38 protein-coding genes (1 of these 38 cut by a window edge) are annotated in these 45,093 nt (G+C 62.6%); 19 read left to right on the top strand and 19 right to left on the bottom strand.

All coding sequences use genetic code 11. The features are described 5' to 3' along the window. Positions 1 to 50: 50 nt before the first annotated feature. Positions 51 to 1,856, bottom strand: a complete 1,806-nt coding sequence (oadA, locus tag H7995_RS19510) for a sodium-extruding oxaloacetate decarboxylase subunit alpha (RefSeq protein ID WP_166588802.1) — start codon at positions 1,854 to 1,856, stop codon at positions 51 to 53. Positions 1,857 to 1,867: 11 nt separating this feature from the next. Then, positions 1,868 to 3,283, bottom strand: coding sequence for an acetyl-CoA carboxylase biotin carboxylase subunit (locus H7995_RS19505; RefSeq protein WP_166588803.1), 1,416 nt, complete (start codon positions 3,281 to 3,283; stop codon positions 1,868 to 1,870). A 191-nt stretch (positions 3,284 to 3,474) separates the two neighbouring features. Between H7995_RS19505 and H7995_RS19500 the strand changes: the two genes are divergently transcribed. Continuing rightward, entirely contained in the window at positions 3,475 to 4,437 is a 963-nt protein-coding gene (locus tag H7995_RS19500) for a LysR family transcriptional regulator (RefSeq protein ID WP_166588804.1), read from the top strand. Here the strand turns inward: H7995_RS19500 and H7995_RS19495 are convergent. From H7995_RS19495 to H7995_RS19485, 3 genes are all read right to left on the bottom strand, one after another. Then, the gene (locus H7995_RS19495; RefSeq protein WP_166588805.1) at positions 4,379 to 4,591 is read right to left on the bottom strand and encodes a PA3496 family putative envelope integrity protein; all 213 of its coding nucleotides are present in this window, start codon (positions 4,589 to 4,591) and stop codon (positions 4,379 to 4,381) included. The two genes, H7995_RS19500 and H7995_RS19495, sit on opposite strands and share 59 nt — an antisense overlap. A gap of 124 nt (positions 4,592 to 4,715) precedes the next feature. Beyond that, positions 4,716 to 5,582 (bottom strand): transcriptional regulator HexR, encoded by an 867-nt coding sequence (gene hexR / locus H7995_RS19490; RefSeq protein ID WP_095164987.1) that lies wholly within the window; start codon positions 5,580 to 5,582, stop codon positions 4,716 to 4,718. 165 nt (positions 5,583 to 5,747) lie between these two features. Continuing rightward, on the bottom strand, positions 5,748 to 8,609 hold the full coding sequence (locus H7995_RS19485) for a GGDEF domain-containing phosphodiesterase (protein ID WP_185818748.1): 2,862 nt from the start codon (positions 8,607 to 8,609) through the stop codon (positions 5,748 to 5,750). A 259-nt stretch (positions 8,610 to 8,868) separates the two neighbouring features. Between H7995_RS19485 and uvrD the strand changes: the two genes are divergently transcribed. The 3 genes from uvrD to H7995_RS19470 all read left to right on the top strand — a co-directional run bounded on the left by uvrD (position 8,869) and on the right by H7995_RS19470 (position 12,747). After that, positions 8,869 to 11,052 (top strand): DNA helicase II, encoded by a 2,184-nt coding sequence (uvrD, locus tag H7995_RS19480; protein ID WP_182342893.1) that lies wholly within the window; start codon positions 8,869 to 8,871, stop codon positions 11,050 to 11,052. A gap of 275 nt (positions 11,053 to 11,327) precedes the next feature. After that, positions 11,328 to 12,203: a Tim44 domain-containing protein gene (locus H7995_RS19475; RefSeq protein ID WP_166588808.1), complete on the top strand. Its 876-nt coding sequence runs from the start codon at positions 11,328 to 11,330 to the stop codon at positions 12,201 to 12,203. Positions 12,204 to 12,339: 136 nt separating this feature from the next. Next, positions 12,340 to 12,747: an SMI1/KNR4 family protein gene (locus tag H7995_RS19470; RefSeq protein ID WP_166588809.1), complete on the top strand. Its 408-nt coding sequence runs from the start codon at positions 12,340 to 12,342 to the stop codon at positions 12,745 to 12,747. Positions 12,748 to 12,907: 160 nt separating this feature from the next. Here the strand turns inward: H7995_RS19470 and H7995_RS19465 are convergent, their stop codons facing one another. Continuing rightward, positions 12,908 to 14,671 carry a cation:proton antiporter gene (locus H7995_RS19465; protein ID WP_166588810.1) on the bottom strand — a complete coding sequence of 588 codons (1,764 nt, stop codon included), beginning with the start codon at positions 14,669 to 14,671 and terminating at the stop codon, positions 12,908 to 12,910. Positions 14,672 to 14,909: 238 nt separating this feature from the next. Between H7995_RS19465 and H7995_RS19460 the strand changes: the two genes are divergently transcribed. Further along, positions 14,910 to 15,392: an acyl-CoA thioesterase gene (locus H7995_RS19460; RefSeq protein WP_166588811.1), complete on the top strand. Its 483-nt coding sequence runs from the start codon at positions 14,910 to 14,912 to the stop codon at positions 15,390 to 15,392. Positions 15,393 to 15,396: 4 nt separating this feature from the next. Here the strand turns inward: H7995_RS19460 and pdxY are convergent, their stop codons facing one another. Beyond that, positions 15,397 to 16,269: a pyridoxal kinase PdxY gene (pdxY, locus tag H7995_RS19455; RefSeq protein ID WP_166588812.1), complete on the bottom strand. Its 873-nt coding sequence runs from the start codon at positions 16,267 to 16,269 to the stop codon at positions 15,397 to 15,399. Positions 16,270 to 16,384: 115 nt separating this feature from the next. Between pdxY and H7995_RS19450 the strand changes: the two genes are divergently transcribed. Continuing rightward, a complete protein-coding gene (locus H7995_RS19450; protein WP_166588813.1) occupies positions 16,385 to 16,783 on the top strand; it encodes a DUF3301 domain-containing protein in 399 nt (132 codons plus the stop codon). A gap of 7 nt (positions 16,784 to 16,790) precedes the next feature. On the opposite strand, the gene H7995_RS19445 is transcribed toward H7995_RS19450, so the two are convergent. From H7995_RS19445 to zigA, 3 genes are all read right to left on the bottom strand, one after another. Then, complete coding sequence (locus H7995_RS19445) at positions 16,791 to 17,762, bottom strand: CobW family GTP-binding protein (protein ID WP_185818750.1); 972 nt, start codon at positions 17,760 to 17,762, stop codon at positions 16,791 to 16,793. Between the two features lie 88 nt (positions 17,763 to 17,850). Continuing rightward, positions 17,851 to 18,495 (bottom strand): DUF1826 domain-containing protein, encoded by a 645-nt coding sequence (locus tag H7995_RS19440; protein ID WP_166588814.1) that lies wholly within the window; start codon positions 18,493 to 18,495, stop codon positions 17,851 to 17,853. Then, positions 18,492 to 19,700, bottom strand: a complete 1,209-nt coding sequence (gene zigA / locus H7995_RS19435) for a zinc metallochaperone GTPase ZigA (RefSeq protein ID WP_185818747.1) — start codon at positions 19,698 to 19,700, stop codon at positions 18,492 to 18,494. Before zigA ends, H7995_RS19440 begins: the two co-directional genes overlap by 4 nt. Positions 19,701 to 19,852: 152 nt before the next feature. On the opposite strand from zigA, the gene H7995_RS19430 reads away from it, so the two are divergent. The 5 genes from H7995_RS19430 (at position 19,853) to H7995_RS19410 (ending at position 24,064) form a co-directional block, all read left to right on the top strand. After that, positions 19,853 to 20,230 (top strand): glutamine synthetase, encoded by a 378-nt coding sequence (locus H7995_RS19430; RefSeq protein ID WP_166588816.1) that lies wholly within the window; start codon positions 19,853 to 19,855, stop codon positions 20,228 to 20,230. A gap of 88 nt (positions 20,231 to 20,318) precedes the next feature. Then, complete coding sequence (folE2, locus tag H7995_RS19425; protein ID WP_166588817.1) at positions 20,319 to 21,215, top strand: GTP cyclohydrolase FolE2; 897 nt, start codon at positions 20,319 to 20,321, stop codon at positions 21,213 to 21,215. After that, entirely contained in the window at positions 21,212 to 21,772 is a 561-nt protein-coding gene (locus H7995_RS19420) for a gamma carbonic anhydrase family protein (protein WP_185818746.1), read from the top strand. The genes folE2 and H7995_RS19420 overlap by 4 nt, the downstream gene beginning before the upstream one ends. A 2-nt stretch (positions 21,773 to 21,774) precedes the next feature. Then, positions 21,775 to 23,112, top strand: coding sequence for a dihydroorotase (locus H7995_RS19415; protein WP_185818745.1), 1,338 nt, complete (start codon positions 21,775 to 21,777; stop codon positions 23,110 to 23,112). 37 nt (positions 23,113 to 23,149) lie between these two features. Continuing rightward, positions 23,150 to 24,064, top strand: coding sequence for a His/Gly/Thr/Pro-type tRNA ligase C-terminal domain-containing protein (locus H7995_RS19410; RefSeq protein ID WP_166588820.1), 915 nt, complete (start codon positions 23,150 to 23,152; stop codon positions 24,062 to 24,064). Here H7995_RS19410 and H7995_RS19405 read toward each other — a convergent pair. Beyond that, the gene (locus H7995_RS19405) at positions 24,048 to 24,569 is read right to left on the bottom strand and encodes a DUF3617 domain-containing protein (RefSeq protein WP_166588821.1); all 522 of its coding nucleotides are present in this window, start codon (positions 24,567 to 24,569) and stop codon (positions 24,048 to 24,050) included. The genes H7995_RS19410 and H7995_RS19405 overlap by 17 nt on opposite strands. 131 nt (positions 24,570 to 24,700) lie before the next feature. On the opposite strand from H7995_RS19405, the gene cls reads away from it, so the two are divergent. Next, positions 24,701 to 26,140, top strand: a complete 1,440-nt coding sequence (cls, locus tag H7995_RS19400) for a cardiolipin synthase (protein WP_166588822.1) — start codon at positions 24,701 to 24,703, stop codon at positions 26,138 to 26,140. Here the strand turns inward: cls and cfaB are convergent. Beyond that, the gene (gene cfaB / locus H7995_RS19395; protein WP_166588823.1) at positions 26,137 to 27,324 is read right to left on the bottom strand and encodes a C17 cyclopropane fatty acid synthase CfaB; all 1,188 of its coding nucleotides are present in this window, start codon (positions 27,322 to 27,324) and stop codon (positions 26,137 to 26,139) included. The genes cls and cfaB overlap by 4 nt on opposite strands. Before the next feature lie 476 nt (positions 27,325 to 27,800). Between cfaB and lpdA the strand changes: the two genes are divergently transcribed. After that, positions 27,801 to 29,201 (top strand): dihydrolipoyl dehydrogenase, encoded by a 1,401-nt coding sequence (gene lpdA / locus H7995_RS19390; protein WP_185818744.1) that lies wholly within the window; start codon positions 27,801 to 27,803, stop codon positions 29,199 to 29,201. A gap of 25 nt (positions 29,202 to 29,226) precedes the next feature. Here the strand turns inward: lpdA and H7995_RS19385 are convergent, their stop codons facing one another. The 7 genes from H7995_RS19385 to H7995_RS19355 form a co-directional block, all read right to left on the bottom strand. After that, positions 29,227 to 31,368, bottom strand: coding sequence for a hypothetical protein (locus H7995_RS19385; protein WP_185818743.1), 2,142 nt, complete (start codon positions 31,366 to 31,368; stop codon positions 29,227 to 29,229). Further along, positions 31,355 to 32,554 (bottom strand): DUF3142 domain-containing protein, encoded by a 1,200-nt coding sequence (locus H7995_RS19380; RefSeq protein ID WP_182342904.1) that lies wholly within the window; start codon positions 32,552 to 32,554, stop codon positions 31,355 to 31,357. Before H7995_RS19380 ends, H7995_RS19385 begins: the two co-directional genes overlap by 14 nt. A 109-nt stretch (positions 32,555 to 32,663) precedes the next feature. Then, on the bottom strand, positions 32,664 to 33,518 hold the full coding sequence (locus tag H7995_RS19375) for a class I SAM-dependent methyltransferase (protein WP_185818742.1): 855 nt from the start codon (positions 33,516 to 33,518) through the stop codon (positions 32,664 to 32,666). Further along, positions 33,512 to 34,666: an acyltransferase family protein gene (locus H7995_RS19370; protein ID WP_166588828.1), complete on the bottom strand. Its 1,155-nt coding sequence runs from the start codon at positions 34,664 to 34,666 to the stop codon at positions 33,512 to 33,514. Before H7995_RS19370 ends, H7995_RS19375 begins: the two co-directional genes overlap by 7 nt. Next, on the bottom strand, positions 34,663 to 35,568 hold the full coding sequence (locus H7995_RS19365; RefSeq protein ID WP_185818741.1) for a class I SAM-dependent methyltransferase: 906 nt from the start codon (positions 35,566 to 35,568) through the stop codon (positions 34,663 to 34,665). The genes H7995_RS19370 and H7995_RS19365 overlap by 4 nt, the downstream gene beginning before the upstream one ends. Next, a complete protein-coding gene (locus H7995_RS19360; RefSeq protein WP_166588830.1) occupies positions 35,565 to 36,848 on the bottom strand; it encodes a glycosyltransferase in 1,284 nt (427 codons plus the stop codon). Before H7995_RS19360 ends, H7995_RS19365 begins: the two co-directional genes overlap by 4 nt. After that, positions 36,842 to 38,482 carry a glycosyltransferase gene (locus tag H7995_RS19355; protein WP_185818740.1) on the bottom strand — a complete coding sequence of 547 codons (1,641 nt, stop codon included), beginning with the start codon at positions 38,480 to 38,482 and terminating at the stop codon, positions 36,842 to 36,844. The genes H7995_RS19360 and H7995_RS19355 overlap by 7 nt, the downstream gene beginning before the upstream one ends. A gap of 428 nt (positions 38,483 to 38,910) precedes the next feature. Here H7995_RS19355 and H7995_RS19350 point away from each other — a divergent pair, with 428 nt between their 5' ends. The 6 genes in view from H7995_RS19350 to H7995_RS19325 are tightly spaced (at most 36 nt apart) and all read left to right on the top strand, a layout consistent with a single transcriptional unit that may run on beyond the window. After that, positions 38,911 to 39,825, top strand: coding sequence for a GDP-mannose 4,6-dehydratase (locus H7995_RS19350; protein ID WP_166588832.1), 915 nt, complete (start codon positions 38,911 to 38,913; stop codon positions 39,823 to 39,825). After that, positions 39,822 to 40,793: a GDP-mannose 4,6-dehydratase gene (gene gmd, locus H7995_RS19345; protein WP_166588833.1), complete on the top strand. Its 972-nt coding sequence runs from the start codon at positions 39,822 to 39,824 to the stop codon at positions 40,791 to 40,793. The genes H7995_RS19350 and gmd overlap by 4 nt, the downstream gene beginning before the upstream one ends. Before the next feature lie 36 nt (positions 40,794 to 40,829). Next, the gene (locus H7995_RS19340; RefSeq protein ID WP_166588835.1) at positions 40,830 to 41,627 is read left to right on the top strand and encodes an ABC transporter permease; all 798 of its coding nucleotides are present in this window, start codon (positions 40,830 to 40,832) and stop codon (positions 41,625 to 41,627) included. Then, the gene (locus H7995_RS19335) at positions 41,627 to 42,892 is read left to right on the top strand and encodes an ABC transporter ATP-binding protein (RefSeq protein ID WP_166588836.1); all 1,266 of its coding nucleotides are present in this window, start codon (positions 41,627 to 41,629) and stop codon (positions 42,890 to 42,892) included. Before H7995_RS19340 ends, H7995_RS19335 begins: the two co-directional genes overlap by 1 nt. After that, positions 42,889 to 44,265, top strand: coding sequence for a glycosyltransferase family 4 protein (locus H7995_RS19330; RefSeq protein WP_166588837.1), 1,377 nt, complete (start codon positions 42,889 to 42,891; stop codon positions 44,263 to 44,265). Before H7995_RS19335 ends, H7995_RS19330 begins: the two co-directional genes overlap by 4 nt. Then, positions 44,249 to 45,093: the 5' portion of a glycosyltransferase family 4 protein gene (locus tag H7995_RS19325; protein ID WP_182342911.1), read on the top strand. Its footprint extends 286 nt past the window's final position; 845 of the gene's 1,131 nt are visible here — the first part of the coding sequence; the start codon lies at positions 44,249 to 44,251; its stop codon lies off the right edge, out of view. The genes H7995_RS19330 and H7995_RS19325 overlap by 17 nt, the downstream gene beginning before the upstream one ends.

Raw genomic sequence — 45,093 nt, 5'->3', positions numbered from 1 at the left:
GGGGAGCATGTGCTCCCCCGAGGTAAAACGTTGCAGATGAAGGCGTGAAATCAGCCTTCGATCTCGATCAGGATTTCGCCCGGGTTGACCCGGTCGCCCTTGGCCACGTGAATGGCGGTGACCTTGCCGGCGATAGCCGATTGCACTTCGGTTTCCATCTTCATCGCTTCGGTGATCAATACGGCCTGGCCGGCTTTCACGGTGTCGCCTTCCTTGACCAGCACATCGACGATGTTGCCCGGCATGGTGGTGCTGACGTGGCCTGGGGCCGTGGCTTGCTTGCGCTTGCTGCTGCCACCGCCGACAAATTCGTTGAGCGGTTCGAACACCACTTCTTCCGGCATGCCGTCGATGGACAGGTAGAAGTGACGCTTGCCTTCGGCCTTGACGCCCACCCCGGTGATGTCGACGCGGTAGGTTTCGCCGTGCACGTCGATGACGAACTCGGTCGGCACGCCTTCGCCGCCCGCCGAGGTCACGCCGCCCGCTTCAGGAATCGGCAGCAGCACTTCCGGTGCCAGGGTGCCGGCTTCACGCTCTTCGAGGAACTTGCGCCCGATGTCCGGGAACATGGCGTAGGTCAGCACGTCTTCTTCGGACTTGGCCAGTGCGCCGATTTCGCCGCGCAGCTTGGTCATTTCCGGCTTCAGCAGGTCGGCCGGACGAACGTCGATCACGTCCTCGCTGCCGATTGCCTGGCGACGCAGCTGCTCGTCAACGGCACCCGGCGCCTTGCCGTAACCGCCTTGCAGGTACAGTTTCACCTCGTTGGTGATGGTCTTGTAGCGCTCGCCGGCCAGCACGTTGAAGAACGCCTGGGTGCCAACGATCTGCGAAGTCGGGGTCACCAGCGGTGGGTAGCCGAGGTCATGGCGCACCCGCGGGATTTCCGCCAGCACTTCGCTCATGCGGTTCAGGGCGCCCTGCTCTTTCAACTGGTTGGCCAGGTTGGAAATCATCCCGCCCGGTACCTGGTTGACTTGCACGCGGGTATCGACCGCGGTGAACTCGCTTTCGAACTGGTGGTATTTCTTGCGCACGGCGTAGAAGTACAGGCCGATCTCTTGCAGCAGCTCCAGGTTCAGGCCGGTGTCGAACTCGCTGCCTTTAAGGGCGGCAACCATCGACTCGGTACCTGGGTGGCTGGTGCCCCAGGCGAAGCTGGAGATGGCGGTATCAATGTGCTCGGCACCGTTTTCAATGGCCTTGAGTTGGCACATCGCGGCCAGGCCAGCGGTGTCGTGGCTGTGGATGAACACAGGCAGCGACTGTTCGGCCTTGAGTGCCTTGACCAGTTCGCCCGTGGCGTACGGGGTCAGCAGGCCGGCCATGTCCTTGATTGCCACCGAGTCGCAACCCATGGCTTCCATCTGTTTGGCCTGGGCCACGAACGCTTCGATGGTGTGCACCGGGCTGGTGGTGTAGGCGATGGTGCCCTGGGCGTGCTTGCCGGCGGCTTTCACCGCTTCGATGGCCACGCGCAGGTTACGCACGTCGTTCATTGCATCGAAGATGCGGAACACGTCGATGCCGTTGACGGCGGCCTTGGCGACGAAGGCTTTGACCACGTCGTCGCTGTAATGGCGGTAGCCCAGCAGGTTCTGGCCGCGCAGGAGCATCTGCAGGCGGGTGTTGGGCAAGGCGGCGCGCAGTTTACGCAGGCGCTCCCACGGGTCTTCCTTGAGGAAGCGTACGCAGGCGTCGAATGTCGCGCCGCCCCAGCATTCCAGCGACCAGTAGCCGACTTTGTCGAGCTTGTCGCAGATCGGCAGCATGTCTTCGGTGCGCATGCGGGTAGCAAGCAGCGACTGGTGGGCGTCGCGCAGGATGGTGTCGGTAACGTGGATCTTGGACATTGTTGTATTCCTCACAGGCCTGCGTGGGCGGCGATGGCGGCGGCGATGGCCAGGGCCAGCTCTTCGGGTTTGCGCTTGATCGAGTAGTTGGTCAGTTCCGGGTGGCTTTCAACGAAGCTGGTATTGAACTGGCCGCTACGGAATTCCGGGTTGCGCAGGATTTCCTGATAGTACGCGGCAGTGGTCTTGACCCCCTGCAGGCGCATGTCGTCGAGGGCGCGCAAGCCACGGTCCATGGCCTCTTCCCAGGTCAATGCCCAGACCACCAGTTTCAGGCACATCGAATCGTAGAACGGTGGAATGGTGTAGCCGGTATAGATCGCCGTGTCGGTACGCACGCCGGGACCGCCGGGGGCGTAGTAGCGGGTGATCTTGCCGAAGCTGGGCAGGAAGTTGTTCTTCGGGTCTTCGGCGTTGATACGGAACTGCAACGCGAAACCACGGTGATGAATGTCTTCCTGCTTCACCGACAATGGCAGGCCGGAGGCAATGCGGATCTGCTCACGGACAATGTCGATGCCGGTGATTTCCTCGGTGATGGTGTGTTCCACCTGCACCCGGGTGTTCATCTCCATGAAGTACACCTCGCCCTCGGCGAGCAGGAACTCCACGGTGCCGGCGTTTTCGTAGCCCACGGCCTTGGCTGCGCGCACCGACAGGTCGCCGATGTAGGCGCGCTGTTCCGGGGTCAGTTGTGGGCTGGGGGCGATTTCGATCAGCTTCTGGTTACGGCGCTGGATCGAGCAGTCGCGCTCGAACAGGTGCACCACGTTGCCAAAGCTGTCGCCGAGGATCTGCGCTTCGATGTGCTTGGGATTGACGATGCATTTTTCCAGGAACACTTCCGCCGAACCGAAGGCCTTGGTGGCCTCGGAAATGACGCGCGGGAAGTTCTGTTCCAGTTCTTCACGGCTGTTGCAGCGACGAATACCACGGCCGCCACCACCGGAAGTGGCCTTGAGCATCACCGGGTAGCCGATGCGATCGCCTTCGGTGAGCGCTTCTTCGATACCTGAGACGTTGCCTTCGGTGCCCGGGGTTACGGGCACACCGGCCTTGATCATGCTGCGGCGCGCTTCAGTCTTGTCGCCCATGCGGCGAATGACTTCTGCCGACGGGCCGATGAACTTGATCCCGCGCTCGGCGCAGATATCCGCCAGTTCAGCGTTTTCCGAGAGGAAGCCGTAGCCTGGGTGCAACGCGTCGCAACCGGTTTCCACGGCCAGGTTCACCAGCTTGCGCGGGTTCAGGTAACCGGCCAATGGCTCGGCACCGATGCTGTGGGCCTCATCGGCGCGCTTCACATGCAAGGCATGACGGTCGGCGTCGGAATAAATGGCAACCGAGCGAATGCCCATCTCGGCGCAGGCACGTACGATTCGTACGGCAATTTCACCACGGTTGGCGATCAGGATCTTTGTTATCACTTGGAGTTTCCCTTGAGCCGGTTGCTACCCACGACCCGCTAGACCGGGTCGGCGAGTGACTAAATGTTTCAAGCCAGTCGCAGAGCCACACTATCCCGCGCAAGGGATTAACAAAAATCAATAATTATTGGGCTAGCCATAAGCAAAGACTTATAGTTTAGCGACAGGCCCGCCACAAGAGCACCTACATAATGCGTAAGTCATTGATGCGTATGACATTACGTCAATTGCAGATCTTCAACGAAGTCTGCGATTTACGCTCCTACAGCCGCGCAGCTGAGGAAATGTCACTCACGCAACCGGCAGTTAGCCTACAAATTCGTCAGCTTGAAGAGCTGGTTGGGCAGCCTTTGTTCGATTATGTCGGCAAAAAGCTCTACATGACCGAAGCAGCTGAAGCGTTACAGCGCGCCAGTCGGGATATTTTTGGCCGCCTGGAAAACCTCGATATGCAGCTGTCCGACATGCAGGGCTCGCTGCAAGGACAGCTGAAACTGGCGGTGGAATCCAGCGCCAAATACTTCGTCCCTCACCTGTTCGCTGCCTTCAAGCGCCAGCACCCTGAGGTCAACCTGCAACTGACGGTCGTCAACCGCGGGCAAGTGATCCGACGCCTGTCGGATAACCGCGACGACCTGGTGATCATGTCCATGGTGCCGCAGGACATGGGCCTGGAGTTCCTGCCCTTTCTCAACAACCCGATCGTCGCCGTGGCCCCGCCCGACCACCCGCTGTGCCACATGGGCCCCCTGCGCTTGCAGGACCTTGAACCTTACACCTTGTTGTTGCGCGAGCCTGGCTCCGGGACACGCCTGGCCTGTGAAGAGTATTTCAAGGAGAAGCGCGTGCACTTCAACCAGACCCAGGAGGTCTCGTCGGCCGAGGCCCAGCGCGAATGTGTGGTGGCGGGTCTGGGCGTGGCGCTGTTGACGCGCCACGCCCTGAACCTGGAGTTGGCGACCGGCGGACTCAAGGAGCTGCCGGTCGAAGAGCTGCCGTTGTATCGCAGCTGGTGCCTGGTGCAGGCCAAAGCCAAGCGCCTGTCACCGGTCGCGCATGCGTTCCTGGGTTTTATCCGCAGTGAACGGGTGCAGATCAGCGCGCTGGTTGAGCGCTTCGACGCGAAACTGCCGGGGTCGCTTGCCAGTAATTGAGTTCAAGGCTGTCGGAAAAATCGCCAATCTCGGCGAGAAGCTGCCGGCGCTCACAGCGATCTTCAATTGCGCGGCGGAATGCCATACGGCGTTGATCTTCCTGCTGACGACGGGTTTTGACAGCGCTGTTGCGTTCTTCGTAGGGCTGGGCCATTTCGAGTCTCCCAAGGCGAGTACGGGAGTTTCACGATAGGCCGCGGGGATGACGGTTTGGCGGCGCGCGGGTTACAAAGCGATGAACCTTGCCGAAGGCTGCGATCTTTTGCCCTTGCGGGACCTCAATCGTCCAGCGCTTTCACCGACTTGGGCGACAAGCGCAAGCTGCGCAGGCTGCGCTTGACGCTCTTGAGGTGATTGACCAGGCTCGGGCCACGCGCCATGGCCACGCCCATGGCCAGCACGTCGATCACCACCAGGTGGGCGATACGCGAGGTCAGTGGGGTGTAGATTTCGGTGTCCTCGTGCACATCGATGGCCAGGTTGACCGTCGACAGCTCCGCCAGCGGCGTCTGGCTCGGGCAGAGGGTGATCAGCGAAGCGCCGCTTTCACGCACCAGGTTGGCGGTGATCAGCAGGTCCTTGGAACGCCCCGACTGGGAAATACAGATCGCCACATCGCTGGGCTTGAGCGTCACCGCCGACATCGCCTGCATGTGCGGGTCGGAATAGGCTGCAGCCGTCAGCAGCAAGCGGAAGAATTTATGCTGGGCATCCGCCGCCACCGCGCCAGACGCACCAAAACCGTAGAACTCGACACGCTGGGCCTGGGACATGAGCGTCACAGCCCGCTGCAGTTCGATCGGATCGAGCTTCTCGCGAACTTCCATCAGGGTGTGCAGGGTGGTGTCGAAAATTTTCAGGCTGTAGTCGGCAACCGAATCGTCTTCGTGGATTGCGAACTGGCCGAAGCTTGCACCGGCAGCCAGGCTTTGCGCCAGCTTCAACTTCAGGTCCTGGAAACCGGAGCAACCGATAGCGCGACAGAAGCGCACGATGGTCGGCTCGCTGATGCCCACGCTGTGGGCAAGATCGGCCATGGAACTGTGCATCACTGCCGCGGGGTCAAGCAGCACGTGGTCGGCAACCTTGAGTTCCGATTTGCGTAACAGGTGACGAGACTGGGCGATATGTTGCAACAGGTTCAAAGGGCAGGACTCATTGTTATGGGCGGGCGCCGGGGATGTAGCAAGCTTGTAGTTATACTACAAGAATCCGTTTTTTGCCTGCTCAATCCGTAACTCGATCTCCCTGTTTTGGCTGGGCAGACCTCATGTAGCAGCTTGGGGCGGTTCCGGCAGCGGATCCAGAATTCATTGGCCAGCTCGCAACAAGTCAGCTAAATCCTGCGCCTCCACCGGCCGACTGATCAGATACCCCTGCACCTCATCGCAGTGCTCAGCCTTGAGAAACGCCAGTTGCTCCGGCCGCTCCACCCCTTCGGCCACCACCTTGAGCGACAGGCCATGGGCCATGGCGATGATTGCCCGGGTGATTGCCGCATCGGCACCGCCCTCGCCCAGGCCGCGGATAAACGCCTGGTCGATCTTCACGTAGTCCACCGGAATGCGCTTGAGGTAGCTCAACGAAGAATAGCCGGTGCCAAAGTCGTCGATGGCCAGCTTTACCCCCAGGCCACGCAGCTGCTCGAAGGTGGCGATGATGTGCTCGACGCTATCGAGCAACTGGCTTTCGGTCAGCTCCAGTTCCAGGTAGTGCGGCGCCAGGCCGGTTTCCTCGAGGACCTGGCGCACCAGGCTGACCAGCTTGCCCTGGCGCAGTTGATGCACCGACAAATTCACCGAAACCCGGATCGGCTCGAGCCCCTGCCGCTGCCACTCGCACGCCTGCCAGCAGGCCTGGCGCAGCACGAACTCACCAATCGGGCCGATCAGCCCGGTTTCCTCAGCCAGGCCGATGAACTCAGCCGGCGGCACCCGCCCCATGGTTGGATGGTCCCAGCGCACCAGCGCTTCGGCCGCGTTCAGGCGACCGCTGGCCAGGCACTGCTTGGGCTGGTAATAGACTTTCAGCTGTCGCTCTTCGATGGCCTTGCGCAGCTGGTTTTCCAGGTGCAGGCGCTCAAGGGTGCTGGCCTGCAGGCTATCGGTGTAGAACTGGAAATTATTGCCGCCCAGGTGTTTGGCGTGCTGCATGGCCATGTTCGATTGACTGACCAGCGCGGAAATTTCCCGCGCGTTGTCCGGCAACATGCTGATGCCCATCGAGGCACTGACCACCAGCTCATGCCCATCGATGCTCAGCGGCACCCGCAGTTTGGCCGCCAACCGGGTGGCGACCCGCGCCAGGCTCGACAGGCTGCCATAGGCATCGAACAGCACGGCGAATTCATCACCGGACAAACGGGCGATGGTGTCCGCTTCCGGCAGCGCATTGACCAGGCGCCGGGCCATTTTCTGCAACAACTGGTCGGCCACATCATGGCCCAGGCTGTCGTTCAACAGTTTGAAGCGATCCAGGTTGATGTGCAGCAGCGCCAGGCTGCGACCGCCCTGGCGCACCCGTTGATGGGCGTCCTGCAGACGCTCACGGAACAGCGCACGATTGGCCAGGCCGGTGAGTTCGTCGTAGTGGGTCAGGTAGCGCATGCGCTCTTCGGATTCACGTCGAGCGGAGAGATCGGCGAAGAAGCCCACTATATGGCTCACGATTCCCCGAGAATCGCGCACCACGTTCAGTTGCAGCCATTGCGGGTAGAGCTCGCCGTTCTTGCGCGCCTCCACCAGTTCGCCCTGCCAACTGCCGTTTTGCTCCAGCGCCTGATGAATCGCTGGGTAGTGGCGGCGGGCGTCACGGCTGCAAGGTAGCTCGATCACATTGCGCCCCAGCAGATCCTCGATCTGATAGCCCGTTACCCGGCTAAAAGCCTGATTGACCGCGATCAACGCGTAATTGGGGTCGAAAATCACGATGCCTTCGCTGGCGGCCTCAAACACCGTGGCCGCCAACTGACGCTGCTCCTCCAGACCTTTGCTGGCGCTGATATCGCGCCGCGTGCCCACCATGCGCAGCACCCGACCGTCAGGGCCACGCTCCACCGCCCGGCCGCGGTCTTCGATCCACACCCAGTGCCCGTCACCGTGACGCACGCGGTACTCGATCTGGTAATCCTCGCTGCGCCCCTTCAAATGCGCCACCAGCGCCCGCCGCAGTGGCGGCAAGTCCTTGGGGTGCAGGCGCGGCTTGAGGTGGCTGAGCATCTCGGTGATGAACTCGGGCTCGATGCCGAACAATTCCTTGAGCCGGGTGTGGTGCACTTCGTCGGTTTGCAGATTCCAGTCCCACAAGCCCAGTTCGCTGGCTTTCAACGCCAGCGCCAGGCGCGCTTCGCTTTTGCTCAGGGCCTGGTTGGCGGCGTCCAGTTCGAGGCTGCGTTGCGCCACCCGGCTCTGCAGGCCGACTTGCGCGGCACGCAACTCGGCTTCGGCCTGGCGGCGCTGGTCGATTTCCCGCGCCAGTTCCTGGTTGAGCTGGTCACTCCCGCTTTGCGCCTGCCGCAAATGCTCGATCAGGGCCTGATTCTGGAAGCGGCGCAGCATGCCTCGCCCGATCAGCCGGTTGACCTGCCATGCCACCACACTCAAGGAACCCAGCAAAATCAGGCCGAGCCAGCCCCAGCCTTGCTGCTGTTGATCGCCGTCCCAGAACAGATAGCCGATGGCCGGCAGCAGGCACGGCAACGTAAAGGACAGGAAGGCCGGCAGGCTGACGGCGTAGGCGACACTGGCACTCAGGGTGGCGGCCCCGATCAGGCCAAACACCCAGGCTTGCTGCAGAAAACTGTCGGTGGGTACCAGGGCGATACCGGCTGCGGCCAGGGTCAGGCCACTGAGGGCCGAGCCCAGCAGGAACCTGCGGCGCCAGATCGGCTGCGCCTGGCGACTGGGCATGGCCGAATCGAAGGCCGCCACCTGGATCACCCGCAATGCCACCAGCAACAGCAACCAGACCAGCCAGGCACTGACCTGCACATAACGCTGCGGGTTCCAGAGCAGGCCGGCGCAGACCAGGCCATTGAGCAACATCAGCAAGGTGGGCAGCAGTGAACCCTGGTAGAGCAGGCGCGTGCGCTCGACCGCCATCTCCATGGCGTATTGCTTGCGGATAACCTGGGGCTCCGCGAGGGAGCCTGCCAGGCTGGAGCTGAAGGTCATAGGCGATATTCTTGTTCTTATAGAAGGGGCATACGTGCCCAAAACGTCGACGGAGCATACACAAGCAATCACCCCGACCAAACTGGCGAAAGGGATAAAGCCGACGAAAGCGACTCACTGGCAAAACCGCGCAAAACCGCAGAGCCACGGCCTGTAAGGGCTGCTGCTGCGTGACTGGGCGGTCGCCCGGGGCAACGCTTTCATCGATTAATGCAAAGCTCGGTTTGCCCGGTTTGACGCGGCACCCTAGAATGCCCCGATGCGCGATGACCTCTCCCTTTTGCTGAACTCACTCAACGATGCCCAACGCCAGGCCGTAGCCGCCTCCGTGGGTCGTCAGTTGGTCCTGGCCGGTGCTGGCTCCGGTAAAACCCGTGTGCTGGTGCACCGTATCGCCTGGTTGATCCAGGTCGAAAACGCCTCGCCTCACTCAATCCTGTCGGTGACCTTCACCAACAAGGCTGCTGCCGAGATGCGCCATCGCATCGAGCAGTTGATGGGTATCAACCCGGCCGGCATGTGGGTCGGCACCTTCCACGGCCTGGCACACCGCCTGTTGCGGGCGCACTGGCAGGAAGCCGGCCTGAGCCAGACGTTCCAGATCCTCGACAGCGACGACCAGCAGCGGCTGGTCAAGCGGGTGATCCGTGAACTGGGCCTCGACGAACAACGCTGGCCGGCCCGCCAGGCCCAGTGGTTCATCAATGGCCAGAAAGACGAAGGCCTGCGTCCACAACACATTCAAGCCAGCGGCGACCTGTTCCTGGGCACCATGCGCAGCATCTATGAGGCCTACGAGGCCGCGTGCCTGCGCGCCGGTGTCATCGACTTCTCCGAGTTGCTGCTGCGCGCCCTCGATCTGTGGCGCGACCACCCGGGGTTGCTGGCGCACTACCAAAAACGCTTCCGCCATATCCTGGTGGACGAGTTCCAGGACACCAACGCCGTGCAGTACGCCTGGTTGCGCCTGCTGGCCAAGGGCGGCGACAGCCTGATGGTGGTGGGTGACGACGACCAGTCGATCTACGGCTGGCGTGGGGCGAAAATCGAGAACATCTATCAGTACTCCGACGATTTCCCGGATGCCGAGACCATTCGCCTGGAACAGAACTATCGCTCCACCGCCGGTATCCTCAAGGCGGCGAACGCCCTGATCGCCAACAATACCGGGCGCATGGGCAAAGAGCTGTGGACCGATGGCGGCGAAGGCGAAGCGATCAATCTCTACGCCGCGTTCAATGAACACGATGAAGCCCGCTACGTGGTCGAAACCATCGAAAGCGCGCTGAAAACCGGCTTGGCGCGCAGCGATATCGCGATTTTGTACCGCTCCAACGCCCAATCGCGGGTTCTGGAAGAAGCCCTGCTGCGCGAACGCATCCCGTACCGCATCTATGGCGGCCAGCGCTTCTTCGAACGTGCAGAAATCAAGAACGCCATGGCTTACCTGCGTTTGCTTGAAGGGCGCGGCAACGACGCGGCCCTGGAGCGGGTGATCAACGTTCCTGCCCGTGGCATTGGCGAGAAAACCGTCGAAGCGATCCGCGACCACGCCCGCCACAGCGACGTGTCGATGTGGGAAGCGATGCGCCTGCTGATCGCCAATAAAGGCCTGACCGGTCGCGCTGCCGGCGCCCTCGGCGCGTTCATCGAACTGATCGAGAACCTGGCGGCGAAAACCACCGAAATGCCGCTGCACCTGATGACCCAGACAGTCATCGAGCAGTCGGGGCTGATTGCCTACCACGAAGCGGAAAAAGGCGAGAAAGGCCAGGCCCGGGTCGAAAACCTTGAGGAACTGGTCAGCGCCGCGCGCAACTTCGAAAACAGTGAAGAAGACGAAGAGCTGACACCACTGGCTGCTTTCCTCGGCCATGCCTCCCTGGAGGCTGGCGATACCCAGGCCGACGAGCACGAAGACAGCATTCAGTTGATGACCCTGCACAGCGCCAAGGGCCTGGAGTTCCCCTACGTGTTCCTGGTGGGCATGGAAGAGGGTCTGTTCCCGCACAAGATGAGCCTGGAAGAGCCCGGCCGCCTTGAAGAGGAGCGGCGCCTGGCGTACGTCGGCATTACCCGCGCCATGCAGAACCTGGTGATGACTTATGCTGAAACCCGACGCCTGTATGGCAGCGAGACTTACAACAAGGTCTCGCGTTTCGTACGCGAAGTGCCTAAGGGCCTGATCCAGGAAGTGCGGCTGTCCAATAGCGTCAGCCGGCCGTTCGGCGGTGGCCAGAAGCAGAGTTCGAGCAGCATGTTCGCCGGCACGGAAATTCCGGAAACTGCGTTCAGCCTGGGCCAGCAAGTGCAGCACGCGGTATTCGGCGAAGGGGTGATCCTCAACTTCGAAGGCGCCGGGGCCCAGGCCCGAGTGCAGGTGAACTTCAGCGAAGGCAGCAAGTGGCTGATGCTCGGCTACGCCAAGCTGGAAGCGATCTGACAAGCCCTCCCTGATGGGCAGCCACCCGGCTGTCTATCAGGGAGGTAGACGGGTCGCTCACGGGCAAATTCCATCGGTTATGGCGTTGCGAGATTCAGCAACGCTCCTTCTGAACTTGTCGGCCCATCCCACAGACAAAAGTACATAGGCCTACACAGGCCGGCTGAGCTGAACCCAGCCTGTCAGGCAAAAGCCCGAAACACTCTGCCGCTAGCCAGCAACACTTCACCTGTGCAACATGGCGCGCGTGCCATCCACAAATGGGAATTCCCTTTATGAAACGTTTTCTTAGCATCGCCATGGCGTTGTGCATCGGCCTGACGATGAGCCTGGACGCCAACGCCAAGCGCTTTGGTGGCGGCAAGAGCTCCGGCGCTGCGCCGACTCACCAGACCAGCCAAATGGCTCCTTCTTCTCCTGGCATGGGCGGCGCTGCGGCGACCGCTGGTGCTGCCGGTGCCGCTGGCGCTGCGGCCAAGGCCGGCGGTGCTTCGCGCTGGCTCGGCCCGCTGGCCGGTATCGCCGCTGGCGGCCTGCTGGCCTCCATGTTCATGGGCGACGGCTTCCAGGGCATGCAGATCTTCGACATGCTGATCATGGCGGTCATCGCTTTCGTGATCTTCCGCTTCATCGCCGCTCGTCGCCGCAAGCAGCAGGAGCAACTGGCCCCGGCCGGTCACGCGCCAATGCAGCGTGAAGTGTTCGAGAACAAACCTGCCATGGGTTCGATCTTCGGTGGTTCGGCCGCTCCGGCTGCCGCTCGTCCGGTGATCAACGCTCCGGCCTGGTTCAACGAAGAGCGCTTCATTGAAGCGGCGCGCAACCACTTCCAGTCCCTGCAGCAGCACTGGGACGCCAACGAAATGGACAAGATCGCCGAGTTCGTGACCCCGCAACTGCTGGAGTTCCTCAAGCGCGAACGTGCTGAGCTGGGCGAAGGCTTCCAGTCGACCTACATCGACAACCTCACCGTGCAACTGGACGGCGTGGATGATCGTGCAGACAAGACTATCGCCACCCTGACCTTCAGCGGCGTGTCGAAAACCTCGCGTTTCGACCAGGGCGAAGTGTTCAGCGAAAGCTGGAACATGGAACGTCCGCAAGGCGACAACCAGCCTTGGCTGGTCGCCGGTATCCGCCAGAACGGCTAATACCTCGCGCGGTTCGCATGCAGTAATAAAAACCCCAGCCTCGGCTGGGGTTTTCTATTTCGCGGTTGCATCTATAGCAAGCTACTGTATAAACCGCCCCAACCAAACCGCGCCATTGAGCAAGAGGATCCCGGACGTGGAAGAAATCATCGAACAACTGCGAGAAGCCAACGAACCGGTACCGGTGCCCTTGGAGCTGCCTGACGAAGACCAGCTGGTGGAAATCGAAGAACAACTGTTCATCGACATCCCGTTTGTCTTCAGGGAGTTCCTGCTGAACGTCAGCGACGTGGTCTACGGCAGCCTGGAACCTGTGACTGTCACGGACCCACAATCCCACACCTACCTGCCGGACGTTGCCGCCAACGCCTGGGACGCAGGTGTGGACCGTAGCCTGATCCCTATCTGCCAGGATGGTGACGACTACTACTGCGTCGAAGAGGACGGCACCGTGGTGCTGTGGCAAGCCGAAGACGAGCTGATTGCCGAAGAAACCTGGGAATCGGTATGGCACTGGGCGCGGGACGTCTGGCTGGAAAGCTAAGGCTGCCCCTGACTGCGGTTTTTTAGCCGCTGACGAGGCCCATGACCGGTTCTGTAGCGGCTGGCGAAGCCTGCGGCGGTGCACCAGGGCTTTCGAACAGGCGACGGCTACGCCGCCGAACGCAGGCTCGGCAGCTGCTACGGGGCCAAGGATCTACGCTTCAATGGCCGGACGATTCCTTGTGGTTGTCCAGGGTTTCCAGCAGGGCCACCTGCATCCGCGTATGCACACGGATGAACCAGCGCCAGAGGAGCGCCGCCACCGCGGCGGTGACCACGGCAATCAACGCCAGCAACTTGTTGGTCGGTAAAATACTGGCCGACAAGGCTGCCAGCAGCAGGAAAATCACCAGCAGCGCGAGAACCGGAATCACCTCGGCGATCACTCGGCGCACCCGTTGTGTGTGGCGGCCAGCCATCTCCGGCTTCACCCCCATTTCCGCCAGCAGCATCGAGAGCGCCTTGATCTTGCGATAGGCGGCAATCAGGAAAGGCAGCGATACCAGCAGCGCCCCACCCCAGATCAGGGCTTTCTGCCAGCTCGGATCACTGATCCAGTCCTGCAGATAAGCCGACATGCGCTCGGCGAAAAAACCGCCCGACAGGAAGATCGCCACCACCAGCGCCAGGTTCACCCCCACCTGCATCAGAATCCGCCGGATCATCGAAGCCAGCAGCGCGCCCTCACCCTGCGGCTGGATACTGCGCAACCATTCGCCATACATGCCCAGCACCCGGCCCAGGCGCGTCGGTATGACCGCGGCGAGCTTGATCGACAGTGGGTCAGCCGCGCGGATCAGGTACGGCGTCAGCAGCGTGGTGATCACCGAGACGGCCACTGCCACCGGGTAGAGGAAATTGCTGGTGACCTGCAAGGTCATGCCCAGCGCCGCGATGATGAAAGAGAACTCGCCAATCTGTGACAGGCCCATGCCGACCCGCAGCGAAGTGCGTCCGTCGTTGCCGGCGATAAAGGCCCCAAGGCCGCAAGACAGCATCTTGCCCAGCACCACGGCGACGGTGATTACCGCAATCGGCCAGGCGTACTGCAACAGGATCATCGGATCGAGCATCAGGCCAATGGCGACAAAAAAGATCGCGCTGAACAGGTCGCGAACGGGTTCGATCAGGCGCTCGATTTTCAGCAGTTGCCGGGACTCAGCCATGATCGCGCCAATCAGGAACGCCCCCAGCACCATGCTGTACTCCAGCTTGACCACCAGCAGGCAAAAGCCGAAACACAGGCCCAGCACGGTGATCAGCAGCATTTCATTGCTTTCGAACTTCGCCACATAGGCCAGCAGCCGCGGCACCAGCAGAATACCGATGACCAGCGCGACGATCATGAACAGCGAGAGTTTGCCGACGGTGGAAAACACCTCGCCCGAACTCACGGTACCGCTCACCGCGATGCTCGACAGCAAGGCAATGATGCCGATCCCGAGGATGTCCTCGACGATCAGCACGCCAAAAATCAGTTGGGCAAAACGCTCGTTTTTCATCTTCAGGTCGTTGAGCGCCTTGACGATGATGGTGGTCGAGGAGATCGCCAGGATCGCCCCGAGAAACAGCGAATCCATGGTGTTCCAGTCGAACCAGCGGCCGATTTCGTAGCCGATCCAGATCATCAGCACGATTTCCAGGAACGCCGCGATAAACGCCGTCGCGCCGACCTTGAACAGCTTGCGCAGGCTGAACTCGAGGCCGAGGCAGAACATCAGGAAAATCACCCCCAGCTCGGCCAGGGTCTTGATGGTCTGTTCGTCATGGATCAGGCCGAACGGCGGGGTGTGCGGGCCAATGATGAAGCCGGCAACGATGTACCCCAGGACCACGGGCTGCTTGAAGCGATGGAACAGCACGGTCACCACCCCCGCCACCAGCATGATCACTGCCAAATCCTGAATGAAACTGATGGCATGCATGGCGAAGGCTCCTTGATGGGGGTGCAGTAGGCGTGACGCGAGAAAAAGCCCGTCGAACGGGCTTTTGAAGGGTAACACCGCGACTTCCGGCAGAAACGCGGTGCAATATATGGAAACAGATGGATACAAGCGTGACGACCGCGAGCGGCGCGGCGTCCCGTTAAGGATGCTTTGAAAAACCGTTCAAGTGCCCGCAGAGGTACGTCCCTGAATCCCTGCCTAGAACCGTGAGTGTGCTATGGAACCCGGAAATGCCCAGCTGTCGATGACAGTCCTGATGACCCCCGACATGGCCAACTTCTCTGGCAATGTCCACGGCGGTACCCTGCTCAAGTACCTCGACGAAGTGGCCTACGCGTGCGCCAGCCGTTATGCCGGTCGCTACGTGGTGACCCTGTCGGTGGACCAGGTGATTTTCCGCGAGCCGATTCACGTCGGTGAGCTGGTGACGTTCCTGGCGTCGGTCAACTACACCGGCAATACCTCGATGGAGGTGGGCATCAAGGTGGTGACCGAAAACATCCGCGAGCGCTCGGTGCGCCACACCAACAGCTGCTTCTTCACCATGGTGGCGGTCGACGACCAGCGCAAGCCCGCGGCCGTGCCCCCGTTGCAACCGCAGAACAGCGAAGACCGCCGCCGCTACATCCAGGGCAAACAGCGTCGCCAGATCCGCCAGGAACTGGAAAAGCGCTACCAGGAAATCAAGGCCGACGTCTGAGCAATCAGAGGCTGATCGCAGTGGCTTCGAACTTCACCCGCGGATGGGCGATGCGGTCCTGGGCCCGGACCAGCTCCAGCTCGTAGCTGGCGCAGGCCTGGGTTTCCAGCAGCACTTCATGCACCGCCGCTGCGGCAAACTCGAACGCTGCCACCAGGCTGTCGCCCAGTAGCACCCGCGCCAGGAACAGCCCCGACGTCAGGTCGCCCACGCCCACCGGCTGGCGCGGGAACGCCAACAGCGGACGACGCAGGTGCCAGCTGCCTTCGGCGGTCACCAGCAGCATCTCGAAGCCGTCCGCCAGTTTGCCGGGATAGTCCAGGTGCTTGACCAATACCGCCTTCGGGCCACGCGCCAGCAGGGCGCGGGCCATGCCCAGGCAATCGAACAGCGACTGCGGCTTGCGCCCGCAGAAGCTGTCCAGTTCCAGTTGGTTCGGGCACATGAAGTCAGCCACGGCCGCCGCTTCATTGAGCAGGAAGTCGCTGACTTCGGCAGGCACGATGCACCCCTTCTCGGCATGGCCCATGACCGGATCGCAGAGGTACAGCGCCTGCGGGTTGATCGCCTTGATCCGCGCTACGCCACTGAGGATCGCCCGCCCCTGTGCCGCGCTGCCCAGGTAACCCGACAGCACCGCGTCGCAGTTGCCCAGCTCGCCGATGGCGGCAATCCCTTCCACCAGCGCTGGAATCTGCTGGGGCGCCAGCACTTCGCCGGCCCACTGGCCGTACTGCGTGTGGTTGGAGAACTGCACCGTGTTCAGCGGCCAGACGTTCACCCCGACCCGCTGCATCGGGAAAACCGCGGCGCTGTTGCCAGCATGACCGAAAACCACGTGGGACTGGATGGCGAGCAGATGAGGTGTACGTTTCATGCGGGATTTCCGTAAAACGATTGAAATTCGAGCCGCGCAGTATGCGACTAAACGCAGCCTGTACGACAGGCCAATGTCGCAGTTAAGCTGGAGCCAATTAGTTGGAGTGCGTTTGATGCTGACCCTGGGAAATATCTTCGTGCTGATGCTGCTGGCGACCGGCGCAGCATGGCTGTGGCACAACCACGGCTTGCGCGAGCGAGCGCTGGAACGGGTCAAGCGCCATTGCGCCAAACTCGACATCGAATTGCTCGACGGCAACGTGGCGCTGAAGAAAATCGCGTTCGTCAAAGATGCCAACGGCCGACGCCGTCTGGCCCGGATCTATAATTTTGAGTTCACCGTCACCGGCGAGACCCGGCATGCCGGCACCATCACGCAGTTCGGCCCGCACAGCGCGCAAATCGAACTGGCGCCCTACCCGATGCCCTACGAAGAAAAACCGGCGATGCCGAGCGCCGAAGTGATCGAGCTGAGCCAGTGGCGCCAGGATCACAGCAAGCAGCGGCCTTAAGAAGGCTTCAAGCCCGCGTCACCCGGCAAGCGGCCAGGGCCTGTTGCAGTTCATCCACCGCTTGCGGCGCCTCGAAGATCAATTCCAGGCGTGAATCCTGGCGCCATTCACTGGCCCGCCAATCCAGCGTCGCGTTGTCCAGGGCATTGGCGGATATCCAGCCTTCGGCGCTGTGGATAACCAGCTTGGCCCGACGCCACGTCAAGCCCTGCAACCAAGCGGCAAGGCGCTGGCGATCGAATACCTGGCTCGCGTGCCAGCGCCAGCCGATGCTCCACCCCCCTTCCTGCTGCTGACTCAAACAGATCGGCAAGGCCGGGTCCGTCCAGATCAATGGCGCGGGCGCCACGCCCTTGGCTGCGGTGAAGTTATCCACAAGCGCTTGGGCCTGGCTTTGCACGCCTGGCAGCTCACTCAATGACAACCGCCCTTGCTCGGTCCAGATCAGTGGGCACTGGGGCAACAACCCGCGAATCCGTTGCCGCTGGTCCTCGCCCAGGTGCTCGGCCTTGTTCAGCAGCAACAGCCCGGCGCTGGGCAGTGCTTGTTGTTGCGCGGCGGGCAGGGGCTTGCCGGCGGCCAGCGCCTGGGCGTCGAGCACCATCACGCTCGGCTGGACCGCCAGCACCCCTTGCCAGGGAGCCTCGCTCAATTGCCGGAGCAACTGTGCCGGGTGGCCGAGACCCGAAGGTTCGATAAACAGGCGATCGGGACGTGAGCGCCGCAGCAACCGACCCAGGCCGATCTGGAAGGGCGCGCCATTCACGCAGCACAGGCAGCCACCGGCCACCTCCCCCAGCGAAATACCATCAGCGCCGGTGGTCAACAGTGCGGCGTCGAGGCCGATCTGCCCGAACTCGTTGATCAGCACCGCCCAACGCTCGTGCGCCGGCCGCTGCGCCAGCAGGTGACGGATCAGGCTGGTCTTGCCGGCGCCCAGGGGGCCGGCAATCACATGGGTAGGGATGTTCTGTAACAGGTTTGGCGATTTCACGGCACAGAGCGGCATCACAGGAAGATCAACGCAATATGCCTGAGGGCCGGTCGATTCACTATCACCACCTGACTCACGCCAGCCAGTCCAGTGTCAGGATCAGACGGCGCTCTCCCGCCGCCAGGGCCGGAGAACGGTGGATCAGCCCGGCGCCTTCGTTGCCCTGCCACTTCTCCCCCTTGAGCAACGCCACTTCACCACCGAGCATCTGTTGGTACTGCCCGGGCTCGGCTTGCGGATTGCCCAGGAGCTGGCGATCGATCATGCCCTCCTCCAGCCACTGGCTGCCGACCCCAGCGTAGGTGGTGATCAGCCGCACCGGCACATGGTCGACGTGAAAACGCGGACACATGGCTTTATCCAGGGTGCGCACCCGCACCCCGATCCGCCGCGCCCCGAGCAGGCAGGCAAAGGCACTGATCAGCCACGCCACATCGGCGATGAACCCCTCATAGCCCTCTAGATCACTGCAACAAGCCGCCAGGCTGCGCAGGTCGGGTTGCGCCTCGTCATTGGCCAACTCGACCACCAGCGATTCGGCCAGCGGCTGGTTCAGCGACAACAACAGCGTGGCGAAATCCACGATATGCAACGGTAGCCGACGCTGCCACAGCGCCAGGTTGGTGCCGTCCTCGAGAATCCGGGTGAACACTTCGGGAGTTTGACCAATGGCCTGGCGGACCAACGGCCGAGTCTGGAGCGCGGGCGCCAGGCTCATGCCGCCTCCTCGTCGAACCAGGACCCAAACGGATCCTCCAGCGAGCGCCATCCCTCGACACCCATGGCCATTTCGTCAGCGCTGAGCAGGCAGTCATCCAGTTCGGCGGTGAGCTGGGCAAAGTCGATGTTCTGGCCGATGAACACCAGCTCCTGGCGACAATCGCCGGTGCCAGGCAGCCAGTTTTGCATGATCGCCGCGGTGCTTTCCTGATCGTCCGGCCATTGCTCTTTCGGTACAAAACGCCACCAACGTCCGGCAAACCCGTGGCGCATCAAGCCACCGGCCTGGGACCAACTGCCGGCATCCTGGTGCTTGCTGGCCAGCCAGAAAAAACCCTTGGAGCGCAGCAGTCTGCCGTTCACCCAGGGCCGGTCGATAAAGCTGAAAAAACGCTGGGGATGAAATGGCCGGCGGGCCCGGTAAGCCATTGAGGCGATGCCGTACTCGGTGGTTTCCGGCACGTGCTCGCCGCGCAACTCCTGGAGCCAGCCCGGCGCCTGGGCTGCCTTGGCGAAATCGAAACGCCCGGTATTGAGGATCTGCCGCAACGGCACCTCGCCCATGACCATGGGGATGATCTGCGCCTGGGCATTCAGGCGCTTGAGGATGGCGATCAACTCCTCGCGTTCGGCACTGCTGATCAGATCGATCTTGCTGATCAGCAGCACGTCGGCGAACTCGATCTGCTCGATCAGCAGATCGGTGATCGAGCGCTCATCGTCCTCACCCAGGGTCTGCCCGCGGGAGGCGAGGCTTTCAGCGGCCTGGTAATCGAGCAGGAAGTTCATCCCGTCGACCACCGTGACCATGGTGTCGAGCCGCGCGATGTCGGCCAGGCTTTGCCCCTGCTCATCACGAAAGGTGAACGTCTCCGCCACCGGCAACGGTTCGGAGATCCCGGTGGACTCGATCAGCAGGTAATCGAAACGACCGTCCCGGGCCAGCTTGCTGACCTCCTCCAGCAAGTCCTCACGCAGGGTGCAGCAAATGCAGCCGTTACTCATTTCCACCAGTTTTTCTTCGGCGCGGTTCAGGCTGACATCGCGCTGCACCTCGCTGCCGTCGATGTTGATTTCGCTCATATCGTTGACGATCACCGCCACCCGCAGATGCTCGCGGTTGCGCAGGACATAATTGAGCAGGGTGCTTTTACCGGCACCGAGAAAGCCGGAGAGCACGGTAACGGGAAGGCGATTGGGCATCAGGTATTCCTCTGGGCAGCAGGCATCACGGGAGATCACAGATCAGGCAAGGCGCAAATGTTATAGTATAACAATGCAAACAAGCCAATCAGTGCTTGTCGCCCGCGACGAAGGGCGCAATCCTTGGCCCTGCCACCTGCACGAGAAACCCCATGCCCTACGCCCTGAAATGCACCTTGTCCGGCCTTTTGCTGCTGTTCGCGGCCGACGCCTGTGCGCAACTACCGGGGCTGGCCACCTGCACCCGCAGCGCCACCCTGCTGGCCTGTGTCGACCCCGAAGGCAATGCCTACAGCGTCGCCACGGCGGGCAACACCACCTACATGCGTGGCTTTGAACAACGCGGCAAACGTTACTGGGCGCAAACCACCAGTCGTTACGGCCAGCTCACGTTCTTCACGGGCCTGGCCTCTGATGGCGAGGCCTGGGTCGGCTATAGCCGGCGTGTCGGCTGGACCACCCTCAACCGGTTTTCCAGTTCAGGCGGTGCCAGCGCCCGTTTCACCTGCAGCCGCCTGACGGGCTGTTGAGTGCGATAGGGGCAACCTTGAAAAAGCTGTCGTCGATTTGATTGTTATAATATAACATTCGCAATCATCTCCTACGACGGACCTGCTCATGAATGCGCTGACTCTGCCGGATATCGCCGCGCAGGCCGCACGCCAATCCTTGCCTCTGGACTGGGTGGGTATGTGCGGCATTGCCCTTCCTGTTCTACTCGCCGACCAACGCCTGAATGCCAAAGCCGATGCCGGCGTCAGCCTGGATGACGCCCAAGCCCGTGGCATTCATATGTCGCGCCTGTACCTGGCACTGGCCATGCTGGAGCAGGAGAACCTGACACCCGCGCTCCTGCGCCGCGTGCTACAGGATTTTCTGGACAGCCATGAAGGCCTGGCGACCTCAGCCTACCTGCGCATTCACAGCGATGTCCTGCTCAAGCGCCCCGCCTTGGTCAGCCCGTTGGCTGGCTGGAAAAGCTACCCCATCAGCCTCGATGCGCGCCTGCAGGGAACGGTGTTCCACGTGGAACTGCGGGTCGATGTCAGTTACTCCTCGACCTGCCCCTGCTCTGCGGCGCTGTCCAGGCAATTGATTCAGCAGCAGTTCGTCGATGACTTTGCCAACACACCCTTGCAGCACGCCGACGTGCTGGCTTGGCTCGGTTCCACCCGTGGCATAGTCGCCACCCCCCACAGTCAGCGCAGCACGGCCCAGTTGTGCCTGCACCTGGATGGAGTGCTCGACGATCTGCCGCTGATCGCCGCCATCAACCACGCCGAAGCCGCCCTGGGCACCGCCGTACAAACCGCAGTCAAGCGCGCGGACGAACAGGCCTTCGCCCTGGCCAACGGGCAAAACCTGATGTTCTGCGAGGACGCCGCGCGCCGCCTGCACCTGGCACTGCAACGCTTCCCGGGCCTGCTGGCATTCGATGTGCGTGTGGTCCACAGCGAAAGCCTGCATGCCCACGACGCGGTCGCCGAAAGTCACTGGCACCAGGAGCAACCATGATCCGCAAAAACCCTTCCGGCGACTTGCCGCATATTGCCGAGTCCGCCTACGTCGATAAAACCGCGATCATCTGCGGCAAGGTGGTGATCGGCGAGAACGTGTTCGTCGGCCCCTATGCGGTAATTCGGGCCGACGAAGTCGATGAATCGGGCCAGATGCAACCGATCACCATCGGCGCCAATTCGAACATCCAGGACGGCGTGGTCATCCACTCCAAATCCGGAGCGGCGGTGACCATCGGCGAGTACAGCTCCATCGCTCACCGCTCCATCGTCCACGGCCCCTGCACCGTCGGCAATCGGGTGTTCATCGGTTTCAACAGCGTGCTGTTCAACTGCGCGGTCGCCGATGGTTGTGTGGTGCGGCACAACTCGGTGGTCGATGGGCGCGACTTGCCCAGGGATTTCTACGTGCCCTCCACCACCCGCATCGGCCCCCACACCGACCTGTCCCAGTTCCCGCCGGTCAGCATCAGCGCCTCGGAGTTTTCCGAAGATGTGGCGCGCACCAATGTCGATCTGGTGCGCGGCTACAAAGCCTTGCAGAACGAGTTTTGAACATGGCCAGTGTGCTGATTCGCAACGCGCGGCTGGTCAACGAAGGACGAGTATTCGACGCCGATCTGCTGGTGGATCATGGGCGCATCGTGAAAATTGCCGGCAGCATCGACGGCGAAAACGCTACGGTGGAAATAGACGCCAGCGGCCAATGGCTGCTGCCGGGGATGATCGACGACCAGGTGCATTTCCGGGATCCTGGCGCGCCGGAAAAAGGCAGCATCTACAGCGAGTCGCGGGCAGCCGTGGCCGGTGGCATCACCAGTTTCATGGACATGCCCAACACCCACCCCGCGACCCTGACCCTGGCCGCGCTGGCCGATAAAAAACGTCGGGCGGCGATGCATTCGGTGGCCAACTACGGCTTTCACTTCGGCGTCAGCAACGACAACCTGGACACCGTCGCGGCGCTCAATCCCAGTGACGTGGCGGGAGTCAAAGTGTTCATGGGCGCGTCCACCGGCAACATGCTGGTGGATGATCCGCGCGTTCTGGAACGGCTGTTTGCCGAGGTGCCGACCCTGCTCCTGGCCCATTGCGAACACAGCCCCAGCATCCGCCTCAACGAGAGTACATTCGCCGAACGTTATGGCGACAATGTGCCCGCCAGCGCTCATCCGCTGATTCGTGATGCCCAGGCGTGCTTTCGCTCCTCCTCCCTGGCCATCGACCTGGCCAAGCGTTTTGGCACCCGCCTGCACGTCCTGCACCTGACCACCGCCCGTGAACTGGCGCTGTTCGATGACCGGCCCCTGGCGCACAAACACATCAGCGCCGAGGTCTGCCTGCATCACTTGTTGTTCGATGATCGTGATTACCCACGCCTGGGCAACCTGATCAAATGCAACCCGGCCATCAAGACCCAGGCTGACCGCGATGCGTTGCGCCTGGCCTTGCTGAGCGACCGGCTGGACGTCATCGGCAGCGACCATGCCCCGCATACCTGGGCGCAGAAACAGCAGCCTTACCCACAGGCCCCCGCCGGCTTGCCACTGGTGCAACACGCCCTCCCCGCGCTGCTGGAGCTGGTGGCCGAGGGTCTGATTCCCCTGCCGACGCTGGTGGCGAAAACCAGTCACCGGGTGGCGGATCTGTTTGCCATTCCTGACCGTGGATACCTGCGTGAAGGCTATTGGGCCGACCTGGTGCTGATCCGTCCCGAGCCTGCTGGCAAAGCGGTCGACACGCAGCCAGTTCTCGCGCAATGCGGCTGGACGCCGTTTGCCGGACGGCAGTTTCGACACAGCGTCAGTACCACCCTGGTCTCGGGGCAAATCGCCTGGCATGCCGAAAGTATTAATGACGACTGCCAGGGTTTACCTTTACGTTTCATGCGTTGAATCCGGTCTGGCGTAAAACTGCCGGGGGTCACTGAGCATGCCTAACATCACATTGCCCGACGGTACCGTGCGCGAGTACGACCAGGCACTTTCGGTATCGGAGCTGGCCTCGAGCATTGGCCCGGGGCTGGTCAAGGCAGCGGTCGCCGGGCGGGTGAACGGCCTGCTGGTGGACTGCGCGTTCGTGATCCGCCAGGACGCCCGCGTCAGCCTCATTACCGCCCGCGAACCGCAAGGCCTGGAGATTCTGCGGCGCTCCTGCGCGCTGCTGCTGGGCATGGCGCTCAAGCAACTGCATGCCAAGGTCGAGTTGGTGGCCGCCGCTGCCGTCGGCGATGGTTTCTTCTGTGATTTCACCCTGGCGCGCGTCTTGGGCCCTGAAGATCTGCAACGGCTCGAGACGCGGATGATCGCGCTGGCCGCCGCCAACCATTCACTGCATTACGTGCTGTCGTCCTGCTGGTCGATGGACGGTGCAGCACTGAGCGAAGGCCCCTATGTACCCAGCACCGGGGCGATGAGCGCATTCGCCCTGACCGACGTGAGTGGCAAAGGAGCGCAACGCATCTATGGCGTGTGCTGGACCGACCAGCAGGAACTGCAGGCGTGGCAAGCCACCCCGCAAGTGGTCGTCATCAACATTGATGAACGCCAGATCGACTACAGCCAGGCGCTGACCGACACCCTGCGCCGCGCCGGGGTGCACGCTCACTCGGACCTGCGCAACGAGCACATAGTCAGCAAGATCCGCCAGCATCGATTACGGGGGGTCGAGTATGTGTTGGTGATTGGGCAGCGGGAGATGGAGGGCGGCTTTGTCAGCCTGCGCGCCAACGCTGGAGACGACCTGGGCAGGATGAGTGTGCAGGCGGTGTGTGACTACTTGCTCAAGGCGCCAGTGACGGGCGGCATTGCGCCGCCCCACAGTAAAGCGTTCAAGCCCTTGGCTTGACGGTGCCGCAATCCTGCCCCAACCACACGGCACGGGTGTCCATGCTGCCCTGTTGCGGGATGCCGGTGGCATTGAAGGTGCCATTGACCTTGGTATTGAACTCGCGATCGCTGAGGAACGTGGCCACTCCGGAACCCTGGGCTTTCGGGCAACTGAAGCGGAATTTCCACTGGTTAGCGCTGCGGTCGGTGATCTCTTGCCTGCAGCCCGACTGCGCGTCCTGCAGGGGAATCTCGTCGGTTTTCACTTGCTCGGGCGTCAGGCAGACGCGAATGCCCTTGCCGCCCATGTTGATCCCCTGTTTCTCCAGGGCGGCCTTTTGTGCCGGAGTCATCTGACTGCCCAACTGCCCGAGGATCAATTGCAGGTCCGGTAGATTCTGGTTGTCGACCTTCATGTTGCTGGAGGTCAATTCCCACAAACCCGGTTGCAGCATCTGCGCCTGAGCGGCCACAGGAAGTGACAAGCCAACAGCCATAGCCAAACCCAGCAGACGTACGTTCATCAAGTAACTCCTAGTCAGTAATGGCCGTTAGACGTCGCCAATCTACTTCGGTTGCATAGCGAATTAAATAGCGACATTCATCGCAGAACATGGTCTGTTACGCATTGAATTCTCCGGAGCAAGGTTGCCCCATGGATTTTTTTGGCCCCCATCTTTTTGCCTACCTGATCACGCTCATTCACTCCCTGGGCACAATGGCCGCAGTCCACGCCGTGCTGACCGTCAGGACCGCCCAAGGCTCGATTGCCTGGGCCCTGTCGCTGATCTTCATTCCCTACCTGACCCTCATTCCCTACCTGGTATTCGGACGCAGCACCTTCGATGCCTACATCAAGGCTCGGCGCCAGGCCAACGAAGAAATGCGCAAGGCCATCGCCGACCTGAACTGGCGACCCTGGGTCGAGGAAGCGCTGACCGCCCGCGCCTCCAATGCCTACGACTCGCTGCGCGCCATGCCGAAGTTGGGGCGCATGCCGTGCCTGGCGAACAACCAACTGCGCCTGCTGATCAATGGCCAGGCCACCTTCGATGCCATCTTCGAGGCCGTCGAGCAGGCCCGGGAAGCAGTGCTGATCCAGTTCTTCATTGTTCATGACGACCAGCTCGGACGGCGCCTGCAGCACCTGCTGATCAAAAAAGCTGCGCAAGGGGTCCCGGTCTACCTGCTCTATGACCGCATCGGCAGCCACTCCCTGCCCCACCACTATGTCCAGGCCCTGCGCGACGCCGGCGTCCAGGTCAAAGCGTTTGCCACCCGCAGCGGCTGGCTCAATCGGTTCCAGGTCAACTTTCGCAACCATCGCAAGATCGTGGTGGTCGACGGCAGGCAAGGCTTCGTCGGCGGACACAACGTCGGCGACGAATACCTGGGGGCCAAGGCCCCGCTATCGCCGTGGCGCGACACCCACGTGGCGGTCAGCGGCCCGGTGGTGGCCTGCATGCAGGAGTCGTTCGCCGAAGACTGGTTCTGGGCGGCCCGCGAACTGCCGCCCTTGATCCTGCCACAGAGCTATCCCGACGACGGCGTGCTGTGCCAGTTGCTGGCCAGCGGCCCGGCAGACCCCTATGAGACCTGCTCGTTGTTTTTCGTCGAGGCGATTCATGCCGCCACGCAGCGCGTGTGGATCACCAGCCCCTACTTCATCCCCGATGAAGCGGTGTTTGCCGCGCTGCGCCTGGCGGTCCTGCGTGGCGTCGATGTGCGGCTGCTGCTGCCCTCCCGGCCGGATCACCGCATCGTCTATGCCGCCTCCAGCCTGTACGCCTTCGAAGCGGTCCGCGCCGGCGTCCGGGTGTTCCGCTATCAACCGGGTTTCCTGCACCAGAAGGTGGTGCTGGTCGACAGCGAAATCAGCGCCATCGGCAGTGCCAATCTGGACAACCGCTCGTTCCGGCTAAATTTCGAAGTGATGTTGTTGACCGTCGACAAGACCTTTGCCGGCGAAGTGGAACAGATGCTCAACGCCGACTTCGCCCTGTCCCATGAGATCAACGAGGACGAAGGCCGGGAGACCCACCGCCTCAGACAGCTCGGCATGCGGGTCGCCCGCCTGATTTCGCCGATTCTCTAGGGCGTGTAGATATCGTCCCGGGTCCAGGGCAGCTCGTGGCTGCCATCGGCATGGGCCTTGACCGCCAGAATCTGGTGCAGGTTGATCCAGCCCCGCGCGAACGCGTAGGCGCAACCTGCCAGGTATAACCGCCAGATCCGCAACGCTTGCTCCGGCACCTCTTTGGCCGCGGCTTCAAGGTTGTCTTCCAGGCGCTCGCTCCAGTGATCCAGGGTGCGCGCGTAGTGCAGACGCAGGCTTTCGACATCAACGATTTCCAGGCCCACCTCGCTGATCTCGGCCGAGATCATCGACAGATGGGGCAGCTCGCCGTTGGGGAATACATAGCGCTCGATGAACTCACCAGCGCCCCGCCCCACGGGCCGACCATCGATGTGCTTGGCGGTAATCCCGTGGTTCATCACCAGGCCGCCTTCGCGGACCGCACCGAACAAGGTCTGGCAGTACTGCGCCAGGTTGGCGTGGCCAACGTGTTCGAACATGCCGACGCTCACCACCTTGTCGAATCGGCCATCCTGCGGCAGGTCGCGATAGTCGAGCAGTTGCAGCTCCACCAGGTCCTCCAGCCCTTCGTCGATGACCCGCTGCCGGGCCAGCGCCAGTTGTTCTTTGCTCAGGGTGATGCCGAACACCCTGACCCCGAACTCCCGCGCCGCATAACGCGCCAGCCCGCCCCAGCCGCAGCCGACATCCAGCAGGTATTCACCCGGTTGCAGCCGCAGCTTGCGGCACAGGTGGCGGAATTTGGCTTGCTGGGCCTGTTCCAGGGACTCGCTGCCGGTTTCGAAATAGGCACAGGAGTAGGCCATGTCGCTGTCCAGCCACAGCTGGTAAAAGGCATTCGACAGGTCGTAGTGGTAGGAAATCGCCGCCGCGTCAGTGGCTTTGTCATGCACGCTGCGTACCGGCTGGTCGTCATCGTCTTCGTTGAGCAGGGCCTGGCTCCACGCATCACAGACGCGGATCACATCGCTGATCGACCCTTCCAGCTCCAGCTTGCCCTCGACGAAGGCCGCGCCCAGCAGGTCCAGGCTGGGGTGGGTGAATTGCGAGACCATTCGCGGGTCCTTGACCACAATGGTGACACTGGGCTCAGGGCCCAGGTTAAATTCGTGGCCGTCCCAGAGTCGCAAGCGAAGCGGCAGTTGCAGATTCTGTAAGGCCGGTGGAAGTTGCGCGAGCATGAAAATCCCCCCCTTGTTTCAGACGTCTGAAATGAGGGTAGACCATCGTAGAAAATTAGCTGGCTATCGACTTAAACAGCTGCTCAGGCACGCCCTCATTGCAGTTGACTGTCATTTCTGTTTTGAGTTCGATAAAGCCGATTGCTCACATTTTGTTCAAAAGATCCAGGCCAATCCCGCCAGCACCGTCACCCCATACAGCGCCATAACGGTTAGACACCCGGTGCGAATCCAAGGGTTGCCCCACGCACTTGTTCCACGTGGAACTCCACTCATGTGTGCGCTTGGACTGCGCCCACCCACCATCGCGCGCCGTTATTATCGTTACGACATAACAACGCTCGATCATTTTTTGTCATGGCGTTTTCCTCCCTCTGGCTGAGGCCTTGACGGATAAATATTACGGTCATAATATTGGCTGCCCGCCGGGTTAACCCCCCGCCTCTGCCATCGAATGCCTATGCAGGAGTACTGCCATGAGTACCTACGACGTCGTGATTCTCGGGGGAGGCCCTGGTGGCTATAACGCAGCGATCCGCGCCGGACAACTGGGCCTCAAGGCGGCCTGCGTCGAGGGTCGCGCGACGCTGGGCGGGACCTGCCTGAACGTCGGCTGCATGCCGTCCAAGGCCCTGCTGCACGCCTCGCAGCTTTACGAAGCGGCAAGCGGGTCAGCGTTCGCCAACCTCGGCATCGAGGTCAAGCCGACCCTCAATCTCGCGCAAATGATGCAGCACAAAGATCAAAGCGTGGCGGCACTGACCAAAGGCATCGAGTTCCTGTTTCGCAAGCACAAGGTCGACTGGATCAAGGGCTGGGGCCATATCGCCGGGCCCGGCCAGGTCCGCGTGACCGACAGCCAAGGCAACCAGCGCGACCTGCAAGCCAAGGACATCATCATCGCCACCGGCTCGGAACCCACCCCGCTGCCCGGGGTGACTATCGATAACCAGCGCATCCTCGACTCCACGGGAGCCCTGTCGCTTGCCGAAGTGCCCAGGCAACTGGTGGTGATCGGCGCCGGGGTGATCGGCCTGGAACTGGGCTCGGTCTGGCGGCGACTGGGGGCGCAGGTCACCGTGATCGAATACCTGGACCGCATTTGCCCGGGGGTCGATGCCGAAGCAGGCAAGACCCTGCAACGCGCCCTCGGCAAACAGGGCATTGAGTTCAAGCTCGGTTGCAAAGTGACGGCCGCCACCCCTTCCGCCACCGGAGTGCAGGTGCACGTGGAAGCTGCGGCCGGTGGCAGCGCCGAGGTGATCGAAGCCGATTATGTGCTGGTGGCCATCGGGCGCCGGCCGTTTACCCAGGGCCTGGGCCTGGAGAACGTCGGCCTCGCCACGGACGCTCGCGGGATGCTGGCCAACCGCGGCCATCGCACCGAAGCCGCCGGGGTCTGGGTGATTGGTGATGTCACGTCCGGGCCGATGCTCGCCCACAAGGCCGAAGACGAGGCCATGGCGTGTGTCGAGCAGATTGTCGGCAAGGCCGGCGAAGTGAATTACGCGCTGATCCCCAATGTCATCTACACCCGGCCGGAGCTGGCCAGCGTCGGCATGACCGAAGAGCAGCTCAAGGCGCAAGGCCGCGTCTATAAGGTCGGCAAATTCCCCTTTACCGCCAACAGTCGCGCCAAGATCAACCACGAGACCGAGGGGTTCGCCAAGGTCCTGGCCGACGAGCACACCGACGAAGTCCTGGGGGTGCATCTGGTGGGTCCCAGTGTCAGCGAGATCATTGGCGAATGCTGCGTGGCCATGGAGTTCAGCGCCAGCGCCGAAGACATTGCCCTGACCTGCCACCCGCACCCGACACGTTCCGAGGCCTTGCGGCAGGCGGCAATGGATGTCGCGGGGCTGGCGACGCAGATGTAAGCACACCCGCGGCGCCGCCCCGGGCTCAGGAAGCCTGGCGCCGGCGCCGCAGCAACAACAGGCCCACCGCCCCCACCAGGAGCAGCCCGCCGACCTGCAGCACGCGCTTGTACGGCCGCAGGTCCGAACGCACGTTGTCCAGTGCCTGGGTCACGTAGCGCTGGTTGGCGGCGGCGAAATCCGGCTCCTCGCACTGCTGGCCAAAGTTCTCTGCCCACGGCACATAAGGCCCCTGCTCGACGTAGCGCCGGTACAACGCACGCTGGTCTTCAAGGCCGGTGCCCCAGCCCGAAGCCTTGCACAACACGGCGGCAAACGCCTGGCTGGTATGGGGCAGCAGGTCGGCCGCCTGGCTCGCCAGCCCGGTGGCGACATAACGATAGTGGAAGCGCTCGTTCGGCTGGGCGACGCTGGCTTGCTGACGCTGGACCTCGCCGGCGGCGATCAGGGGAGCGGCCTTGATCTCGGGGATGTCGAGGCTGAAGTTACCCTCGAAGGTAGCGAAATCAGGGGCCATCTCATAGCCGAGCAGCTCCATGCCGTGTTCCCGGGCCAGCCGGCCCGCGTCATAGAGGGCGGCGGCGCGCTTGGTCGGCCACCAGCTCGACTGCGCGGTTTCGCGCAAGCCCGCGTACTCTTTGGCGAGCGCCTTCAGCCCGGGGTTGTCGAAGTACGCTGCGGCCTCGGCATAGCGCTCTTCACGCAGCAAGCGCCGGCCGAGCAGGTCGCGCAAGCGCGCGGCCACCGACAAGGGCTCGTAGTTGTCGCGCTGCTCCTGGGTCAATGGCGCGGGGGCCGGCACCTGCTGATCCACGAACTGCTTGAGTTCGTCCACCGTCAGCACCCGCTCCGCGACAAGCGCGGCATCCTGCCAATACAGGTCCTGGCTGCGATACAGCTGCTCGAATGCCTGCAGGTAGTCGCCGCGCTCCAATGCCAGCAAGGCACTTTCACCCTCGACCCGGCAGCCGGGCTTGAGCGCCTCGTAGTCACCACTGGCGGTGGTGCGCAAGCCCCAGTCTTCATCCTGTGGAAAGGCTTTGGCCGCCTTGGCATAGGCACTGGCAGCCAAGGCCTTGTCGCCGTCGCGCAGCGCCATTTTCGCCCGCAGCCACCAGGCCAGGCCCCCATCGCCGGCGTGCTCGAGCAGGGTTTTGCTGGTGGCGTAGTCACCGATCTGGTAATTCAGCGCCGCCAGGCGGTCTGCATTGTCCAGGCTGCCGGTGGTGCTCTGCACCAGGGCCTTGATGATTTTCTGTTCGGCCGGCGGTTGCTCACCGAAGGACCAGCCCACATGGCTGATCAGCGCCGCCGTGACCAATTGCTGGACCGCCTTGCCTTCGAGCAAGGGGATGAGCTGCGCCTCAGGCATGGCATTGAGCTCATCGATCAATTGCTTGAGGGAGCTGTAGCCGACGGGCGAACCTTGCCGGCTCTGGGTCGCGTACAACTCGACGGCGCTGTTCCAGTCACCCGCCTGGCGCACCACCCGCGCTTCTTCGCCGAGGCTGGCGATGCCCAGCTCGAGTGGGTCGCTGAAGCCGTCGACACTCAGTTGGCGGGCCTGGATAAAGGCCTGCCGAGCCTGCTGCAGGAGGTCCTGGCTGGCGTCTTGATTCTGCTCGATGGCCTGCTGATTGATAGCCATCAATGCCCGGCCGAGCGAGTACGCGGCCCAGGTGCTGCGCAGGGCGCGCTGGTCGGCCGGGAGCGCCAGCACCTGGCGGAAGTAGTCGGCCGCCGTGGCCGTATCACCCGCGTTGAACGCCACCGCACCGGCGGTATAGAGGCTGAGCTCCGGCGCCAGACCGGCACTTTCGGCCAACACCTGGTGGGCGTCCTGCAGGGTGCGCAGCCGGGTGACTTGCGCGCGCTGCGCGTCAGTCAGACCCAGCTGTTCAGCGTTGATCCGGGCTTGTACGTAAGGGTCCAGGTCACTCTCGTAATCGCGGCTCATGGCAGTGGCCGCCGCCGGTTTCAGGCCGGTGATGACCTTGCCCAGGCGATTGACCTCGAACTGGAAGCTGCCTTCGGGCAACTCACCCAGGGTCATCGCCCGGTCGCCCAGCAGGCGCAGTGGAAAGTCCGGCCCGCAGGCGGTGGCGGTGCCCAACGGCAGGAACAGACTCAACGCGAGCAAATGCCGCGGCCAGTTACGGGAATACATGTGAACCTCCTTGATCAATGTGTGTGCAGCGTGCCCAACCCAGGGTGCGCTCGGCACCGGCGGGCAAACGGCCGTCCCTGAGGCGGCTGAAGCTCAGTTGTCCAGGCGTCTGTTGTACGGCATAGCCGTTGAGCCCATCCGCGGCGACGCATTGGCTGACGGCCAGTGTCACCCGTTGCGGCAACGTGCCGTCGAGATTGCCGTCATTGCTGACCACGATGTCGTACAGACCTTGCTGGTTGGAAAGGTTCAACGCCAAGCGGCTGTGCAGTTGCTCACCGCGCGCCACGGCACCCAGGGTGGTCAGGCTCCAGGCACGACGGTCGCCCTTGAGCGGCAGGCGAAACCAGATCAATCCGGCCAAATGTGGCGGTGGCTCGGCACGCAACTGGCTGGCCAGCGTCGCCAGTTGTTGCGGGTCGGCCATCAGTTCGCGGCGCTGGCCCACCCGTTCGATCGGCACTTCGCTCTCCACCAGGGGCGCCCCGCCCTCTCCCGGCAGCAGGGCAATGCCATAGGCCGGCAATGCCAGGTAAAACGGTTGCCGGGTGATCCGGCTCCAGCGCTCGGCCCAGTGTCTGGCTTGCACCGGGTCGAACAGGCCAAGCTCGGGACGACTGACCGCATGCACCTGCAGGACACTGCTGTCGACCGCCGCCAGCAAGGCCGCCAGCTCAGGACTGTCGAGCCAGGCGGGCAAGGCGGTGATGCTCAGCTTCAAGGAGGCGGGCAAGGCCTGGCGCACACCCAGCAGGAACTCGCGATAGGCCGGCAACCGCGCGGTCCCGGCATCGTGATCGATTTCCACACCCGCCAGCGTCAGGCCCAGGGCCTGCCAATCGGCGATCATCTGCAGGATGCGCGCCGTGGTATCGACCGGGTCCAGGTGCTTGAGCTGGCCATCCAGGCGGACCACCGCAATCAGCGGCCGGCCGTCGCGCTGCAACAGCGCCCCATCGATCTGCGCTCGGCGCCAGCCGCCTTGTGGATAAGTCTGCAGGGCCAGGACCCGCAAGGTGGAAAAATCGGCACGTGATTGCGCCAGCGCCTCGGCATGGGCGGTGGTCCATTGGCGCTGCCAGATGTAGAGCTGTTGATCGAGAGGGGGTGCGGTCGACTGCTGGCAACCGCAAAGGAGCGCGAGGCTGAACAACAGCGCACGACGCAGAAGATAAATCGCTGACATTAAGGGCCTGTGGCTGAAAGACTGACCTGGCCGGCTGGGGTTGATGGATTTGTCGTGGGTGTTCGCTCCCACATCCCGCATCCACACACAGCCGGGCCGGTGCGTCAGCCTACGCAGCCAATGGCTTGCGGGCAATGATCACCTGACTTTTCGCGACCACGCCATCCAGCGCCTGCTTGATCTGTTCGCCGCGTGGCGACTCCAGAACCGCCTGCCAGGTCTCGGCCCAGTGGTTGAGCAGCGGATGGTCGGGACTGCCCAGGTCGACCTGGGCCTCCCAGAACAGCATCATCCACAGCGACCAGTAGAAGCCGTACTGGCTGTGACTGAGCACTTCCAGCCCGGCGTCGCCGACCATCTGCTTGAACTGGTCCTCGCTGATGATGCGGACGTGATTGGGCTTCTGGAAATACTCGGGGGCGGCGATGTCTTTCTGCAGATTTTCCGAGCTGGGGTGCGGGACACTCAGCAGGTAGAGCGCGCCCGGCTTGCCCACGCGCACCAGTTCGGCAAGAAACTGCGCCGGGTCGTCGACGTGTTCGATGACCTCGGTGGACACCACCCGGGTCGCCGTCTGATCGGCAATCGGCAGCGGTGCGCAGTCGGTGACGTGGCACTCGACGCTGGCCGCGATGGTATCGCCCAGGCGCAGGCGAGTGGCTTCGACCTTGGCCGCGTCGATGTCGGCAATGATGATGTGCGCCCCCCGGGTGGCACAGAAATGCACGTTGCCACCGTCACCACACCCCACGTCCAGCAACGTGTCGGCGGCCGTCACCGGGAAGCCGGTGAACAGTTCGCCGGTCTGCTGGTTGAACCAGCCACTGAGCACCGCATCGCGCAGGCCCAGCATGTAGGGATCGACCTTGGGTGCCGGCGCAGGCGCTGGCGCGGGTGGCGCGGGTGGACAGGCCGCAGCGGGGGCAGCAGCGCCCCCCGCCAGCTTCTTCAACAGGCTCAGCATGAGGTGACTCCTGGGGATGGGGTGGCCGCTCGGGACGCACTCAAGCGTTTGACCAACGCCGCGCCGCGATTACGCATGGGCATTTCGATGAAGCGATAGTTGAGCTCGCTCAACAGCACGATCAGGCCGAACGCCAGCAACAGCGTGATGATCGGGTGGCCGGCCGGGCTTGGCAGAGATGCCGCCTGCAAGCGAAAGATCAATTCGCGCACCAGGCAATAAGCCGGGATATGAATCAGGTAAATGCCATAGGAGCGACTGCCGATCCAGGTCATCACCCGCTTGAACAGCCCCGGCGGCATCAGGTAGTCACCGTTGTAGGACGCCAGCCAGACCAGCACCGCACTGAGCACCGCGATGGCGCCGATGCGGTAGGAGGTGAAGGTAAAACGGTCGGTCGCCAGAAAGCTCATCAGCAAGGCAATCGCCACCAGCACCGCAATACCGGCCCACGGCCGGCGCAGGAAGGTCGGCTGCCAACGGCGGTAGGACGGTTGTGCACTCCACATGGCCAGCAACACCCCCAGCGCCAGCGCGTCGGTGCGGATCACCATCAGGATTGGCGTGCGCAACGTCAGCAGTTGCACCGCCACCAGGGCCAGCAAAGCCCACACCAGGTGTTTGCGGCAGACCATGATCAACAGCGGAAACAACAGGTAGAACTGCTCCTCCAGCGACAGGCTCCAGTACACGAAGCTGGTGCCGTACTCATAGTGGAAGAAGCTGTCAGCGAAGCGGAAGTTGGCGTATTGCAGCACCCCGGCCAGCGTCGCCTGCAGGTTGGCGGCCAGGGTGCCGAAGGCGCCTGAGCGGTTGATGAACAGGCAGGCCAGGAGCATCAGCGCCAGCCATAACCAGGCCGACGGCAAGAGTCGAAAGGCGCGCCGCAACCAGAAGTTGCGGGTCTGCTCCCAGTACTCCTGGCGCGTGCTGCAGCCTTGCAGCGCGGGGATCAGGCTACGCGCGATGACAAAACCGGAAATCGCGAAAAACAGATCGACGCCCCACCAGGGCTGGCCCAGGGCATGGATCGCCTGCAGCAGTGGGACCTGCCCGGTGAACAGGCTGTCTTGCAGGTGATGAAACAACACCCCGAGCACGGCGATGCCGCGCAGCAGTTCGATGTCCATGATCCGCTTGTCACTCATCCCGCGCTCCCAGGCGTTACGTCGCCGGCCATGGGCTTGCGCGCGATGATCACCTGGCTCTTGGGCATGAACTGGTCCAGCACCTGCTTGATGGCCAACCCGTCGGGCTGCATCAGCAAGTCATGCCAGGTGCGGGCCCAGCCTTCCATCAGGGGCGGGTAAGGCGCCTGGATCCGGTCGCGCACCGCGCCCGCCATATCCCGCCCGGCTGCACGCTCGCTGGCCCAGAAGAAAATCATGCCCATCACCCAGAAGAAGCCGGTGGCCTGGCGGTGTTCAATGATCAGCCCGGCGTCTTCGACCAAGGCGGCAAAGCGCTCATGGGAAAAGATCTGCACATGGTTTGGCGCCTGGAAATAGGCGGCGGGCGCGATGCCCTGTTGCAGGTGTTCACCCACCGGGGCGGGCACGCTGAGCAAGTACTGCGCACCGGGACGGCCCATGCGCACCAGCTCGGCCATGAATTGCTCGGGGGTATCGACATGCTCCAGCACTTCCATGCACACCACTTTGCTCGCACAGCCGTCCGCCAGCGGCAGCGGCAGGCTGTTGCTGACCAGGCCAAGGGCTGGGGACTGGGTCATGGCATCGACCTGGCGCGCCAGTTCGCGGACCTTGTCCTGTTCGCTGTCGGTAAAAATCACCGCAGCGCCCTGGCGCACCGCAAACAGGGTCGCCGCGCCCTCACCACAACCGACGTCGAGCAGGGTGTCGTCGGCGCCAATGGCAAAGCCCTTGAGCAATTCCCCAGTAGCGCCGAGAAACCAGCCGTCGAGTACCGCATCGGTGAAACCACAGTCACGCGGCGATACCGCCGGGACCGGGACCTGGACCGGTACTGGTTCCGGCTCCGCTACCGGGGCGGGCGCAGGGCGCAGCCAGTCGAGCAAGCGGCCCATCATGCTGGTTTCGCCTGGGCGATCACGCTTGCCAGAAACGCCTGCAAGCGCTGCTCGGTAGCCGCCTGGCTGCAGAACGCCTGCAGACGACTGACGGCGTGGGCCGACATGCGCGCATAGCGTGGCGCATCGTGGCGCGCCACTTGATAGCTGGCCTGGTAGGCCGAACACAGCGAATCCCAATTGGTGACGTACCGCAGGGTGCGGTAGGCGGCGCGCGGGTCATGGGGCCAGGCGGTGAGTTCGTCGGTCGAGTCGACGATGAAGGTGTTTTGCCCATCGATGTAATCGGCCATTGCCGTGTTGCACGGGGCAACCGCCGGTTTGCCGCAGGACATGAACTCCATCAGCGGCAGGCACTGGCCTTCACCGAATGAACTGTTGACCACAAAGCTGGTGGCCTGCACCAGGCGCTCATAGTCCGCATCGGCGAGAAAACCGTGGATCAACACGATGCGGCAACGGTAGTCCTGGTTCTTGTACAAGTGGTGCAGCATGTCATTCAAGGCGTCGGCGATGTCGTGGTGCGTGAGCTTGAGCACCAGGGTGGCATCGGCACACTCGCGGAACGTGGTGCAGAACGCGCTGAGCATGTCCTGCCAGTTCTTGCGCCCATCGTAGGGGTTGAACACCGAGGTGTAGATCACCCCGTCGAGCACCAGTTCGTGCTCGCCGACAGGCGCGTCGAAATCCACCGGCTCGCCTTCACGCAGCGCCGCCGGGCCATAGGGCCGCAGGTCGAGGTTGCGACTGTCGATCAGCAAGCCACGCAGGCTGAGCCTGACCTGTTCGGCCAGTGGCTGCTGGCCGAGGTTGCGCCCGCGCCCGGCAAAACGGTCCCAGACCGGCGCCGGAATCGCGCTGATCGGATAGTCGGGGCCCATGGCATCACGTACCGCGGTCACGGTAAAACTGGAATGGGTAATCGCAGCGCCGACCTTGTCCAGCACCAGGCGCCAGTCGTGCCGGGGTTCACCGTGCCAGGTGTCGGTGGGAATGGTGCTGAACTCCCAGGCAAACACCGGGATGGTCGGACAGGCGTAGTGGATCGGGGTGCGATGGGGCGGCGAGAACGACAGGAACACGCAGTCTTCGCCGCGGCTCTGGCAGTCGAAATACAGGCGGTCGACCAGTTCGTCGGGGTTGCTGACTTCGATCACCTGCCCCAGCCGTTCCAGTACCGGGCGGAATTCCTTGAGCACAAAGTAGTAGCTGTACTCGGGACGGCCAAGGTTCTGCTCGATGTTACTTTTGTTGGTTTCCGAATGAATGATGATCAGCATGGGGCCGCCCCTGCGGTCGCGACCGGCGACTCAGGCACCGGGCTGGTTGGCTGTTGCAGTTGCAGGAAGTCCGCCAGGCGTTGCTGCACCCCTGCGAAATTGCAGTAGTCGCGCATCCGCTCGCTGGCCGCAACGGCCATCGCCTGGTAACGCTCGGGCTGCTCCTTGGCCATGTGATAACTGGCCAGGTAGGCATTTTTCAGCGATCCCCAATCGGGGCGCTGGTAGACGGTGCGAAACAGGATCCGGCGGTCCTGCGGCCACACGGTCGGCTCCTGGCTGGAGTCGACGATGAAGGCCACGCGGTCGTCGATGTAGTCGGTCATCGCCGTGTGCCGAGGGGCGATCACCGGCTTGCCACAGGCCATGAACTCCATCAGGGGCAGGCACAGCCCTTCACAGCGCGAGGCGTTGACATAAAAACTGGCGGCGCCGTAGAGCCGGGCAAACTGCTGGTCGTCCAGGTAGCCGTGCATGACCACCACCCGGCAACTGAAGGGCGACAACTGCGACAGCAGGGTCAGCATGTGCACGTAGTAGGTGGACAGGTCGTTCTGGGTCATCTTCAACACCAGGGTGGCGTCTTCGACATCGCGCATGGCCCAGCAGAATGCAGTGATCAAGTGGTGCCAGTTCTTGCGCCCGTCATCGGGGTTGAACACGCTGACGTACACCACCCCCTCGACCTGGGTTTCGACCACTTGATCGGTGTCGGGGAACACCGCTTGCGGGTGTGAATCCTCAATGGGCGCCTGTACCACTTCCACCACCGGGGCAGGCGGCGGTACTTCGGCGGCCGGTCGCTCGCCGCGCAGGCGTGCCCGCAGGCTTTGCGGCAACAGATCACGGAAACCTTCGCCGTAGGTCTGGTGCAGGTAATGGCGAAAGATCAACAACTGCCGGCGCACGGGCTGGCCGGCAGCCTCGCGCAGGCTCTGGCGCAGATAATGTTTGGCGATGAACAGGCGGCGACGCCAGGTCAGCGGTGGCGCCGGGACCACGACTTCGGGCTCAGGCTCGGGCTCGGGCTCGGGCGTCGGTGGCGATTCCGTTTCTGCAACGATCGGCGCGATCAGGCCGTCCGCCGACAGCCCCAGTGTGCGGCTGTCGATAATGCAGCCTAGGGTCTGCAAGGTGGTGCCCGGGTTGACCGGCTGGCTGGCAAACCGCTGGCGAATATCGGCAAACCGTTCCCAGAGCGGGGTCGGCAGCACCAGCACCGGGAAGTCTTCGCCCAAGGCCCGGCGTACCGCCTGCGCCGTATGGCTGGACAGGGTGATGACCCGGCCATGTCGCGCCAGGGTGCGGCTCCAGTCCTGCCGGGGGTCGTTGTCCCAGTGCTCGGTGGGAATGGTGTCGAACTCCCAGGCAACCACGCAGATCGTCGGGCAGCTCAGGTCGGTGGGGGTCTTGTGTGGCGGTGCGAACGAAAGGAACAGGCTTTCTTCACCCTCGGCGGCGAGGCGTCGAAAAAGTGGATCGACCTCGCTGACCGCTTCCACCACGTGGACCCGGCCCAGGCTCTCAAGGACCGGACGATAGGTCTTGAGGACGAAGTAGTAGCTGTATTCAGGACGGCCGAGGCTCTGGCTGATCGAGCGGTCGTTCACATCCGAGTAAAGAATGAAATTCATGGCATCCCACGCTGAAACCGCCCTTTCGGCAGCCTCATTCTTATGACGGCACAGCCCCGGATCGACCCGCCATAGCGCAGTTCGTCCAGCGCCTGCATGCCCGTCTACGTTCTTGTTTTTGTGGTCAGCTTTGTGTGGTTGAAAGTCCACTTTGCTGATCGCTGGGCAATCGTGCTGAGGGGCATTCTAAACACATCCGTTGGGGATTCGTGAACACCGGCGATGAATAAATCCGACGGTCCTGACGAGAACTGCACGGTCACGTTAAGACCTGTTGAAATTGCCGCGTAATTGGCACAGATTGACGCAAACAACTACAACAACGACTTCGCATATTCAGAACCTTGCGAAAAAAGCGCACAGCTTTTCGGGTTCGCCCAACAAAATGGGTGGGGTATGGCAAAGTTTACCGATTGAGGGGCTGTTGCTTGAAAAAGCGTCTGTTCGTTACAGGCCTGAATGGTTTCGTCGGCCGTCATATCCAATCACGCCTGAACGCTGTCGACTCGCAGTGGCAATTGCTGCCTGTTGCCCCGGGCTACGACCTGCGCGAGCCAAAAAGCCTCGAAGGCCTATGGCCGGAACTGCCCGATGCGGTGATCCACCTGGCGGGGCAAACCTTCGTTCCCGAAGCCTTCCGTGACCCGGCCAATACCTTTCAGGTCAACCTGCTGGGCACTCTCCACCTGTTGCAAGCACTCAAGGCCCGCGGCTTCAGCGGCACCTTCCTGTATGTCAGTTCGGGCGATGTGTACGGCCAGGTCAGCGAAAGCGCCTTGCCCATCGACGAACACCAGCCACCCTGCCCGCGCAACCCCTATGCCGTGAGCAAGCTCTCGGCGGAATTGTTGTGCCTGCAATGGGGCATGACCGAGGGCTGGCCGGTGCTGGTCGCGCGCCCGTTCAACCACATTGGCCCCGGGCAAATGGACAGTTTTGTCGTCGCCAGCGCCGCCCGGCAGATCTGCCGGATCAAACAAGGCCTGCAACCGGCACAACTGCAGGTCGGCGATATCGATGTGACACGCGACTTCCTCGACGTCGCGGACGTGGTGTCGGCCTACCTGGCCTTGCTGGAGAAGGGGGAGCCTGGGCAGGTGTACAACATCTGCTCCGGCGTCGAGCAGAGCGTACGCGGCCTGATCGAGCAATTGGCGGATCTGGCCCAGGTCCACGTGCAACTGATTCAAGACCCCGCGCGCCTGCGCCGTGCGGAGCAGCGTCGCGTCTGCGGGAGCCATGCCCGGTTGCACCAGACCACCGGATGGGCGCCTGAACTTACAACACAACAATCCTTGCGGGCGATCCTGTCCGACTGGGAGTCACGGGTACGACAAGAATGACAAAAAGTGCACTGATCACAGGGATCACCGGCCAGGATGGCGCCTATCTGGCCAAACTGTTGCTCGACAAGGGATATCGCGTCCACGGACTGGTTGCACGGCGCAGCAGCGATTCGCGCTGGCGGCTGCGGGAAATGGGAGTCGAAAGTGATATCCATTACCTGGACGGTGACATGGCCGACGCCTGCTCGGTGCAGCGCGCGGTAATCAAGTCCGCACCGGATGAGGTGTACAACCTGGCGGCGCAAAGTTTTGTCGCGGCGTCCTGGGATCAACCCGTGACCACCGGGATTGTCGACGGCCTGGGCGTGACCCACCTGCTTGAAGCGATCCGTCAGTTCAGTCCACACACCCGTTTCTACCAGGCCTCGACCAGCGAGATGTTTGGCTTGATCCAGGCCGAGCAGCAGGACGAAAACACCCCGTTCTATCCACGCAGCCCCTACGGCGTGGCCAAGCTCTACGGCCACTGGATCACGGTCAACTACCGCGAAAGCTTCAACCTGCATGCCAGCAGCGGCATCCTGTTCAACCACGAATCGCCACTGCGCGGGATCGAGTTCGTAACCCGCAAGGTCACCGACGCCGCCGCCCGCATCAAGCAGGGCAAACAGCAGGAACTGCGCCTGGGCAACATCGACGCCAAGCGCGATTGGGGTTTTGCCGGTGACTATGTCGAAGCCATGTGGCTGATGCTGCAACAGGACCAGGCCGACGACTTCGTGGTGGCCACGGGCGTTACCACCACCGTGCGCGAGATGTGCCAGATCGCCTTCGATCATGTGGGCCTCAACTACCGCGACTTCGTGAAGATCGACCCGGCGTTTTTCCGCCCGGCCGAAGTCGACGTGTTGCTCGGCAACCCGGCCAAGGCGCAACGGGTGCTGGGCTGGAAACCAAAAACCGATTTGCAGACCCTGATCCGCATGATGATGGAAGCGGACATGAAACGCGTCGCCAAGGAGTAGGTCATGTTCGAAGATCAGTACGGCAGGACAGTCTGAATGCTCCTCAACCTCTACCGCTCGCTGCGCAGCTACCGGGGTTTCATCCTCGGCAGTGTCAAACGCGAGTTCCAGTCGCGTTATCGCAACTCCCTGTTCGGTGCCTTGTGGACCGTGCTCAACCCGCTGTCGATGATCGTGGTGTACACGGTGATCTTCTCCCAGATCATGCGCGCCCGGTTGCCGGGCGTGGAGGATGGGCTGGCCTATAGCGTGTACCTGTGCGCCGGCCTGCTGACCTGGGGGCTGTTCTCCGAGATCACCCTGCGCAGCCAGAGCATGTTCCTGGAAAACGCCAACCTGCTGAAGAAGATCAGCTTCCCCAGGATTTGCCTGCCGGTGATTGTGCTGCTCAACGCCGGGATCAACTTCGCGATCATTCTCGGCCTGTTCCTCGGCTTTTTGCTGATCACCGGGCGCTTGCCCGGCATGGCATTGCTGGCGCTGGTGCCGTTGCTGGCCCTGCAAGTGATGTTCTCGGCCGGGTTGGGGATGATTCTGGGCGTGCTGAACGTGTTCTTCCGGGATGTCGGGCAATTCTTCGGCATCCTCCTGCAGTTCTGGTTCTGGCTGACGCCCATCGTCTACCCGATGTCGATCCTGCCCGAGGGTATCCAGCGCGTCCTGGCGCTCAACCCGCTGACGGCCTTGATGCACAGCTACCAGAACGTGTTTCTCTACAACCAGTGGCCGGACTGGAATTCGCTGACCCCCGTGCTGGTGATCGGCCTGCTGTTCTGTGTGATGGGGCTGCGGCTTTTCCGCCAGCGTGTCGGTGAAATGGTGGATGAGCTCTGATGGGAACCATACGCGTCACGGGCCTGGGCAAGGCCTACAAACAATACCCGAACCGCTGGAGCCGGCTGATTGAATGGCTGGTGCCCTTCTCCCGACCTCGCCATGAACAGCACTGGGTGCTGCAAGGCGTCGACTTCGAAATCCCGGCCGGTGAAGCGGTGGGCATTGTCGGGGTCAACGGCGCCGGCAAAAGTACCCTGCTGAAAATGATCACCGGTACCACCCAGCCCACCTGTGGCCAGATTCACCTGCAAGGCCGCGTGGCGGCCCTGCTGGAGTTGGGCATGGGTTTCCACCCGGACTTTACCGGTCGGCAGAACGCCTTCATGGCGGGTCAGTTGCTGGGCATGCAGGTCGAGGAAATCGAGGCGCTGATGCCGGAAATCGAAGGTTTCGCCGAGATCGGCGAGGCCATCGATCAGCCCGTGCGCACCTATTCCAGTGGCATGCAGATGCGCCTGGCGTTCAGTGTCGCCACCGCGCGCCGACCCGACATCCTGATCGTCGATGAGGCGCTGTCGGTGGGTGATGCCTACTTCCAGCACAAGAGCTTCGAACGCATCCGCAGCTTCCGCCGCGCCGGCACCACGTTGCTGATCGTGTCCCACGACCGCTCGGCCATCCAGTCGATCTGCGACACCGCGATCCTCCTGGAGAAGGGCCGCATGGCCATGCACGGCAAGCCGGAAGAAGTCATGGACTACTACAACGCCATGCTCGCCGAACGCGAAGGCCAGATCGTGCGCCAGGAGATGCTCGCCAACGGCCAGGTGCAAACCATTTCCGGAACCGGTGAAGCGACCATCCACAGCGTGCGCCTGCTGGATCAGCGCCAGCGCTCGGTGGAAGTCGCCGAAGTCGGCCAGCCCATGGTGCTGGAGGTGCAGGTGGATGTGCGCCAGGACATCGAGCGCCTAGTCCTGGGCTTCATGATCAAGGACCGCCTCGGCCAGGCGATATACGGCATCAACACCCACCGCCTCGACCAGGCCCTGACGGACTTGCACGCCGGCGAACGGGTGACTTACCGCTTTGCGTTCCCCATGCGCTTGGGCAAGGGCAACTATTCCGTGGCCCTGAGCCTGTCGCGCCTGGACTCGCACCTGGACCGCAACTTCGAATGGCGCGATTACGGCCTGGTGTTCCATGTGATCAACAACCGTCAGGAAGACTTTGTCGGTTGCTCGTGGCTGGAGGCACAAACCAGCATCACCCGCTCATCAGAAACCTCGGGACAACCGCAGGCGCCGGAGATCGCCCCATGACACGACTGCTGGTTGAATGCACCTATGTGTTCGAACACCCTGAAGCCAACTCGGGGATCCAGCGCGTGGTGCGTAACGTCATTACCGAGCTGCCAAAAAACAACCCGGCGGTCGAATGCATTCCCGTGGTGATGCTCAAGGGCGCGTTGTACCAAGTGACCAGCCTGGCGCCACTGAAGGTGCCCAAGCTGGACCTGATGGGTGTGCGCGTACGGCTGGAGCAGATCGCCAACCGGTTCTGGCTGATGCACCGCACGCTGGAGCGGCGCACGCCGTTTCGCCAATCCCGGTTCGCTCGCCGAGTGTTGTATGTCGGCTGCCGGCTGGCGGCATTTGCCGCGTTGAGCGTGCCGATCCGGTTGCTCAATTACTGCCTCAGACGCCAGGAAATCCCCACCCGCTGCCAACCCCTGCAGCATCAGGCGGGTGATCAACTGGTGCTCCTGGACTCTTCCTGGCACGCCGATTTTTTCCCCCTGGCCGAACAACTCAAGCGCGATGGCGTGGGCATTGTCTCGGTGATCTATGACTTGATCCCGCTGACCCATCCGCAGTTCTGCGACGCCGGGCTGGTCCGGGTGTTCAACGAGTGGTTCGACTGGATCGCGAAGACCGCCGACGGCTACGTGGCCATTTCCGCGACCATTAGCGATCAGGTGCGCGAGGAGATGCTGCGCCGCGTCGGCTCCGAGCAAGTGGCGCAACGCTGGTTCGACCACTTTCACCTGGGCAGCGAGCTGGACCTGACCGACGACGCGTTGCCGGTGGAGCCGGCCCTCAAGCAGATGTTCAAGAACAAAGACCCGGTGTACCTGATGGTCAGCACCATCGAGCCGCGCAAGAACCACGCCTACCTGCTCGATGCCTTCGAGCTGGCTTGGGCCAAAGGCTCGCGCGCACGGCTGTGCATTGCCGGGCGCATCGGTTGGAAGTGCGATGCGCTGATCGAGCGGATCCGCCAGCACCCGCAGCTCAACCAACGCCTGTTCATGTTCAACGCGCTCACCGACAAGAGCCTTGAGTACGCCTACTCCAACGCCACCGCGCTGGTCTTCCCGTCTTATGTCGAAGGGTTCGGCCTGCCGCTGGTGGAGGCCATGCAGCGCGGCTTGCCGGCGATGGGCAGTGACATCCCGGTGTTCCGTGAGATCGGTGGTCCGTTCATGGCGTATTTCGACCTGGATGAACCACAGACCCTGGTCGACCTGATGACGCAGATGGAAACCACCGGCACCTTCCCGGCGGAGCGCGACGTCAAGGAGTGGCGCTGGCTGGGTTGGCGCGAGGCCAGTGCACAACTGGTGGAGCGCGTCCTGCGCCATGTGCGCAAGACCCCGGCGACGGTTGAGAGGCAGCATGCAGATTGCTCTTAATGCGCGAATCCTGCAGGCGCCACGCACGGGCATCGGCCATTACCTGGCGGAGCTGGTCAACGCCCTAGGCCAGGAGCCGGACATCAGCCTGTCGTTATTCCACGGCTGGGGCTGGAGCTCCCAGCTGCCGAGCGCCGCGATGCCCGGTTACTCACGACTGAGTCCGGTGCTGCGGCAGATCCCCGGAGCGTATCAGGCACGCCGCTGGCTGGAGCAACGTCGCTTCGACCAGGGTCGCCCCGGCAATATCCAGCTGTACCACGAGCCGAGCCTGTGGCCGCTGGCATTCAAGGGGCCGACGGTCGTCACCCTGCACGACCTTACGCACGTGCACTACCCCGCCACCCAGCCGGCGGCACGCTTGAAAGAAATCGAACGACGCCTGGAACAGGGGGTGAAACAGGCCAGCCTGATCCTCACCGACTCCCAGTTCATCGCCGATGAAGCGCAAGCGTATTTTGGCCTGGGGCCGGAGCGCTTCGTGGTCGCCCCCCTGGGGTTTGCCCCGCGTTTTCACCCACGTACCGACGCGGACTTGCGCCAGGTACTGCAGGCGCACGGGGTCGAGCCGCGTGGTTACTTCCTGTGTGTCGGCACCCTGGAGCCGCGCAAGAACCTCGGGCTGGCGCTGCGCGCCCATGCCCAGCTGCCGGAATCGCTGCGCCAGCGCTTGCCCTTGCTGATTGTCGGGATGGCCGGCTGGAAGGCCCAGCAGCTCGATGATGAACTGCGCAAGGGCCTGGCCAGTGGGCATGTCTGCCTGCTCGGGTACCTGCCCGATGAGGACGTCGCCCACTTGGTGGCCGGTGCCCGGGCCCTGGTGTTTCC

The sequence above is a fragment of the Pseudomonas kielensis genome (assembly GCF_014236655.1).
GTDB classification, from domain to species: Bacteria; Pseudomonadota; Gammaproteobacteria; order Pseudomonadales; family Pseudomonadaceae; genus Aquipseudomonas; species Aquipseudomonas kielensis.
This window is presented reverse-complemented; position numbering and strand designations above follow the sequence as displayed.

Excerpts from the sequence above, each read along its gene's own strand:
- H7995_RS19485 (WP_185818748.1), bottom strand. The coding sequence starts at position 8,609 with ATGACCTTCAGCTCCAGCCTGGCAGGCTCCCTCGCGGAGCCCCAGGTT.
- H7995_RS19380 (WP_182342904.1), bottom strand. The coding sequence starts at position 32,554 with ATGTCAGCGATTTATCTTCTGCGTCGTGCGCTGTTGTTCAGCCTCGCG.
- H7995_RS19420 (WP_185818746.1), top strand. The coding sequence starts at position 21,212 with ATGATCCGCAAAAACCCTTCCGGCGACTTGCCGCATATTGCCGAGTCC.
- H7995_RS19415 (WP_185818745.1), top strand. The coding sequence starts at position 21,775 with ATGGCCAGTGTGCTGATTCGCAACGCGCGGCTGGTCAACGAAGGACGA.
- H7995_RS19355 (WP_185818740.1), bottom strand. The coding sequence starts at position 38,482 with ATGAATTTCATTCTTTACTCGGATGTGAACGACCGCTCGATCAGCCAG.
- pdxY (WP_166588812.1), bottom strand. The coding sequence starts at position 16,269 with ATGAAACGTACACCTCATCTGCTCGCCATCCAGTCCCACGTGGTTTTC.
- H7995_RS19385 (WP_185818743.1), bottom strand. The coding sequence starts at position 31,368 with ATGTATTCCCGTAACTGGCCGCGGCATTTGCTCGCGTTGAGTCTGTTC.
- gmd (WP_166588833.1), top strand. The coding sequence starts at position 39,822 with ATGACAAAAAGTGCACTGATCACAGGGATCACCGGCCAGGATGGCGCC.
- H7995_RS19340 (WP_166588835.1), top strand. The coding sequence starts at position 40,830 with ATGCTCCTCAACCTCTACCGCTCGCTGCGCAGCTACCGGGGTTTCATC.
- H7995_RS19375 (WP_185818742.1), bottom strand. The coding sequence starts at position 33,518 with ATGCTGAGCCTGTTGAAGAAGCTGGCGGGGGGCGCTGCTGCCCCCGCT.
- H7995_RS19440 (WP_166588814.1), bottom strand. The coding sequence starts at position 18,495 with ATGAGCCTGGCGCCCGCGCTCCAGACTCGGCCGTTGGTCCGCCAGGCC.
- H7995_RS19495 (WP_166588805.1), bottom strand. The coding sequence starts at position 4,591 with ATGGCCCAGCCCTACGAAGAACGCAACAGCGCTGTCAAAACCCGTCGT.
- cfaB (WP_166588823.1), bottom strand. The coding sequence starts at position 27,324 with ATGCTCGCGCAACTTCCACCGGCCTTACAGAATCTGCAACTGCCGCTT.
- H7995_RS19410 (WP_166588820.1), top strand. The coding sequence starts at position 23,150 with ATGCCTAACATCACATTGCCCGACGGTACCGTGCGCGAGTACGACCAG.
- H7995_RS19465 (WP_166588810.1), bottom strand. The coding sequence starts at position 14,671 with ATGCATGCCATCAGTTTCATTCAGGATTTGGCAGTGATCATGCTGGTG.
- H7995_RS19360 (WP_166588830.1), bottom strand. The coding sequence starts at position 36,848 with ATGCTGATCATCATTCATTCGGAAACCAACAAAAGTAACATCGAGCAG.
- uvrD (WP_182342893.1), top strand. The coding sequence starts at position 8,869 with ATGCGCGATGACCTCTCCCTTTTGCTGAACTCACTCAACGATGCCCAA.
- H7995_RS19475 (WP_166588808.1), top strand. The coding sequence starts at position 11,328 with ATGAAACGTTTTCTTAGCATCGCCATGGCGTTGTGCATCGGCCTGACG.
- H7995_RS19460 (WP_166588811.1), top strand. The coding sequence starts at position 14,910 with ATGGAACCCGGAAATGCCCAGCTGTCGATGACAGTCCTGATGACCCCC.
- lpdA (WP_185818744.1), top strand. The coding sequence starts at position 27,801 with ATGAGTACCTACGACGTCGTGATTCTCGGGGGAGGCCCTGGTGGCTAT.
- oadA (WP_166588802.1), bottom strand. The coding sequence starts at position 1,856 with ATGTCCAAGATCCACGTTACCGACACCATCCTGCGCGACGCCCACCAG.
- H7995_RS19405 (WP_166588821.1), bottom strand. The coding sequence starts at position 24,569 with ATGAACGTACGTCTGCTGGGTTTGGCTATGGCTGTTGGCTTGTCACTT.
- H7995_RS19365 (WP_185818741.1), bottom strand. The coding sequence starts at position 35,568 with ATGATGGGCCGCTTGCTCGACTGGCTGCGCCCTGCGCCCGCCCCGGTA.
- H7995_RS19450 (WP_166588813.1), top strand. The coding sequence starts at position 16,385 with ATGCTGACCCTGGGAAATATCTTCGTGCTGATGCTGCTGGCGACCGGC.
- H7995_RS19330 (WP_166588837.1), top strand. The coding sequence starts at position 42,889 with ATGACACGACTGCTGGTTGAATGCACCTATGTGTTCGAACACCCTGAA.
- H7995_RS19430 (WP_166588816.1), top strand. The coding sequence starts at position 19,853 with ATGCCCTACGCCCTGAAATGCACCTTGTCCGGCCTTTTGCTGCTGTTC.
- H7995_RS19500 (WP_166588804.1), top strand. The coding sequence starts at position 3,475 with ATGCGTAAGTCATTGATGCGTATGACATTACGTCAATTGCAGATCTTC.
- H7995_RS19370 (WP_166588828.1), bottom strand. The coding sequence starts at position 34,666 with ATGAGTGACAAGCGGATCATGGACATCGAACTGCTGCGCGGCATCGCC.
- cls (WP_166588822.1), top strand. The coding sequence starts at position 24,701 with ATGGATTTTTTTGGCCCCCATCTTTTTGCCTACCTGATCACGCTCATT.
- zigA (WP_185818747.1), bottom strand. The coding sequence starts at position 19,700 with ATGCCCAATCGCCTTCCCGTTACCGTGCTCTCCGGCTTTCTCGGTGCC.
- folE2 (WP_166588817.1), top strand. The coding sequence starts at position 20,319 with ATGAATGCGCTGACTCTGCCGGATATCGCCGCGCAGGCCGCACGCCAA.
- H7995_RS19335 (WP_166588836.1), top strand. The coding sequence starts at position 41,627 with ATGGGAACCATACGCGTCACGGGCCTGGGCAAGGCCTACAAACAATAC.